This window comes from Paenibacillus sp. FSL R7-0189 (assembly GCF_037969925.1).
Classification (GTDB): Bacteria; Bacillota; Bacilli; order Paenibacillales; family Paenibacillaceae; genus Paenibacillus_AQ; species Paenibacillus_AQ odorifer.
In genome coordinates this window covers 5,017,420-5,075,090 of the sequence record NZ_CP150223.1, presented here as the reverse complement: position 1 = coordinate 5,075,090, position 57,671 = coordinate 5,017,420, and the positions used below count along the sequence as shown (strand labels likewise).

Below are 57,671 nucleotides of genomic sequence, written 5' to 3'. Positions count from 1 at the left end.
CTAGGGGTTATATCATCTATCCTTGATATTTTTTCTAATGATGCTATACAAATCTTTATTATGTTTTTAGCTGGTTTTTTAACCGCAAAGTCAGGTTGGCTGACACACATACAAGAATTGTCTAAACCAATTAGAGGAATTCAAATGGTATCATTTCTGTTGTTCATTGGTTTTTCACTATGGATTTGGAACGCTTCTCAAAGTGGGAGCAGCAATGTAGATTCAGTTACGGGCTTAGGATCTCTCCCAACCACTTTGTTCTACTTAACAACATTATTTCTACTATTAGAAAATAAACAAATGGTGAAATTCCTGAAACCCATATCACGGGTGGGTCAAATGGCGTTTACAAATTATGTAGCACAAAGCATTATAGGGACAGCAATCATTTCAATGATAGGTCTCGAAGTCGTTTCACCGAAAGATATTCTCTACATCGCCGTTCTGATTTATTTTATTCAAATCATTTTTAGTACCATCTGGTTCAAGTTCTTTTCCATGGGACCCTTAGAAAAGCTTTGGCGCTTGATGACCTATGGAAAAAAGCCTGCAACAAAACGATAAAAACTTCACTTTCCTCCTCTTAATGCAAGTCGGAATTTATTTTTCCAACCCAAAAACCCCTTATAAAAAGGGGTTCTCAAGTTTAAGCGCTTTAACTTTTATCCGACAGATCACAACATGAACATTAAGAATCAGAGAATCAAGTCCAAAGCATCCTGCGAAATCCACACTTTATCTTTAATCATTACCGTCAGCACATTTAGTTTCGTTGTTTTGCCATCCTGTATGGCGATATTTTTATCTATAGGCAGCTTGAGAACTTGGCCTGCTTTTTTCACTACAACCACCGGATTATTCTTATCAGTCTTATCTAGGGTAATCGTAGCTCCTTTGGCCTTGAATTTATCACTGGATACGTACAGTGTATCCTGAAGCTGCGCCAGATTGAGTCCGGTCACTTCTTGAATATACTTATTCACATCCGTATTCTGGATTACACCGCTGTTCACGAAATCAGTCGGTTTAAAATTAGCCGGATGGTACGCGAATAAGCCAACTTCTTCCGATGTGTGATCATCCGTAGAGAAGGTTACACCTATTTTATCCCCCAAAATTTTACCGATGACCGGCGAAAGGTTATCCTGCATTCCCAATCTGACTTGATCTGCTTCTTCTTTGGTTAGATCACTAAGTCCATAATGATCTGCAAGGACCTTTTTGAAATTGCTCTCATTAATACTGCCTTCAATGTAATAACTGGTATGCTTCGCTTTCTTCAGCACGGAGATTAGGTCTTTGGTAGAATCATAGTTCGTCATATTGAGCCCGCCGGTAGCATGATCCGAAACCGATAAGACTGCTGTATTGCCATCTTTTTCTGCAAAGTCAACAGCGGCTTTAAAGGCTTTATCAAACGCTAAGGTCTCACTCATAATACCCACTGGATCGTTATCATGACCATACCAGTCAATCTGGCTTGCTTCGACCATCAGAATAAAACCGTTCTCGTTCTGCGACAACTTCTCTATCGCTACTTTGGTCATTTCAGCAAGGCTCGGTTGCTTTTGCGGGTTCAGGTCAAAATCAGCATCCAGTGCTTCGGGGTTGAAGAGACCCCAGATTTTATTCGTTTTAGAATTCATTAACCCTGCTTTATCCGTTACGTATTCATACCCATTTGATTTCAGAACTTTGGTTAAATCTTCTCCGTCCTTGCGGTTAATGTCTTCTTTGCCGGGTACCAAATACCCGGAACCACCCCCAAGTAGAACATCTACACCACTATAGACCATCTGTTCTGCAATAGACTGCGCATTGTCACGCGTGTATGCATGACTTAAAAATGTAGCCGGCGTCGCATCCGTTAATTCACAAGTGAATACCGTTCCTGTACTTTTCCCTGCCATTCTCGCTGCATCCATAAGGGTAGGCAGAGGTTTGTTCACGTCCTCTGGCTTAACTGCGCTTATGAAAGGCATCGTTATTCGGTCTGGAAGTATGGATACCGTCTCACTCTTAACCTTATGGCCTGTAGCATAAGCCGTAGCTCCCGCAGCGGAATCTGTGGTCAGTGAATCCGTAGAATATGTTCTCACCAGCCCGCTGAAATACTTATCCATCGCAAGCGCCTGCCCTCCCTGATACCATCTGGCCAAGTTCACATCGGATAAGCTCATCCCATCCGTAATAAACAGGATTACGTTTTTGACCGATTTGTTGGTAGGAGCATCAGAGTTATTGGCGCCATCGGCGTAGGTCGTTCCGTTGCCTGCTGCAAGCAGACTGCAAATCATAACTGTACTGCAAATTCTCCCGATAACCTTTTTGCGCATTTGAATCCTCCTCTAGCAGATTTTGTTAAGTACGTTACTAGTTTAAAGGAGGATTGTTTGCGGGAGCAGCACCTATTCTCTTATTTTATATTAAATTCTATGCATATTTTGTCTTGACCTGTGCTACTGATATTTGTAAAAAAGGGGCGCCCTAGGGCGCCCCCTTTGCATTATTATTGTCTTATTACGAGGACATCTCGAGGCGCTCTACCAGTTCTTTGAATTTGCGAAATTTCGGAGCTTGTAAGGATACGTCCTACCAATATCAACGAAGATGTGACATTGTTAAAGTTAAAATTATTCAAGTTCGCTACGTTTTGGCTGCCACGGAACACACGGAACGATCCCTGAAAGTTAATTCGCGAAAAAAGCACAAGCGTTACTTGAGAGCTTTCCACAACATTTCTGAGACGGAAACTCGAGAGAACGTTGTTAAACCGAAACGCTCCAAGATCACGAACCGCAACTCCTCCACGTCTGAATCGAATCCGACGATTGGTAAAATTAGTACCCGACCAAAGAGTAAGACGTATATCACTGTTAGCCAACTAAATCAACTCCTTTTCTGAGATTGATATAGTTTATTACTAACTTCAAAGAACGGTACAAGACAAATACAGTTGTACAAATGTTTGTTTTTCAGATTTCCCTACGGTGGTATTATCCAAATAACCGTATCGAGCCTCGGATATGTTAGCAATTGAAGTGATTTTTACAGTTATATTCTTCTAACTATTAGACACTTTCTTATACGTTAGGTGCGAATATGAAAAGAATAATTCAAGCATTCGGGTATTTAGGTAGTACAATTTTGGCTGCAGCTTTACTGTCATGGATCTGCGTATTTTTGATTCACGGCTTACCTGATGTCTATGAATGGATGGCACTTAAATTTTTCATCCCCATTCTAGGTTTCGTAGGACCCAACCCAAACCCTCTTGCCGATTCTGGCCGAAGGTCTGCCGTTATACTTTGACGGAACAAAAGTCACGCCAATGCGCAATGAATCATGATCTGGTAAAAAGTGAGGCTATCTTTCTGAGGAGTTACCGTAGGAGGAATGGACAGCTTCAACAACTAAAAAAAGGCGTTAACGGATGCCTAAGCTCCGTCAACGCCTCCTCTATCCTTTCATTGTATTCCTGCCTCTGCTGGAAGCGAGTTATTTCTTGTCCCCACTGCTTTAATAACGAAATTGTAGGCTTTAGCAGAATCTATGCCGTTTAATGTATAGCTGTAACTCGTCTGACCGCTTACCGTCGGTACATACACGCTCCAGTTTGTGCTGACTTTATCATTTTTCTCGTAAATCCGGTAACCTCGCACCGGCTCAGAACTATTTGCTGGCGCTTTCCAAGAAAGAACTGCACGGTTCCCTGACTGTCTTACTGCGCTTGGATTTTGGACAATGCCGGGTTTGACATCAGTCCGTTTAATACTGTAAGCATCATAGACGGCAAGGGGTTTATCTTTAACTGCTGTGTAGGATGTGAATTTCAGCACGTCGCTTGTAATGGAAACATCCACGAACATTTTCTTGTTGGGCTGATCGTTTTTTGCTGCAAAAAAAGTGTCTGCATCTGGATTAATAGCATAGAATTTCGAAGCTGCCGAGTTGCCCATTAGATATACGGTCCCTTTGGGATTCAGCACATTTCCTTGCTCATCGGTAATGACATTCTTAATCGGAACGTTGTTCAGCATTTGAAAAGACCTCATATACATATGGTCATGACCTTCAAAAACCATGTCCACACCCAGCTCATCCAATACAGGAATCAGATATTTCCGGTAAAATTCTACCCGGTCGCTTTCTGCCGAAGCATTATCCCCTGAAGAATACGCTCCCTTATGCATCGAGACGAATTTCCACTTTTTATCGGTCTTTGCCACCTGATTCCGCATCCATTCCAATTGTTTGGTGAACTGAATATCCGCTTTGTATGGCTTGACCTCCCCTTCGTACTGGGAATTGATCTGCATAAACAGGGCATCGCCGTATTCGAAAGCATATACCGAACCGTCATGAGCACCCGTCCCGACATCTTTTGGAAGATTAAAATGGTTATAGAAGTTGTTATTCGGATAATCTTCTATCTCATGGTTGCCGATAATCGGTGCAAATGGCACATTGGCAAATTCCTTTTTCGGCACACCCAAGAACCACTGCCACAGCTGCTCCAGATCACCGTCATCCGTTAGATCCCCTGTAAGAAGAACAAACTTGGGATCTACCGTTTTCTCAATAGCTCTCTTAAAAGTATCCTGCCACAGATCAAAATTCGATTTACTTGAGCCTTGGGTGTCGGTTACATAGAGGAAATGGAAATCCTGATTATCCGCCTTGTCCGTGGTAAAAGAACCCGCCTCGCTCCAGCCGTCCGCATCACCGTTACCGGCCCGGTAGATATATTGGGTTCCAGGCTTAAGACCGCTTGCAATAACCTTGTGGCTGGCGAACTTTTTATACTTTTGAGAACTTCTGTCTCCTGATGTCATTAAGGTTTCAATAACTGTTGAGCTGCCCTCATAAGAAGCTGCCAGTTGTTCCGGAAACTCGCTTCCTCCCGCATTGGAGGCCTCCACTACTTGCACTACTGTACCTCTGACGGTTTCGGCTGTATACCAGTCAAAGGCGATACTTGTCTTTGGGTCCCCGTTAAAAGTCATGTTCAGCAGCGTTGGTGTTTTGATGCCGGTATCCGGAGACTTTGTCTTAAAGCTCCAGGTAATATCGTTCTCAGGTGTCCGGCCATCCGCAGTCCCCTTAACAAGCTCTTTAGGGACGGTCACGTTGTAAGTTTTGCCGGCAGTAAAATTAGGGTGGCTGACTCTGACTGTGTCTTGACCGAGGAGCGAAGCAGAAATGTTATTAAGAGGGAGATTGTTTTCCGTGATTACAACTTGATAACCACTGTCGAGACTGATCGCTTTGTTAAACTTCACTGTGATCTCTGCGTTAAGGGAAACATCTGCAGCCCCTGAAGCGGGAGTTTTGCTTACCTCAAGTGTGGGAGTGTCCCCAGGTTCGCCGCTGCTGCGTGTTCCTTTAATTATCACATCTTTGATTCTGCTTGAGCCTGAGCTGGACACCGTTCCCCCGCTTACACTTTTCGCAGAGTTTACCACCCAGCGGATATAGAGTACATCTTGATTGTTTGTTCCCGCAGGCAAAGCGAGGTTAGTTAATTTGCAGGAATTATTGGAACAATTAAAATTGTTCTGGGCTAAAACAAGGTTGCCGCCCGTAACATCTGTCCATTCCTGTTGATCTATACTGTATTGCACCTTAAAATCCCTGGGTCCTGTACTTGAAGAAGTTTGCTGTGAAGAGAGGAAGATACCTTCGAAACCTTTGGTAGAAAGCGTGGCAAGCCAGTATTTCAGGCCCGTTCCTTCATGCCACCCCTGGTTGCGTACGCTGTTCTCACCTGACTCATAGGTGTACGCATTCGTATTAGTTCCTACATCACGAATGGATGAAGCCGTCTGATATACCCCGCCTGTAGCCGGAAATACACCGTTCTCGCCTTTGTCTTTAAAAATCCACTGGGCAATCGTTTCCTGAACTGCAGTTGCTTCGCTTGCAAGATCTTCCTCATTTCCCTCTCTTCCTGCTGAGACAAACCCGGTCAACTCCATGGCAAGCAGCAAACCTATAACCATTAGACTGATTACCTTGTAAAATCTATTTTTGAGATAAGATTGGTTGTTATCCATTCAGCCCATCTCCCTCTTCCTTAATCTCACTTATCATCGAACCGCAGTCACCGAGAAGAACGGTGGTTCTACTGCCCTTACATTCCTGTTATTGGAGTTCCCAGTCGGTGACTTGAAGAATTGCCGAATCTGCACCTTTCAGGTCTGTCTCTCCCATGTTCAGCAAATTGCTCCACTGCTTCACACGGTTCTTGCCGTTAGGCGGAGAGTTGTACTCATTAGTATCCACAATCTTGGTCCGTTCTTTATAAAATTTGGTCATGAAAGTCTTCTCATCCGTGCTGCTTCCGGATTTACCCAAAAGCCCTTGAAGGGTCTCGGAGCCGCCGGTAGCTCCATGGTTCAGCGCTGCATCCACGAAGGAACCAATAGTTAATGCCGAGTTAAAGCCGCGTTTGCGGGCCTGCTCCACACTGTATTTAATATAGATATTGTAGAACGTTTTCCACATAGCCTCTCTCCACTCGGGATCATCTTGCAAATTGCCGATTTTTCTACAGAAGCTCTCTTCGCTTTCATTGATCTCGAGGATCTTCCCTTTCATCGAACCCTTAACACCGATCCGGGCCAATGCACCTTTAACCGAAGGATTACTCGCGCCTTTAGCAGCGTCATATGCCTTGAACAGATCCGGACCGTCAGGACCGGTATCATTTGAGCCGCCTGTAGTTGCACCAAATATTCCAATCGTATACCCGCGGTCATCATCAATATCTTCACAATATCCGTAAAAATCGATCCAGTTCAGATCGTCCTGCTCCGGTTTGTTGACAAGCATCATAATATTGTTCCACTGCTCACCATCCAGTCCTGTGTTGTCACGCAAGAATTGAAGTGTTGCCGGTGAGAAGTTAGAATCAGGGTTCCCTGCCGCATAACTTTTCTGTTGAGATGTTTTGGACAGACAGCCATAAGAAAAAATCATTGAAAAACTGAGCAGAATCATCAATGAAAATTTCATCTTCTTGGAAACCTTACTCTTCGTTGAATTTAGCACCGCAATCTCTCCTTTAATTGAATAGTTTAAGCGCTTTAACTTTTAGCGGCAGTGAACCTTATCCCCAACCCATCTGAGCATGACAGCCCTCCTTTTACCAACACTTGGTAATTCAGTTCAAGCTTATCTCAAAAAGTTTGTCCAAACAGCACGTATTTTCTTGTATTTATTAATTTTTATACATATGTTGCTACAAACCATAGATTAAGTCTACAATCCTCTTAGGAGGTGCTGAATGAAGCCGGTATTTTATGAGTCTACTCTTTTTGACATCAGCCGCAAGAAACAGGTATACACCAGCATGCCTGCAAGACACTATCATGATGCATATGAGATTCTGTATTTAATATCCGGGGATTTTTATTATTTTATAGGGGACAGAACCTATCAGGTTGCGGGCGGAACACTGCTATTTATGGATATTCACGAAATGCACAAACTGGTCAATTCAGGCTGCAATATGTATGAGCGGGTAACACTCCTGTTTAAAAAAGAATTCCTGCAGCATTTCTGCACCGGCAGTCAATGTGAGGAACTGCTCGAATTGTTCAAAAGTGATTACCGCGCTTTGAAGATGACCGGGATGGATCAATATTTCATCGAACAGCTTTTTCAGAAGATGATCCAGGAGGGAAAGAAGCAAGCCCGCGGATACGAACAGTACCAACAAATATTATTGGTGGAGCTGCTCCTCTATCTTAATCGTAAACTATTTGACAGCCGCACAGCTTCATTTGTGGAATCCAATCGTACACATAAGAAAGTCCTGGACATCGTTAATTATGTAAATCAACATTATATGGAACCACTTAAGCTCTGTGAGATTTCACGGCAATTCGACATAAGCTCCTCCTACCTTTGCCGAACTTTTAAAGAATCCACCGGGTTCAGCTTCATTGAATATATCAATAATATCCGCATCAAAAAAGCGCGTGATTTGCTGGTTGGCTCTTCGTTTAATGTTACTGAAATTGCGGGAATGGTTGGGTTTGATAACACCTCCCATTTTGGACGAACCTTCAAATTAATAATGGGCATCTCGCCGCTCTGCTTCCGCAAACAATTTAAGTCTAAATAGCAACGTCAAGACATTTCGTCAAGCCGAACAAATTGCAGGTTTCTTGCCTGCAGTTGGTTTAGCACTTCTTCTAGAGCTTGCAGCATAAAATAAGGAGCATGCCGGTCCGCGCCCGCAGTCTCACCGCTGTCGTGAAGTAAAACAACGGAGCCATCGGTGATTCCACCTAATAGAATGGCCTGCATCCGGGTTTGACAGGCCCGGATGTTCCAGTCGCCCGCCTTCAGGGACCATAAAACAATTCGATACTGCTTGTGCCGAAAGAAATCAAATAGATTGATTAATCCCCAGGGTGGACGGTAATGATTGGGTCTGATTCCGACAATAGACTCTATAATATCAGCGGAGCGGTCCAGATGTTCTCGCCTAACAGTACTGGGCAGCATCAGCCAGTTAGATGTATGGCAATAATTATGGATGCCAATCTGATGGCCTTCCCGATCCATTCTTCTGATCAGATCTGGATACTGCTCCGCTCGCGATCCAAGCACGAAAAAAGTAGCCTTCACTTGATGTAACTTCAATAAATCCAGCAATTCCGGCGTATATTTCGGATGTGGCCCATCATCAAAAGTGAATGCCACCTGTTTTTTTACCGTTCCTTTGCGAAAGACACCAAAGCCGCTCACTCGCGTAATCAAACTTGGAATAAACATGTAAAGAGTAGCGGCACATAGTATTCCTCCTATCAGATATGTAAGTATGATTACACCTCCTTATAACAAGCCTAAGTCCTATCCAGAGTAGTTCTGTCCGGGTGAGAATCGATTTTTCAGTGAGGCGCGTGAATGGATCAGTAACATCGGGACCAGTTGCTCTGTTCGCCGATTGATTCTTTGTCTCCCTTCCGGATGCATGGCAGACAGCAGCAATCGAAGATAGATGGTGGTGATGCGTTCGAAAACGCCGGACTTTATATTTTGTTGTTCAAAACCAAGACCGTGTGTTAATCCCCGATGGAGCAGTGTAATCCCCAATAAAGCCTTGACCTGCCTGAACTCGGACTGCGATTCGAAGGCTTCATTGATTTGGTGCATTGATTTGCGCAGCATGCGAGCCGTTTGCAGTGCGGCACGATCCGATCCTTCGGACCGGATCAACTTCAGGATTCTTTCATTGTCGAGGTGGAGTTCTCCCACCCACTCTCCCTGATTGATGACCGTGGCGTCTTGGCATACAATAGGCTGTCCCCGGTGCTTTTTTAGCATCACGGTACATATTCCAAAGCGTGACTTATGCGATCCGCGAAAATGTGAAAGCAACGCAAAAGCTTTTTCCCACATCATCCAGACGGACTGCACCGTGTTTTTACGTATTTTGAAACCCAACTCATTCACCATCCTTAAAACGGTTATTGTCTCTCATTTCATACATTGTACCTAACGGAGTTTTCGATTTTCTTAACGTCTACTTATATTTGACGCTGTACACCGGAATTTCTCTGCGTGTATATCAAATTTCCATACAATTATTTTCATAAGTCTAAATTTTTGGCATCCAACTACATAAAGAAAAACCCATGTCTCTTGGACATGAGTTTCGGATGTTATCTTTTTGACTAAATCAATCTGGTTTCACTATCAATCCAAACTACCCAACTCCACCACATCTCCGCTAGTAGCCTTCACTGCAAAATCACAATCCAGCTTCCCGCACAGCACATACTTCTTCTGCCCAGGATTATACACATAGACGGGTGTTAATTCGAACCATCCCCTGAGCTTGTCATAAGCTTCGTCATGGCTCACAGCAATTTCCCCTTCGCTCTGGAACTCATCAAACGTATCGAGCATTAACTTGTTATCCATATAATTTATAACCTTATAATTTTTCGTATCGATAAACAGGAGGATCTTACGCTGAAAAATACGATTACTTGGCGCATTCCTCCTCAATGTCGCTTGAATATGTCCTCTTTCCCGATGTAAAGTCTTCAGTATCCATTGTCCGGATTCATCCGGATAGAGCTGGCTTAAACCAGCTTCGACTGCGGCTATACATTGGGCTTGTTCTACGTCTGTGATTGAAAATGAATCTGGATGCGGCTCACGTGCTACTGCCTGTTCGATTGTAACTACTTCTTGCAGACGGATCTCCGTCCTTGTGAACTGTTCCGTGTCCACTTGCTCCCAATGTATTACTTGATCAATATTCAGTCGTGCTCTCGTACCTGATATCATCTCAAATGGAATTGTGGTTGTTCCATCATTTGTAATGTAGATTTCTTCTATCCCATAGATCGGCAGGAGATGCTTCATCTCGTACACTGGATATTCGATAAGCTGTAGTTGTTTTTTCGCCAGTGGCTCTACCGCTTGAAGCGTGAGAGAATAATGCTCTTTGTGCACAAGGGAGCTAGAAGGAAACTGGCCATATACACTATAAAAAATAATCCTACCTTCCGCATCGAAGCGTAACTCCATTCGCCCGCCGGGGGAGATGGGGATACCGTCTATACATTCGGCAAAATGATATTCTCCTCTTTCTTCCTTCAATAGGTAGAATTGTTTACCATATTCAAGCCCTACTTCAGCTTCCATCCACTGAATAACGCCGTTTATTTCAATGTTTTGGAATGGTGTTCGATTTGCATAAGATTTCCCTCCAACAAAAATAACACTTTTATAGTTTCGGGATAGTAAGTCAATCGTAATGACTGCAGTTCCTTCCGGATTATAATCCTCCTTCCATTCCTTAATGTGAGAAGGAAACCATTCCATACTAAGCAAATAGTCGGTTTCTCCCAGCATCGTAACTTCGCGATAAATTTCATTTGTATGTAAGTAGTAGTTGTCCAATCCATAGGTTTGCTGTGTAGCATTAACTAGTTCTTTGATTCGGAAATCCATATCAGTGCACCCCACAAAATTGATGCCTATATCATATCATTACTTAGCAATGATTATGAAGCGCAACGAATCATATCTGCTACATATTCTAAGAGCTTATGTAATGGGTTTTGCTGGTGTTCAGAAAATGATCAGTAGCTTGGGGTTTAATAATGCAGAGTGTATCAATCTATTGTACCAAGTCAGGGAAATTCACCCTACTGACTTACAACCTTGCCAGAATACTAAACATGTATAGTGAACACATATTTTAATGGAGGTATATCATCATGATTGACATCATCGACGGAAATGCGGCATTAATACATTTTTTTCCACTTCCGGCGCATCTTTATTCTAAGAATATTGCTTGTATTGTTGCTGTGGCTCATGAAGAAGAACGGGGTCCAAATTTAACAGCCCTCATAAATGCTCTATACTCGAAGGGATATACAGATCTTGAACATCTATTAGATTCCACATGGAAAAAACTATACCAAGTTCCGAGGTTGGGCCAGCAAAGACTGGTGCTTCTACTTAGTTTACTAGAACGAATTTCTGCAGATCCCAAGACAATAGAAAACTATACAACTGTCCCTCCTGTTACCATCCACAGTAAAAAGGAAATGAAAGAATTAACTTTAAAGAGGATCATTAAGAAGTATAACGAAACATCTGTAGAGGTATTAACTGAAGACAGCGAAAAAGAAGCTCGTTTAAAGAAAATTAAAGATAGACTCCGAGAAATGGGGATGATCGTATAACAAAACCCCGCCAGTATAGTAAAGTGCACCCCTTAGAATAGACATTGGATAAACCCCTGGGTCAATCCGATTTCTATTCTAGGGGTGTGACATTCAATTCATTTAGTAATCGCGCGCTGCATCGAACCAGTGTTGAGCCATCTCCTCTGTGATAGGCTGGCCAATCAAGTGGTCAGACTGGCTAAGTTGCCATACCGCTTCACCAAGATCTTCTCGTTCGGTGGTTTCGATGCCCTTAAGATTGTTGAAGCGCACGGTGAAAGCGGTAATGGCGGCCTCTGCTTCAGCAAAGCTATGGGCCTCGGACAAGGTTACCTGTGCAACGTTGTAAGCTTCATTAGCCAGCTTGGCTAGACGTTTAGTCCAGGAGGAGAATGGGCGGCCAAACTCGGTCGTCCACCACTCTGGCTTTCGTAATTGGCTCACTGAAGCATGGTCGGTCCAAGGACGGATTTCAGCGCGAGTTTTCATTTGCTTTTTTAGATGCTTGCCAGCGCTCTCTTCCACATTGTAGGCGATAAATCTGTCAAGCAACGGCCACGCGTTCAAGGTCGGCAAATCCTCCAGATCAGGCATGAAGCGCAGCTCCAGATTCGTTAACTCGGTATGATGAGCCAATAGATTCAAATCGCAGAAGTTTCCCCACAAACTCAGTGATTTAAGGTTTGGGTACCGGTTTAGACACTCTAGCGAGATGGGCTGTCCCAGCGGTGCGTTATGTAGCGTCAAGCTCGTTACCTGGTGCAGCTCCCCCATATCGGGCAGCAAAAAAGGGGAATCATTCTTACGTCGGCCGGTGCGCGGTGCTAGTGTAAGAGAAGATGGCATATCACCTGTGGCCGAGAAGCGTGATAGATCACCAGACACACTCAGGCGGAAAGGCTGCTTCGGAAGTATTAGGCTAAGGGACCTCCCGGATGGTTCCAACTTGACATGCAAGCCATGCAAATTGGACTGACTGGCGTCCGCCACCGTGTCTGCAGACAGGATCGGAGTCCATATCATCTCTTCAATGGGACGTTTCTGTGCCCAGTCAAAGAAGCCTAAATCACTGCCTGTATAATGCAGAAATCTCGGCCAGGGAGAGCCGGCCGGTGTGGCAAAGACATCGAATACGGTCCAATCGATAGGCGCATCAGACGCGACATGAAGGTCAACCTTTTTCCCCAATTGCGACGGACCCATGGATAGACTGCCCACACCGGGCTTAAGGACAAGAGTATGACTACGTGGACCTGTCAGGTTGATAGGATAACTACCAACTTCTCTAACAGAACCAGCTGAAGGACCAGCTTGGCTATCATTTGGCATTTCTATCATCCTTTCCTCTAAAGCATATCAAGATCTAACTATTCACACCTGACTCTATCTTTTCAGTAATAAATTGTTTAAATCTTGTAAAATACCGCTCTGATGCTTCCCAGCGCCTAAGATCCAAATAGGGCATGTCCTGCTTACCATATTGATCGGGCGGCTGATAATGCCGGGAAACATAAGTTCCATTGTCCAGTGTATAAAAATAATACGCTTCATCTGGAGTCCTGATTTCAATCCGACCATGTAGGAGGTCTCCGTCCTCGTCCGTATGCGTTTGACGGAAGCTGTAACATTTGGAGCCGTCCCAGAACCCGCCATTCTCCTCCACTTCCGAATATAATTCCTGAATTAAAGTGTGTTGCAAAATGTCTTGCACATACTGTACCTCAATGTTTGGTAAATAAAGCTCAGCCATATTAACGCAGGTCAGCAACATCGTCCAGCAATCGCTAATCTCTGCTAGTTGTTCCTGAGACTCTTCTGTAATGTCCTCCCACTCAGACCCTTCTTCTATGGTTCTCTTCAACAAACCGACAGAATGATCTTGCTCCAGCCAAATATAATAGTGATGCCGGTTATCATTCATATAAACGCTAAGATCCCGCTCATCCCCGTCAGCATCAATATGCTCCAGTTGAACTTTGAAAAAAACGTCTTGCTCGCGAAAATTAAAAGAAGGCTTGTCACTTGGCATTAAAATACACTGCGTCAACTTCAATATATTTTCTTCATTGATCGTGTTATGGATGAAATATAAATGAACTGCGTTCTTGCTAGTGGGGGATTCATTTATTTTTTTTAGAGCAGAACGGCCTTCTTTAATTACGTTCACCAGTGTGGCAAAGGAAAAGTCCTCCTCATCCTCATCCATATCCAAAAAAACTTCATCAATCAACACCTCATGAATGTCCACCGGAAGCCTCTGAAATACGCCGTCCCCCTCCCACACATTTACTAAGCAAGCGATCGATTTATGGCCGTCCACTTTGAAACTGTACTCGTCATCCTGAACTGAAACCGCAGCGCTGAGATCACCTTTAACAATCGTTTCTCCATGATTGTAGGAGCCGCATAATATTTCCTCAATCATCAGGTTGCCCGAAACATAAATTTCCTGACCTCCTACAGCTATATTTTTTGCACTCAAATTACCGGTCACCAAAAGCCCTATGGCGCCATCAGTTTCTTTATTATAAAGATTGTCTACAGTAAAGTTTCCTTCTATAAAAATGATGATTACCTCTTTTTGTTGCGGGAAAGGTTGCTCCCAATCTAGATTAAGAGAAGGCAGCGTCAAATCCCCTTCATAGTAAGCGGCAAGTTGCTCGTCACTAAAATCTTGGTAAAACTTCGCCCACCAAGATCCTTCGGGAAATTTATCTGCTAGCTGGCTAATAGGAATGAATCGGAAAAGATTGCTCATACATTATTTTCCCTTCATTTTGAAATTTCCATTATTTCCTCACATGCCCCAAGGCTTACGCCCTGCTTAATCTCGACCATTTTATTAAATCCGAATATAGTAGACGGTTCCCGAAAGCGGAGGCTTCTACTCCGCCGCTTCCGCCAACCATACTTGCATAGCCGAAGATTCTGCCCGATTCAAACGGAGGGCGATTTCAGTATTGATCTCATCCGGCGGCATGACTTCGACAAGGACGCATACTGACTCTCGCAGTTGATTCAAGGCAAACACACCTTCATCATCGAGCATTTTCATCGCCAGCTCCATGGCCTTCAGCCTCAAATCAAACTCACGATTCCCTTCGTCATTCTCAAGATCCGCAATGAAAGGACGCTCGGTAAATCGTTGTTTAACGTTATCGAAGTTCTCATCGCCGAAACAACAATAGGGCGAATCCGCATAAGACCATTTGATAAGTTCCGCAATCGTCGATGCCGGTGTGTCACTTTCCACTCCTTGCCTGGCTGCTTCCATCTCCAAAGCTTCCCACGACCAGGCGGAGATACTTGGCGCATGTCCCTCGCCAGTAGTGTATAGAGTACAGTAATAGTAACGTTCGCCATTTTCAAAAAGAGTGCGAAAAGACGTTCTAGCAGCATCGGCGATCTCTATCGCCAGCGTCTCTATTTCTTGCATCGGCTTCCTCCTTTCCGTTAGTGGATCCGCTCAGGCAGGATGTCTTCTATTAGCTCCAGCCTTCTACAAATGATATGGCGGCGCTTTTTCTACTACAAGGTTATCAGGATGAATATCAGTTGGCTCATAGTCATTCATACGGAGAAGGATATACTCAATCTCTTCTAATGGCATCTGCAATTTCTGGCTGACTTCATAAAGACCCATGTCTTGCGAAAGTAGTTTCCGTGCTTGATTTAACTTTCCATTTAGCCAATTATTTTCGAGCATCCATTTTTTCACTAGGTCCAGTAGTTGATTTTGGGTTTTCTTATCTGCATGCTTATTATATTTAGCAACTGACTCTGACAAATAGTTAAAAAGGTGAATACCTAATCCCTCACGTTGCTCATGCTTGGACATCCGTTGGTATTGCTCATAACTTATGCTGATATCTAATTCGAGGGTATGATCCCTGCTATCAAACCGTCTGGATGTTTTTCGACCATAACCTTCAGGTAAAACACGCAAAACAAAAAAGATATCATAGGGAAACTCCCATGTATTTGCTAATTCCTCTAAGGGCAGCAGTTCATCTCTCAATTGACCCACACACGTTCCATGTGTATCCAAAGTAAAAACTAGTTTCATGCCTACCTCCCTCTCCCATACGTAAGGAGCACCCAGATCAGCTGTTATTTTCTGAAATCGCTTCGCAGCCTTTCGACAAGAGCCACTGCTCCATATCGGCAAACGCCTGCCCCGTATCCTGTTCATAGAAGACGGCCACCTCTTGCTGGTAGGCATAATTCAATCGTACATAGCCTCCCAGCTGCCGGTAGAACAGGAAACAAGCATAGGCATTCTCATTAAACAAATCCGGCGGAAATTCATGTTGGCACAATCCAGCCAGTTCGGGTAGCGTAAGCTGGTCCTGCCCTTGTGGCAAACGCAAAAAGCGATGGCTGCGAGTGCCCGTCCACGGTTCATAATAGACGCTCTCCCCTTGAATGATTCCATACACCTGACGATATATTTCGTCCAGCACCAAAGCGTACATCCCCTCGTCTTCCTGCTCCGGTGCCTGCAGGAAAATCGCCTTCACGTGCTCCGCATGCCGAGGTAGCCAGAGCAGCCCAGCTGTCTGTGGATACACTGCCAGAAAATCACCGTCAACCGTTGTACCTATAACGATACACTCCCCGATCTGTTGCTCAGTAATGGGGCTGTTTTCGTCATGCTCCCATAATCCGTACTCTGCAAAAGGTTTGAGCACCTCCGCATCCGGAAGCTGAACATTCAACCACCCTCTGTAAGTTCCTTCGCCGAATCGCCGCAAAAACCGGAGGTAGCCCGGTGGATAAACAGCGGCATCTTCCTTCGCAAGTGCTTGGTTTTGGTCATCAGACAGCGGTTTTGGCCGAGATACGATGTACATAAATACTCCTCCTGCTGCCCCCAACATGCAACTCTTCCAAATAAGAGAATTCTTTAAAATATTGCAGGTTGAGGAGCTTTTTTATCCAAGATAATACTGAAATTTTAGAGAGTGCAACATATCAATCCCCAATTTTTGAATTCTCCAGCTTGGCCAGTGCTTCGGTGTCATTTGCCCTGAACTATTTTCCACCCATCACAAGCCCATATTTATTGAAAATCCATGATTTGCTCAAATCTTGCATCGCACCATGGCTTATACGCACAGAAGGCTTTTGCTCCTTCATAGCATCTGCATCATGCGCCGAGAAGCGAAGCGGCCTTGTCATTTTTTTAATAGTACCCGTTATTTCATCGAAAAACGTATATGTTAATGGCTTATGGTCCCGAATATCCTCATAGATATAATACTTCCCTTTTTCATCTTCCAAATCTATTTGAAAGCCTTTAGGAAATGATAGCAAGATACACGGCAGTTCATCCTCTGCCCATTGTCCGTAATATGGAAAATAGACACCTTCATTTCTCGCGAAAAATCCAGAGCTTTCATTATCAGACGCAACAGAAATAGAATAAACAAAGAAAGGGAAACCCTCATTCCTTTTTTCTTCTGCCCTAAAATAATCATAAAAGGTCTTATACGCCTCATACACCTGATTCAGATCATGCTCTGTCTGGGCATAATTGGTTAGATGAAATTGCGCTTGCTTATGTTCAAAAAGCTTCAAAACGCTTTCAAACTCTTCCGGCCTTATGAAGAATCTAAGCTTATAAAATCCGCTGTTCTTTAATCTATCCATTTCTTTTCGCTCACCGCCATGTACTAAAATGTCATCTCAGCTGTCCTTAGCCATTTGCTCGTGTATTTTCAAAATTCATATTTCACAAATCGTTTTCTGAGAGTTTCTTCGTACGGGATCCACTCCCAATCACTCCATAAAGACATACTTACGAGTTCTGACAGCTTATCTACGGCTTGTCCCGGACTCGTTATGTCAATGAAGCCGTCAAAATCCTCATTACGGATATCCAACGCTTTTCGCAGGTAGTCATCATTGAGACGCTCTTCCCGGAGTTGTTCATATTCATCCCTCGTCCACTGTTCACAAAAGATCTTTTCGGCTTGAATGTCTCCATTCTCGAACAACGACAACTCGAATATTTCCTCATTCATATATCCTGCGGTCATCACTGGCTCCCCGATAAGCTGGGACAACGTTTTGCCGGCCTCCTTCACCGTACCCCATACAAAATAATCGTGGAGCACGCTGATCCAGTTCTCGTTGCTTTTGCTTACGTACATGACAACTTTGCTCTCTGGAGCCTCATGATTGGACTTGCCTAATACTTTGGCATGCCCTTCGCTTAGCTCTCTTAATGCTTCGACAGTCTTCTCAAGGTTGTTCGACTTGATATGCAAATTTGCGAATGATCTTCCCACGAGATGGCCTCCTCTAATCGCTTTTTTTTACTCAGCCGGATTCTATTTATATCCTATTGATCGGTTCTATGAATGTCTCATATTTCCATTATAGTGATCGCTTGTCCTGAGTCTACCTACTTTTCACCTGAATTTTGGAAATAACCTTTGCATAGAAAGAGATATAACCTTGACCGTTCAGCACAATCTCTAGCTCCTTCCCTCCTTCTCGCTTCGCTCACTCATTAAAAAAGGAGGGTATCCCTACGTCAATTTATGACGTTTGGGACACCCTCTGTCGAACTATTTCACACCCTTATTACAGCACTCTCCAACTTTCTGCTCAAAAATTTCCTGTCGTCACTAATGGTACGGATCAGCGCGCTGGCTGTAACGGCAAGTTCTGATTTTAACTTACCGTTGTTCGATCAATCCATACTTTGGGCAGTTACCGACTCGCTGCCTCCATGATCCAGTCGGTCAATTCGTTGATTTGTCTTTTCACGGCGATTGGGTCGCGGTACCAGGATTGGTTCTCCGTCCATAAAAATACCCGATTGTTGCGAATCGGCTCGAGCGTCCCCCAGATCGGATCAGCCTGCAGCGATTCCAAGCTGGCTTCTGTCGTCAGAATCAAATAATCACCCATGTACTCCGAAAGTTTCTCCAGCGAAAATTCATAGTAGGATTCTTTCAGCATAAATTCTGGAACCGTCGTCGGCGGTTTCAGCCCCATTATTTCATACATTAGCCGGCCGCCTCGTCCCGACTTCGGACCAAAAAGGCTCACGTTTCCATCGTACTCTTGCATAATTGAAAGCGTCTCTCCTTCGGGAACGGCTTGTTGGACTTTCTCCCGAATGTCTGCAATGTCCTTCTCGAATTGTTCGTTCCATTTCTCCGCTTCCTCGCGTTTATCCAGCAAGTCGCCGAAATACATCATTTCCTCCTGAATGGATGCAAACTGATTGTAAGGAACAGATACCGTAGGTGCGATCATCTGATATTTATCGACTACCTCAGGCTGTGGATTATGCGTTATGATTAAATCCGGATTGAGCTCCAGCAGCTTCTCTAATGAGTCACCTACATCCGTCACGACGTCCAGCATTCCCTCAAGATAAGGACTCGACATCAAGAACGATTCGGCTGCGATCGGCTGGACTTCCAGCGCAAGTACGGTGCCGAGATAAGAAATTGCCGCTACGCGCTGAGGATGTGCAGGAACCTCGACATCGCCGAAAGCAGTCTTAACTACCTTGATCTCCGAAGATGTCAAAACCTCTGACTCTTGGGTGACCATGGTTGGAGAAGCGCTAACGGCAACCTGGCTGTTCGTTGCGCCTCCGTTGTTCACCGCCCCACCACAAGCTGTTAACATCACGGTCAAACATAACAGCATCACTGCATAAAAACTTCTGGTTGCTCTAGTCATTTTATTCGCCCCATCCTGTTGAAATTGATAATCAATATCACTCACATAAAAAGGATAGCTTAATGACCGGCTTAGAACAACGGACGATTGTGACATATTCCTTGCATAATCTGAAACGAACTGGCCGTATCGTTTACGATATTGACCTGGCGTCATGCCGGCATGCTTTTTGAACATGCGGCTGAAATAAATGAGGTCCGGATAACCGACATGTGATGCTATTTCCTGTTGTGTTGCTATCGTACCGGCCAGCAGAGCCTTCGCATCTTCCATTCGGAAACGAATGACGTAGTCCAGCGGACTGAGCCCTGTCTGTTCTTTAAATTTTCGCGATATATATTGTTGGCTGTAATTCAATTGCCGAGCAAGCTCCTCAAACGAGATCGGCTGGCGATAATTCCTGGACAAATGTCGAATAACTTGCTCCGATAAAGATGGCTCGCCGGCTCCGAACAGACGCTCCCTCAGGACAGCGTGAACGAAGCGGATAAAGTCTCCCTTGGCCGACAGCCTGGTTAATCCGTCGTCAGATTTAAGCCAACCGTCGCGTATCGTTTGAAGCAGCTCAAGCATGGCCAGCGGTTCGCCAGGCGGGAACCCCCAGCTTTCCAGAAACGGGTCGGATTCCTCCATCATCATATGAAATTCGCGCGAGGCCGAAGCGGGGAGAAACGCTTTGTAGAGTACGATATATACATTCAGCGCTTCTCGGCTCCGAACCGTCACCAGAGAGCCTTTGCCGGCGTGCAGTACATGGAAACGATCGCACAGCCATACCTCATCGTCAACCCACAACTCGCCTTGTCCTTGAAAAGCGAATAAAAATGCGCTTGCCGGCAAACGGTATTGATTCAAATCGTTGTCGATTCCGGCCTGCTTTAGCCGTACGTCCAGCACACTCATAATCACCTGGTTCCATATTTGTATAAGTTTCAGAACATCCATAACTGATTCGCAAACTCCCTTTAAATTCTCAAGAGATAATCATTCTCAATTGAATCATGTTTCTAAACACAATAACGAATACGTCTAGCGCTGTCAATAAGGTGTTGCCGAATGAGACGAGGATGCGAATAGCGAGGCATACGGCTATTTTGCCGGAGTCTAGCCCAAAAGCAAAAGACGCTGATCCGCAAACATACGTGCGGAACTAGCGTCTATCAATGAATCGTGAGGGCCCTTTTTTTGATCTCACAATTATCTTAATCATTGGCATACTTTTATGTCGCCTGCTTAGTAAATGCCTGTCTCTTTCGCAAGGGAATTTTTGTAGGCTGCAATTTTGTCTTTCAACATCTTCTCTGTGGCTGTTAAGTTTCTGATTTGGCTCTGTATAGAGTTACTATGATTCTCAAGAAGATTCAAGCGGGCTTGGGCCGTATGCTCTCCTTCTAAATATAACTGCGCATATTCTCTAATTTGTGAGATCGGCATTTGGGTTTGTTTCAACCTCATCACAAATCGCAGCCAAGCAAGATTGGAGTCATCATATATTCTTTCTCCATTCGCATTCCGTATCGGAGCAATAATCTTTTCCTTTTCATAATATCTCAGTGTATATGCGGTAATCCCTAGTAATTTGGCTACATCGCTGATCGTATACATACAAGCCCCCGAATCTATGTTGATTTTAAGAGTCCCCATAATTATAAAAAATATTTGACTTAGAGTAAACTCTAAGCTTTATGATTACATCGTTGTTGAAACACTAAATATTCTTGTAAAAACGGAGGAATTCACATGAAATATACTGTAATTACAGGCGCCAGTTCAGGTATAGGTTATGAAACCGCTCTAGCCTTTGCGGCTCGCGGTAAAAACTTAATTGTTACAGCCCGCAGAAGGGAGCAACTGGAGGAGCTAAAATCTGAAATCAATCATAACTACCCCGATGTAGATGTCGTTATTCGAGTAACTGACTTATCCGTTTCTAGTAATGCTTATAAGCTTTATGAGGATCTACAAGGGTTCGAAATCGAAACTTGGATCAACAATGCGGGGTTTGGAAATTTCGCTTCAGTGGCCAAGCAAGATTTAGATAAAATTTCTGCAATGCTGCATCTGAACATTGAATCGTTGACGATCCTTTCCTCTCTATTCGTTCGTGATTATTCCAATGTTGAAGGAACACAATTAATCAACGTTTCATCCGGTGGCGGCTATACGATTGTGGGAAATGCCATTACGTACTGTGCGACTAAGTTCTATGTGAGTGCCTTTACTGAAGGACTCTCTCATGAGTTGAAGAGTCAAGGTGCACTTATGCAGGCTAAAGTGCTAGCACCTGCCGCAACAGAAACAGAATTCGCGAAGCTTTCTTTCGATGTCCCCGAATTCGAATATCATGGGACTGTGCCGAAATATCATACCGCGAAGGAAATGGCTGGATTCATGCTTGACCTGTATGATAACGATCATGTTGTGGGGATTGTTAATGGTTTGACGTACGAGTTCGAGTTGAGAGATACCCTCTATAATTATGTGGCGAGCACGCGATAAGCTCATCTTGTAATGGCAAGTTAAGAAGCATGACCATCCATTACGGATCGCTATGCTTCAACAATGATGTATCACCTAAATCCCCTATCAAAAAAAGGCTGCCAATCCCTTATGGGCGGCAACCTTTGATTTTTACTCTACGACAACGCCAACATCGCGTTCATATCTTCTTCAGCAGTAGTAATTAGCTTCAATCCAAAAAGCTCTACCAGAACATCCAGTACACCTGGTGAAATGAACTCGGGTGGCTTTGGTCCGATGCGAATGTCCTGAATGCCGAGACTGAACAAGCCTAGCAGAATGGCTACTGCTTTTTGCTCAAACCAAGACAGCACGATGCTGACAGGCAGCTCGTTCACCGTACACTCAAATGCCTCAGCCAGAGCCATAGCAATCTTCACTGTAGAACCGGAATTATTACATTGCCCAAGGTCAATGTAACGTGGAATACCGGTGTCTCCAACGGTGCCATAATCTACGTCATTAAAGCGGAACTTTCCGCAAGAAGTCGTTAAAATGACAGTATCGTTCGGTAAGGAAGTCGCCAACTCACGGTAGTAATTCCCGCCAGTACCTGGCGCATCACAGCCAGCAATGACGAAAAACCGGCGGATATGCCCGTCTTTGACAGCTTGAATGATCTCTGGTGCTAACCCGATTACAGTTTCATGATGATATCCGGTCGTAAGTACCAGATCTGACTCTACATCAGCCGCAGGTAGTGACAACGCACGATTAATTAATGGGGAGAAATCGTCGCCCGTTATTTTCTCTACACCTTCCAGCCCCGCTACTTCATATGAGAAAAAGCGGTCTGCATACGTGCCTTTAATCGGCATTACACAGTTTGTGGTAGCAAGAATTGCACCGGGAAACTGCTCGAACAATCTACGCTGATCATACCATGCTTTGCCGATGTTGCCTTTCAGATGTTTATACTTTTTGAGTGCAGGATATCCATGCGCAGGCAGCATTTCTGAGTGGGTATAAATGTTGATGCCTTTCCCCTCTGTCTGCCGCAGTAATTCCTCCAGCGCATATAAATTATGTCCTGTTACAACAATACATTGACCTTCAATTTTGTTCTGACTGACTGTGATCGGTTGCGGAATGCCAAAGCGGTCCGTATGCGCACGATCCAGTACATCCATGATGCGAACCGCCGCATCCCCGACCTTCATCGCCATCTCCAAATGTTCCTGTGTATTAAAGTTGGAATTGGTCAACGTCATATACAAAGCTTCGTGGGTGATACGATCCACCTCGGGATCGCTATATCCTAGCTGCCGGGCATGTGTCGCATACGCTGCAATTCCTTTTAATGCAAAAATCATCGTATCCTGCAAACTCGCAATGGTTTCATTTTTGCCACATACCCCTACAACGGTGCATCCGCCATTCGGTGTCTGTTCACATTGGTAACAAAACATATCGTTATCCTCCATATCTAGATAATCATTCGTTACTTCCAACGTAACAGAACACCAAAGCTTGAGTTGTGATTACACACACATTTTTTAGATCAAGCAGATTTAAATGTCCTTCTATTTATAACAACCATTAATACAATAACGCTTAAACAAATGAAAATATTAATCTCAAAAACCAATTTGAACGCCTGCAACTGACTCCCTTGTCCTGTCTCTCCACTCATCACACCAAGTCCAAGTGCTGAGCCAAAGACCATACCCGCATTTCTTGTTAAAGCAATTAATCCGCCAATCGAACCCACGTGTTCCCGTGGTGTCTGCTGCATAATGAAGCTATTATTAGGAGAGGCAATGAGCCCCATACCAAGGCCAATAAGAGATAGAATCGTCGCGATTCCATAAATCGGTATATGATCTAAATACACCAGTAACAAGATAAACCCGCTTCCCATGCAGCTCAGTCCCATAAGCATCAGACGATGAGAGCCATAACGGTCGGAGCAGTAGCCTGCGAGAGGACCTGCAAACGCCAAGGCAATGGGATAAGCCGCCATAATATATCCTGTCGTAGATGACGAGAACGGAGCCGACGCCCCCATCAAATAAAATGGAATGAGGACAAGCAATGTATTAGATAAAATAAAAGAGGCACAGCTAACGATCAAGCCTCCCGCTACAGTTGGAATTTTCAATGCTTGTAAGGGTAGAAAAGGATTCTTTTGCTTCCGCTCCCAGAATAGAAAAGTAATCAACAACAAGGAAACCCCCACCAAACTTGTCATTGTCCGCACGGACACCCAGCCCCATTTGCTCCCATTTGTTATTACGAGAAGAACCAAGGTGATGAATGCCATAAACAAGCTGGCCCCCACGAAGCTGACAGCACCCGGCTTGCGCTCTTGCACACGGTTCGGTATGTACCGATATGCCATAATTGTAGCCACAATCGCCACAGGAACATGGATTAAAAACAACCATTTCCAGCTCAGCCACTCTGCAATCAAACCTCCCGCTATAGGTCCCGTCATCCCGCCCAGCGCGACAGCTGTACTTAAAATTCCGAGTGCACGACCTCTTTGCTCTTTCGGCATATGAATGGTAATGAGTGCAATATTAGTTGCTTGAAACATTGCAGCTCCTACTCCTTGTACAACTCTGAGCGTTAGCAATATTGGCAGATTAGGTGAAAAAGCGACTAGGACAGAACCAACAGTAAAAATAATAAATCCAAGATTGTGAATCCGGCGAAAACCATAACGGTCGCCTAGTTTCCCCATAACAGGAAGAAGAGCCGTAATCACTAGCAGATAACCTGTTGTGATCCATAATCCCTTCCCAAGCTCTGTCTGAAAATAATTCACAATAAAAGGAAGCGACACATTCACAATTCCAGCTGTAAAATGGGAAATAAACGCCCCCATACAAATAGCCGCCATCATTCCCAGCCGCTGCCCGTGTGTGCTTTTAAACTCTATATCTTTTGCTGCCATCATGTTGATCCCGTCCCTACTCATATTGTTTAAGAATTACTAACAATTATAAGTAGATCCCTTGCAAGAACAATCCCATAAAGATGGGATGGAAATGGTTTAGGCGAATATGTCTATCAGTATAGGTGAGGAAAATCAGAGGTCCTGCGAAACAGCAAAAAGCGGCACATTTAAGTGCCGCCACTGAATTATTATCTATAAGAGTCATGCGTTGGGCGAAACAAATCTTCTTCGGAACTTCTGACCATAGAAAAATGTTCGACATTGTAGTGCCCATGTAATGTTTTATTGTGATGCTTGATGATTTGTTCTGCACTTAAAACATCATTGTCCGTTGTAGAATGACCATCTCCGACCAATGTAACATCCATGCCGCTAACCGTAGCCGTCCGAACCGCAGTATCGATGCAGTGTTGAGTTTTACATCCCATAATCACCACATGCTCAATCTGCTGATCTTTCAGATATTGTAGCAGCTCAGTTCCGTGAAAAGAATTCGTTGCCAGCTTATCAAAGATTTTGGCATTTGCAGACCTGTTGATTTCATTGTGAACTTGAAAGCCTGTACCTGTTCCTTCAGCGACATCTAGATCCCTAACGAACACAACTTCGACATCGGCTTCTTTTGCTTGTTCAATCACTTTATTAATATTCCGGATAAGCTGCTCTTTATTGAATACTGCACTTTCCTTTTCGTTTCCATCCATTAATTCTTGTTGTGCATCGATGATTAATAATACCTGATTCAAATGATTTTCCCCTTTCGAATGGTGGGGAAACGTCAACGCTTGATCAGTTAAACGTTATCCCCATATCATTTTGCAAGCTGACATTGTTTTTCATAATATCTACCTCCCAATAAAAATGGTATATAAACTTTAATCTTATAATTTAAGACTTTTTTAGTTTACCATATTTTTAAAATGTACTCTCTAAAAACTTTGATTGCTACATCCATTGATACATCATAAAAATGGTGGAAATCAGATTAGTCAGCCCGTGCAGAACCCAACCTGGAATGATCGAACCGCCGGATAATTTCTCATCCAACATTCCGATGCTCCAACCCACAAAACCTGTAAGAATCATTACAACAGCAGAATTCAATAATCCGGAACTGCTGTATAACAGCACAGCATGTACGACACCAAATAATAAAGCTTGAGCACAGTTTCCAATTCCGAATCCGAATTTCGAACTTAACCGTTTACCAATGAAGCCGCGGAACAGAATCTCTTCGGACAAGCTAGTCTGTAACCAAGAATAAATCAATGCCGGAATCAAACCTTTAAGACCTGTACCATAAAACTGTGAGCTGGCCAAAGTATTCTTATCCAGCATATAGATTGCTGTAAGCATTCCCAGGCTGGTGAATATAGTCATGGTAAGTATAAACCATAGTATGAACTGCTTCCTAGAAAGCAAGTGGGGTTTCTTCCAGCCAATCCACATGGCAAAGGATGAAGTTGTTCTGCTTGTAAAAAACCAGTATGTATAGGGAATGATGCTGAATAAGATGAGCTGAAGGACTGCACTGATGAGCAATGACAATGTCAACGGAATACCCTCCCTTTAATAAGAACAGCCTCAATATATCATGGACCGCTGCTTACCAGCGGAAAGAGACCGTAACTTGCAGGTTAGGTGGAGTAGTTGGTTGCGGATTGCTACTCAGGCAGTGGTAATACCGCCAACATCATGAACTGCCCATTCTCATATCTGAAACTGACGCTTCCTTGAAGCTGTTGAACCGCATACTCAATGCTTTCGATTCCGAACCCTCTACGCCCAAAGTTCCGCTTGCTGGACAAAAAAGAGCCCTGCCCGTCCTCTGTAAGCAGAGATGCAGGATTCTTTAAAGAAATCACCAATAACCCGTCGCAATAAATCACTTCCAGCCCAATAACATTCTGCTCTGACTCTGGCAATCTCTGAACCCCTTCGATTGCATTATCTAATGCATTGCCTAAAATAATTGCAATTTCAACCTCTTTGCCTGCAAGTAACAGGTCCTGCGGGATGCAAAAATGAGATTGCATTGTAACTTGATGTAGCTCGGCTTTGGCGAACTTCTCATTATAGATGGCATCAATAGCTATATTTCCAGAAGAAATATACTTTTCTCCTGCCTCCTGTGTCGAAGCAAGCTCCGCAATATATCGCTTGGCTTCTTGTACAGCTCCTTCATCCAGCAGAGAATGAATAAGGATCAACACATGGTTCAGATCATGCCGCAAACGCTGTGCTTCCTGATTATCTTTCAGTTTACTCGTGTAATCCTTCACTTGCTGCTGAAGCACATGATTATGCAATTCTATTTGCATCCGTTTCATTAACTTTTGATATATAAACATTACAGCCACATTAATTACAAGAATCCCAAGCAGGATGAATACAAAATCAAACGGAATATCAAAAGGTTTATCACTGGAATGTCTCAGATTCACAATAATAATAAGCAAAGAACCCGCCGAAACAAGATTCAGCACAGCCCAATCCTGATTCGACAGTAACGTTGTGGTATCCACTTTGAACAATCGCAGCAATAGCAGACATAACATGATGCTTAGCAAAACAACAAATAGGAAAGCAAAAGATAACCACCAGAAATTAACTGTATCTATTCCCTCGGCATTGAGTGGGATATGCTGAATCCCAGACCATACCAGCATCTCAATAACCACCGTAAACACTGTATAGAAACTGCTAAAGAACAGCTTTTGTAGCACACTGCCGCGGAAATAAAAAATAGTAATCAGACTATACACAAGCAGGTGAAGGATGACCGAATCAACTAGAGGTAAGCTAGCAGCGGTAAGCGATTTAATTATATAAAAGATAATAAGACAACCTATAAATGACTGTTTGCTCCTGCTCAGGATCAGGAATTTCTTGAGAAAAATATAAAATGTGACCCCTTGCGGGACATATATAAGGACGAGCATAAATACACCAAAAAAGTAAGGACTAATCTCCCGGATGAAAGACATTTATCTTAAGAGCCTCTTTTCTATAAAGGCATGGTATGACCGTAAAGAATCAGAGCTTCTACTGCGGCTGACGGGAAGCTCCACCCCGTTCTTCAGCTGAATAAGTTCTTTGCTTAAAGAACGAACATACAGCCAATTTACCAGGAATCCCGTATGTACGCGACAAAAATCATGTGATCCCAGCTGTCCTTCCAACTCTCTCAGTTTGCCATAATACGAGTAAGTCCCTTGTTCAGTACAAAGGACCAATTTTTTGCCTCGTTCTACCGTGATATACATAATATCATCTACCCTTAAATTATAGCTCATATGATGGATTGAGAATGACAGCACGTTGTTTCTTTGCATGCATTGCTGAATGGCTTTGACTGTGGCGGTCTGCAGTTCATGTTCATCAATGGGTTTCAGTAAATAGCGAAAGGGATGAACCGCAAAGCTTCTTCTCATATAACTTGTATGGCTGGTGACATAGATAATTAATACCCTGGCATCTTTGAGCCGGATCTTCTCTGCGACTTCTATACCGTTATACTCGGGCATCTCCATATCCAGATAAACTATATCGTATGCGGTAGTCGTCATTGCCTGAAGCAGGGTTTGGCCTGATTCAAAAATCTCAATAGAGGCAGTCATCCCTTGCAGGCTAGTTATCTGCTTCATGAGTAATTCTTCCAATCGCGAGGCATCTTGCCTCTGATCGTCACAGATTGCAATGTGAAGATTCATATTATGTATCCCTCCAAGTGAACGTAATTCTATCATATTATAATTTGAAAAAATATGAAGAACCGCCAAAAAGCCGATCCTCTCGGACCGGCCTATAAACTCTTTTTTACAGGGAAGTTTCTACCCTAGTCAATTCATCGGAAGAGCGGACGCCAGCCGCCGAAACTGGATGAAAATAAACAGAGCGGTCAGCATCACCACAATTCCTGAACCGAGGAACCATAGCTGCACACCGTATCGATCCACCACAGGTCCTGCCAACAGCAGCCCAATTGGCGAAGACAACATCATAATGCTGGTCACGAGTGAAATGACACGCCCAAGCATCTCGGGTTCAAAAGAACGTTGGATCATCGCCATGAAGGGACCGTTGAAGAAGGGTGCCGCACTGCCCATCAAGAACGAGAGAATGGCAAAGATCACAAATGCATTCGGACCAATCAAACCACTGATCACACAGGTAAGACCGATGACTAGCAGACCTACGCTCATATAGCTAATGTCGCTCCATTTAGATGAGAACATCGACAATAGCAGACCACCTAAAATCATCCCGATGCTGAACACCGCTTCCACCAGGCTGGCACTGTATCCTCCACGGCCAAAATGAGACAATGTCATATAAGGAAACAGTGTCGCTAACGGCATAAATGCGATACTAAACACCGCAGTAGCCCCCGTAATCAACACAATGGGTTTCGCTTGAATGAGTGCGTTCCAACCCAAACGGAATTCTTGAACGAAAGACGGCGCAACTGTAGCCTGCACTTTAGGCTGATGGATCTTCACCATGAACAGCATCAGATTCGCAATCAAAGCCCCGGCCACATCGAGTAGTAATACTGCCCCGAGCGAAGTTGCCGAGTAAACCGCTATCCCAAGTGCAGGACCCATTACATTCGAGAAAGAGAACACCATCTGCTGCCAGCCCGCGACTCTTGTCAATTCTTCTTCAGGTGCAATCAACGGTACAGCCGCCTGAAAAGCCGGAGCATGAAAGGCTGATGCCGCCGAACGCAAGCTCAGAATGACATACACAAAGCCAAGTCCCGGTTCCCCCCACATGAAATAAATACCTAATATCAGACTGAAGAGCGCAATTGCGCTATCAGCAATAATCATCGTTATTTTACGATTCCAACGGTCCAGCCAGACCCCTACAAAAGGACCCAAGACCGCTTGCGGCAAAAACGCTGCCAACCCAGCAATCATCAAAACTGCCGCTGACCCTGTCGATTCCGTCAAGTGCCAGATCACCGCGAATTGAACCATCGAACTCGTGAGAATCGAGAAAATCTGTCCGCTAAAAATAAGGGCGAAGGCTTTTTTCCATTGTATTTGCATAAGGTCATCTCCTTTGATTAAAAACTTAAATAAACTCATTCCATGAGCATAGGCACACTGAAACAGGCACATCACAAATAAACTCATTTCCATATCTCAAAAAAATGAATGAGTCCACTTGTCTTGCACCACTGATTACCATAAACGAATGGAATGGGTCACAAGGAGCACCTCCTGGAAAAAATTATGTTCATTATAACATCGCATCTCTTCCCTGAGCCAGTTCCAATTGTTCTTTTTACGAAAAATTTGATCTATCTCTATCTTCCGAATAAATTCCTAAATAAGGGAGAAGATAAAAATCACTTAACATCTCATTTATTTAAGGAGAATTGCATGCGGAAATTTTTTAACGCCAAGACACCTCCGTCTAATCCTAAGGTGCACCCTCAATTGGAAGCCGAAAATGAGCTTTCAATGAAGGATCTTTTTTCCCATGCTATCTCTGCGTCTCTCGAAGACAACTTACAGATTATTAATAAATGTTTTGCCAATTGTTCGGACCTAAAGGTTATTCCATGGCATTATGGCCCGGATCTTAAGTATGAAGCCTCATCCGTCTATTTCAATACACTTACTAAGTCTGACCCTACAAATTATTTTAAAGATGTCTTGCAGAATTTAGTTCCGCATGAGTTGGGTCCCACCTTGGACGTAACCGTTGAAGATGTCATCTCCTATTTTGAAAAAAATGGTGTTTCATCACCGCTGCTTGAATTAATGGACAATATCGGTCAAGCCATTAAGGGGATTCTTGATGGGAAAGTTGTCCTTTTCTTTACAGGTTGGCAAAAAGCCGTTGCCTATTATGCCTTCGATGTAGAACAGCGCCAAACCTCTGAGCCCATTTCAGAGCCTACTGTTCAAGGTCCCCACGTCAGCTTTATAGAAAGCTTGGAGCGTAATGTAGGTGTTATTCGTAGTTTGCTGAAATCTACTAATCTTAAGTTCGAGTTCTTTACCTCTGGTAAGCAGGTTCAAAGAACGTTGTCCTATGGTTATCTGGATGGAGTAGTCAAAGCAGAAACATTAAATCAATTCAAACAACGGATAGCAAGTATTGATCAGGAAGAAATTCTTGACGTCTCCTATCTCGAAGAGTGGATCGGTGATTCGCTCTACTCACCATTTCCACAAGTCCGCTATACAGAACGACCGGATACAGCTATAACAGCTCTGCTAGACGGGAAGATTATTGCTATGGTTAACGGAAGTCCTTCCATTCTGATCTGTCCCGGGAATTTCATGGAGTTTTTTACGAATAGCGAAGATTATTACTACCGGACTATTTTTTCATCATTGATAAGACTGATTAGGGTCGCTGCCTTCATCATCGCCCTGCTGTTACCCAGTACCTATATTGCCTTATCCAACTTCCATTCCGAACTAATTCCCACGGTTCTGCTGCTTGCTATTCTAAACACACGCGAAGGAATCCCCTTTCCGGCTATGGTTGAAGCTTTGATCATGGAGTTTTTCTTTGAACTATTGAGAGAGGCGGGCATACGCTTACCCAGACCGATTGGATCGGCCGTCAGTATCGTTGGGGCTTTGGTCATTGGACAAGCTGCTATTCAATCGCAGATTGCCTCTCCGGTCATGGTCATTGTCGTCGCTTTGACGGGCATTGCCTCATTTGCGCTACCACAATACAATATGGCAATTGCGCTGCGGATTTTACGGTTTCCCTTAATGATTCTCGCGGCAACATTCGGAGGACTTGGCATCATGGTCGGTTTTATTCTAATTTATCTCCATCTGGCTACCTTGCGCTCTTTAGGAGAACCGTATTTAGACTCGTTAGCTCCGTTAGATCTTAAAAGAGTACGTGATTCTATTTTTCTACTTCCGAGAAGACTGCTGCTTCATTCACCACGGAATCGACACCTATATAAAAAGACTTCGGGAAGGAAGTAGATATAGTGAAGCGGCTTACTACCATACTAATTTCCCTTCTTGTACTCACTCTAACTAGCGGATGCTGGGATAATAAAGAATTGGACGAGTATGGGTATGTGCAGGCGGTCGCCATTGACCAAAGCGAAGACAATCGGATTGTAATCACGACACATTTCTATAATCCTTCCACCAAAATAGAAATGGGACAAGCAGGGGATCCAGCGTCCAAGGGAATTAATATCGTTACGAGTGGAGAAACCTTTTTTGAAGCAATAAGGGAGATCCCGGCAAAATTTGGTCGAAAAGCCAAATGGGATCATATGCGTGTCATATTAATCGGGGAGCAACTAGCCAGAACCACGAACATCCGGGAGGTACTTGATTTTTTCTCCAGGGATCAAGAACCGCGTGGTACCGTTCTTCCTCTCATCGCTGAGCAATCTGCGGCACCATTTTTAGATATCAACCCGTTTATCGAGCAGACCATTGGTCAACAGTATAAGAGAATGGAGACGAGCGGTGCTCTATATGCCGCAAAAACTTCCAAGATTCCTCTCTATGAGCTGGCTATACAAATGTGTAGCCCCTCCAATACTTCCATCATCCCTTACCTGCATAAGACCAGTTTGGATCATAAACCATTGATATCTGGGCTGGCTGTAATTCATGACGGTAAAATGATTGACATTCTAAAGGAGAAGGATACCGAAGCATTCATGATGCTGACGGATAGATATATCTATGGAGTACTAGAATTTCCTTGCCCGGATGAGACCGAAGTACCGCTTCGGAAAAAAGAAACGCTTGAAGTGCTTACCTTCAACAGTACGCTTACTCCAATCGTAAAAAATGGTTCTGTGTCCGTCGGTGTAAAAATTGCTATTGAAGGAATGATCGGAGAATTACGTTGCTCACATTTAAAAAACAATAAGGACATGAAGCTTTTTGAGCAGCGTATCATAACTCAGGTTGAACAACAGGTTGAGCACGCAACCAAGTTTTTGAAAACAAAAAAGATCGACGCACTCGGAATTGGCAATCAGATTTACCGGAAAAATCCGCAGCTGTGGAAACAACTAGAGCCTCAATGGAAGGATACATTCGCCCAGACTCAGTTCGATATCAACGTTGATGTCAAAGTGTTAAGCACTGGAATGAACTCAGGCACAATATTTGGAACAAAGGAGAAGTAGCTATGGTGGGAAAAATAATCTGCGTTCTCTTATTAGCTTCCGCTATGCTAGCCCATGACATCCCAAGGTTTAGACAAGCCTCCATCCGCGATCGAGTAGTTTATGGAGTATTATTACTACCCGTACTTTATCTCGGATTTATCTTTATTGCAGCTAAGCCATGGCCCAATTTAGATTCCATCTTCAATTTATTCACGGCTCCAGCTGAGCACATCGTCCATTGGATCAACCCTGCCATTTCATAAGCTTAAAGAATGAGGAGGAACGTATGAATAAGCAAGAACGTGTTAGTTCGATCCAAATGTCCATGCTGTTTCTCTTCTTTATGACCGGTTCCTCAATCGTTATCGTCCCTGCGTCACTAACTAACTTTGCTGGCAACGGACCCTGGATATCCCTCTTAATCGCCTCTGCCATAGGAATGGCTCTGCTTTCCGGTATTCTATATTTGAACCGACGAGCGCCAGATCTTTCGCTTGTGGAACAAAGCCGCTCCGTACTTGGAAACGGACTGACCCTCGTCCTCCTGATTCCTTTCACTTGTGTGCTGTTTTGGAATGTCGCAGGAATTGTAATTGAGATCGGAACCTTTTTCAAAAGTACGATGTTAAAAGAAACGCCCACTTACGCGGTAAATACCATGTTTTTTATAACGATTGCGATGACAGCTCTAGCTGGAATCGAAGTAATTGCACGCATGGCAGCCGTCCTAATGTCACTAATGTTCGGATTTATCATCTTAGTCTGGATACTCGTAGCAGGGTTGTATCATCCCGAGTACCTACTGCCCATCATGCCTGATGGATTTAGGCCTATCCTAAGCGCTGCATATGTAGTCTATGGCTTCCCCTATTCCGAGCTTATCGTTTTTTCGATGATTTTACCGTTCGTGCGTAAAGAAGACAATTCTAAACTGGGAAAACAGATGTATCTTGCACTCATCATCAATGCCCTGACGTTAATTGCTTCTGTCATTAGCAGTATTATGGTATTGGGACCACTGTCCGGCAGCTTGAAATATTCATTATATCAGTTGGCGAGACTCATTTATTTTCAGGAAACCATTGAAAGAATCGAATCCGTGATTGGTTTTTCACTCATTATCGGCTTCTATTTCAAGGCTTCTATCCTGCTGCTTATTCTTATTAAAGTACTAAAGGAGCTTCTGAGATTGAAGGATGAACGTTTAATTGTTTTCCCACTTGCTTTTGTCTGCCTGCTGTTATCTGTAACGACTTACACACAGGAGTCTGAGCTTGAGAAAATCGTGAATACTACATGGCCCTTGATCACTAACCTAGCTTACATCCTGCCGTTTCTTCTAATTCTATTGGTCACTTTTATTCGTTATCATATAAATCAACACAAAAAATAACCCGTTCTAAACGGATTCAATATCCCCTATCTCATTTCGCAGACTTCAGAAAAGTAGGGATGCCCTACAGCCACTTTTAGCTTATTAGGACACCCCTGTTAAGTTTATTACTTTAATCGCACTAACCAATAAATTCTTGAACCCACTCGCTGTTATAGTAACCTATTCCAATTTCTGTGAAGCTGCTATTCAGGATGTTGGCACGATGGCCAGGACTGTTCATCCATTGGTTCATTACTTCTTCTGCACTCGACTGACCTTTGGCGATGTTTTCCCCTGCTGAATTGTATGAGATCCCGAAGGCTTTCATCATATCAAACGGAGATCCATACGTAGGAGACTGATGGTCAAAATAATTGTTGTCATACATATCCTGCGCTTTAGCCAAAGCCATTTTCGAAAGTTCGCTATTTAAACTAAGGGGCTTCAAGCCTGCATTCGTTCTTTCTTTATTCACCAGATCCAATACTTGCTGTACTAATTGGGATGTATTGGCGGATGGTTGTGGATTTGCAGACTTCTGCGGGACAGCAGAATGTTGCGGATTTGCAGAATATTGTGGTTTGGCCGACTGCTGCGGATACGTTGTTTGGTCTGTTGTGCCTCCTGTAGGTGGATTGGTGCGGATGAACCCATCCAGCCATTTCGTTACATCGCCAGGAACTTGTTTAGTCTTAATTGTTGAATTCCCTGCATTCTCCGTGGAAATGGAAGATGCTTGCGTTAAAGTTGACGTTGAAGTAGTTTTACGAGCATGATTGTCAACCTTCGTTTGTTGAGTAGTCATTTGGTTGTTGGCCGAGTTATTACCCGAACAAGCAGTAACGAGTAATAGCGCTACTATAACGATAAATGGTTTAATAAGAACCCCTCCTGATTTGGCAAAGTAGTGACTTAATCGAATAAAGTTTTTGTAAAGTACCACTGATTTATTCATCCCTAATTCAAAAATATAAAAAGCAAAAAAGTCCACCCGCAACATGGTTGCTGTGGACTTAATTTTAGTGGATATATTAGATTCGTTGATTTTGTTACACTTTTAGGAATTTATAGAATTTTTTACTAATTAGTGTTATGCTTTATTAAGATAATAAACTATAACATCACAAATTTTTTTGGACAAACAAGCTTATAGAAATGAGCAGGCGTTGTTAGGTAAACAGATACTTTTAGATTACTTAATGTAATGTGATTGCAAAATTATTACAAGGGGTGATCATGCTATGTTAGAAGGTATCTCGATAAAACAAGTCTCCATTTATTGTCCTGAAAGAGTGATTAACAACCAATATTTTATTGACCATTTTCAAAAGCAAGGCATAGATATTAAGCGGATTCTTAAAAAGACAGGCAGAAAAAACCGCCATGTTATTGAAGGAACGAAGGAGAACTCGTTGACGATGGCGATTAATGCCGCTCAACAAGCAATTGATGGTGCTACATTGAAATCTGCAGATATAGACCTGATTCTTTTTTCCAGCTCAACTCCGGAATATCTATCACCAACGAATTCATTGCTTATTCACAAAGCTATCAAAGGTAAAGATGATACGCTTTGCTATGACTTGAATGGGAATTGTATAGGAATGTTTATTGCGGTTGAACAGGCTGCTCGTACTTTATACGATGATCCTGATAGAGATAGAGCGTTGGTTATCGGTTCGGATTTTTTAAATTTATGGGCTGATCCATCACATCCAATAACATATTCAATTTTTGGCGATGCCGCCGTAGCCCTCATTTTAGAAAAAGACCATTCAGAGAGTGGATTAATTGACGTAAGGTATCTTTCGGACAGCCGTTTTACAGAAGAAATTGTGTACCCCGCTCAAGGATTGGCTAAGTCTTTGCGTGATGGGGCTGAACACCGCTACTTACACTGGGGGAGATTCAGCGGAATAGACAGTGTACGATTTGCGGAAACATCTATTGTTGAATTATTGAACAAACATCACCTAACATTCGAGGATATACAAGTTTTTTGTTTTTCACAATTTACATTGGCTAATATTAAATTACTTCAGGCTAAGCTGAACCTGGATCAGCATAAAATAATTTATGTAGCCGACGAATATGGCTATACTGGCACAAGCAGTCCCTTTCTGGCCTTATATTGTGCAATTGAACATGGTTTGATCAAACGTGGCGATAACTTGTTATTTTGGACATTGGGATCAGGTTATCAAGCCGGTTCAATGTTATGGCGTTATTGACATGAGGCTTCATTTATTCATCCTATCACTATCGAAACTCCACAATACACTAACAACAATCCCATCAGTATATTAAATTGACTTCTATATTTAGATATCATTTTTTTGAAAAGAGAACCACATAAACACCAACTAAAAGTGCCCATAAAACCTATGAGAGCTAAGACTATAGAGTAACTCAATAAACTAAAATAGGAAGAATGAGAGGTAAGAATAAATGTAGATGTAACTGTGATTCCATATAATATCCCTTTTGGATTAATAAATTGTAAAAGCATACCCGGAATAAAGCTGTTGTGTTTATCGCCACTTCCATCATTTTCTTGATGTTTACTTGTAATAATTTTAAATGCTAAATAAAACATGTAGACTCCGCCTATCACAGCCATAATAGATTCAATCTTTGGGATAAGATTAATCAGAAGTATATTAAAATAGCAACATAACAATATGATCACGAAAAAACCTGTGCCCACTCCTAAACAGAATTTCATTGTTTTTCGTAAACCAAACTGGTTTGCAAAAGTCATTGCCATAATGTTATTGGGTCCCGGAGTAAAGCTAGCAACAAATGCATATAAAAACAAAGAAACAATCACTAACTCATTTCTCCCCTTCCCTTTTTGTATGTTATAATGTATTTATCGAACGTTATAACGTCCTCATGTGCGTTTTATTGTATATCTTGGTCGTTATAAAGTAAATAGGGAGTGGAGAATTACCGTGGAAGAGATAAATCAAATCATTGCGGAGAATATAAAAAAGATTAGAAGAAGTAAAGATTTAAGCCTGGAAAAGGTGGCAGAATTAACAGGAGTAAGCAAAACAATGATTGGTCAAATCGAAAGAGGCGAATCAACACCTACCATTACAACCATTTGGAAGATCGCTAATGGATTAAAAACTTCATTTTCTACGCTAATAGATTACCCAAAGCCTGACACAAGAGTGATATTAAGAAATGAAATTCAACCACTGCTTGAAGACAACGGAAAATATCGAGTGTATCCATCTTTCCCATTTGATGAAAGCAAACGATTTGAGGGTTATACAGTCGAGATAGACGAAGGTGGATACCTTGATGCCAATCCACATATGGAAGGAACTGAAGAATTAATCACTGTATTTGATGGTGAATTGTCTTTGCGTGTCAATGATAATGAATATCTATTAAAATCTGGTGATTCTATCACGTTTAACGCAGACAAACCCCATGTATATTATAATCCAGGAGAATCATTGACCCGTTTAAGCATGATCTTATACTATTCTAGTTAGCAAAAAAACCAAGGTTCTTAAACCTTGGGATCAAATCTTACTATGATAACCTGCGGAGACGCCACTCAGCCTCCCCATTATGAATCGTCCAGCATAAACTTATAAACCTTACCGTCTTGTACATATTCATTATTAAAAAGCAGGGCATCCCCTTCTCTTTTCAGGAACTTCAGATTATCTCCAAAAAAAGGAAGGTCGTTTGTTTCGGCATATTTTTGCTGCTCTACGTCAAGAAGTGCCTTGTACAACAATGTTTTGGCACTTGTTTTGCGATCTATCATCATGAGGAAACCTTGTTGATTGGACCGAATCAGCAGAAAATCCTCGTCCATTCCTGGCGAATGACCATTCCATCCTTAATAATCATCGTATACCATTTATTATTGATATGTGGTTCTCCGTAAACATCTGTTACGGTTAGATAGATTAGACCTTTCGGCGTCTTCTGAAAATCGAATTGAACAGCATCGAATAACTGCGAACCAAGGTTCGTTAGCAAGCGAGTTTGTCCTGCGGAATCTGTTAGATATAAACTCCCTGTTTACTTCCAATACGAACGGCTATCTTTTTTCCCCATCCAGTAAACTTCGCTCTTTGATGCGATTTATCCCATACAACCTTCAACCCTGCCGCTTCCCAGTGACTAGCTGATACATAAGTAATCCCATCCTTTACTAGTGCAGCGCTCCTACCTTTCCCGCCTCCATCCATAATGAAAGTAAAATAAGCGATCAAAGTCTCTCCTTCTATTAATCCTCTCAATCTGCCTCTTTTTCTCTCATTTCGTGGTTCCCCCAAGAATCTGTGAAAGTTTTCTCATATATTGATAGGGAGGTTGGCGCCAAACCTTAAACAAAATAATTGAAAGAAGGCAATTACAATGGCTTTAGGTTGTGATACAGCTACAAATGTAACAGCAGCAAGATTAACTACACTTAAAAATAATAAATTCACATTCGTTTGCCGCTATTTAAATCGCGTGGAAGGATATCAGGATGGTCTCACCTCAGCTGAGATTACACGGATTTCAGATGGGGGATTATATATCATATCCCTTTATCAAATCAGCAAATCGCTCGATCATTTTACGAAAGCCAATGGTGTTAAAGATGCTGAAACGGCTGTAGGCTTAGCAAGTGATTTGGGACAAACCAGCAGCACTCCGATTTATTTTGCCATAGACCGCGATATGACCTCTACCGAAATCACAAACAATATAGTACCTTATTTTCAAGGCATAAAATCAGTGCTAGACAGCAGTACTAAAAATTCCAAAGGCTATAAAATGGGTATCTACGGATCACGAGCAGTCTGCTCTCATATTCGAGGCACTAATTCCGCCACAACACGTTACACCTTCATCGTAGATAATGACTGGCAGGGAACCTTCGATGATTGGAACCTGCGACAATATAATTTCAACACTGAGGTAGGAACGAGCACTGGCAAAATCAACGTAGACTATGTAGAGTCCTCCTCACATAGCGGTGGAGGCTGGAAAAAGTAATTTATTCCTCTTTTATCGGTGACGAGGCGTTATACTAAAGCAGATGATGATAGATTCAAATAAAGTCTCGTTATTAAAAAAATAGTAAAAAGACAACCAGGCATTGACTATCCGATTATTGGAGAAGCTCTGCCTGGTGTTTTTGGTTTGTAGCGGAAGTTTAAGCAGATAATGATAAATCGTAGCTATCCGACTTTAAGGTCTCCTTTGGGCAACCCTCGGAGAAAAATCGCTGTAACTTTATGCAACCTATGAGATAACTGCACTCTATACACTTATTTCGTCTGTAAAAGGCTAACTTCTCACTTTAACTGTATTCTATACAATTAAAAATCACAGTTATCAGCTTTAGCGGCAAAAAACTAAAAAATAGGTGTACAAAATACAACTATCTTCAGGAGCGAGTTTTTCGAGCGAAAATAGCTGTACGAAATACAATTAAAAGCCACTACATATTAAAATCGTCAGCCCTCCATATAAAAAAGGGGCGGGATCTTTGTAGACCACCCCCTGCTCCACTTGCTCCTATTTAGAATCGCCCATTTGATCATATGCTGAATCATACGTCCACTTCAGGCCGTTGTCCTTACTCGACAGATAGATGGTACCTACAGTGTTGCCCTCTTTGCTGAGCAGAATAGGATACAATCCCTCTTTTCCATTAAAAATAGGTGAAAGCGGCGTTTTTTGATATTCATCAAAGGTTTCCGGCAGGGATACCACGAGCTTTTCCCATGACTTACCCTTACCTTTAGTCCAATAAATAACAGGCCCATTATCTTCATAATATCTGAACCCCAAGAATCCGATATCCTTGTTAGAAAACCCTGCCCCGGCTAAACTTTCCGCGTATAAATCGTTAGGATTTCCAAGCTCCGTCCATGTCTTCCCGCCGTCAGAGGTCTGATATACATAATTTAGCGAACGTCCCACACCTACAGAACCTCCGGAGACGATCCAACCATTTTGCTTGTCAGTAAACCCGATGAACTTGGCATCATAACCCTTAGCACCTTCAATGTTGTAGTTATTCCACGATTTCCCCATGTCATCGCTGATTAATACATGTAGAGGGGATTCTTTACCATCCGCAAATCCATATACAATTGCGGTTTTGTCCTCGGAGATATAAAATCCGGTATCCGCTCTCCCCATCCCCATTTCAGTTCCAGTCGTATCAAGTTTTAAAGGCGTTTGCGCTTGGATCTCCCCTTTCCGATAGGAGACAGAGACATTACCATCCTCGTCCATGGAATACGTATTCCCAGCGTCACGCACAACAACTTGTTCACCACTAGAGCTGTAGGAATAAATAGTACCTGGTTTGAGCGCCGTATCTGTAGATTGTCCGGTTAGGTTCGTACAGGCTGCTAGCACTGCAGTTATACCAACCACCATTAAGACCGCAAGAAATGCACCTACTCCATTTCGTTTTTCTTTCATATTTAAAATACTGCCGAATCGCTGCTTCATCGAGTGTTTTCCTCCTGCAAAATTCGTTGATAAAGCTACATGCCGAGTAGCATTACTTTGCATAACCGATAAAATAGCTTCGCAGTATTTCTTTCGATATGCTGCATTTTGCTTACGTACAACGGTGTCATCACAATAAATTTCAATTTCGCGGACAGCTTCGCGTGCCATGAACCAGACCAATGGATTAAACCAATGCACTGCCTGCACAATCAGTAGCAACAGCTTATATATGATGTCATGCCTTTTGTAATGGACCAGCTCATGTTTTAAGATAAACTCCAGCTCTTCCTCACTATATTGATCATGCGGCAAGAATAGTGTTGGCTTGTAAAAACCCATTAGCATCGGATTCGGAACTTTACTGCTTATCAGAACCGGAATGGCGGGTGTTACATGCATTTCTTTAGCGACTTGTTTGAGCTTGGAGAACATATCCTCTCTCTGAAGAGGGCTGCTCCAACGTAATACCTGTTTTCTGAAAAAGAAATAACTAAGCAAATGATACCCTAAAAAAAGCACAGCTCCAGTAACCCAGATGTACGCTAAGATATTAGTTATAGAAGGGATATGGCTTACATCCCCTGTCTGGACCGGCTGAGAGATTACTGACGTATCCGCCTGCAAATTCTGGGACACTGAGCTTTGAAAGACAGTTGCTATGGCCTGACCTTCGGGTAGCTGAATCGCCACAGGAGGATTGGTAAAGGAAAAGTTGAATGGCAACAATAATCGCAGGGTTAGGATCAACCATATCCAATAGCTCAACTTAGCCGAATAATGTTTTCTTAACAAGGGAGTTAATGTGATTAAGCCGATAATAACTAAACTTATGGTCACAGAGATAACCAGAAAATCTGTAAAAAGACCTGTTATCATCAGGATTCCTCCTTATCTACTCTATCGAGCATTTCCCGCAACTCAGCAAGATCGCTTTTATCAATCGCCTTCCCATTGTATAAGGACATCACCATATCCTGCACAGAGTTGCCAAAAAGCTTTTCAAGGGTAGACTTCCCTTCGCTCTCTTTATAATCTGTCTCAGAAATTGCAGCGAGATAACGGTTGCTCCGCCCTTCTTTTTCGCAAGATAGAAAGCCCTTTTCAACCAGCCGTGACAGCACTGTCATCAAAGTTGCAAGCGCCCACTTACGTTTATCCCCCAGTTGATTCAAAATGTAAGAGGAGCTAACCCAACTCTCGGCTCGCCAAATCACCAGCATAATTTCCAGTTCAGCATCTGGCAAGCGTTTGATTTTGATATTCATCCCTATTTCTCCTTGTTATACATTTGTGTAATACATTCATTATACAAACGTATAATTAAAAAGCAAGCACATTATTTCTAAAATATGTATACATTCTTAGACGTTTATTATTTTAATAAAGGTTTCACCAGTCCAGTAGCAAATAATAAATAGAACCCTAGGAACTTTTATAAGATTCCAACAATGAGATAACCAACGCACACTCAGCTGAAATTTATAACTATTTTGGAAACTAAGTGATTGGTCTGCATTATTCTTAAGTAAGGAGGGCAGGTTATGAAAAAATTTAGTATTCTATCATTTTCACTGATAATTTTACTGATTTTATTATTTGTATTAGTCAGACCCACGCAAAAGATCTTAAGTGTCAATCTTGTATCCGAAACAACAGAAATCACTTATACTGACCGTGAAAGCCTTCAAATCTTCGAAGATGCTATAAGAACTGTAAAAAAAGTACGCGGGTCTGTTGATGTCGGTCAACCAACTTATCGAATGACTGTTACTTACGCTAATTCAAAGGTGGTCGGATTCAGCCTTTATATGGATTTTAAAACGAAAGATGGTTTCCTGATTAAAGCTAGCAATAGCGAAAAGATGCTGGATTTAAGAAATAAGAATTCGGTTGAGCTAGCTGATCTGTTAAGTAAAGAAAAGGAAGATTAAAATTTGGAAACTCAATCTAAAAATAGGCATGGTTTCATACAAATGCAAAAATAAGCCACCCTTTAGTACTAACTAAGGATGGCTTGTTCGTAATTATATTATTTTCCTGCGCTTAAAATATACTGTCCCGCTCCGCTCAGAGCGCTGCAATTCTCTGCTGGATGCGTGGGAATAATGCAAAGGCATTCTCATAAAATACTTTCTCGTGGTGCTGCTCAGGCACAAGTCGGCGGACGAACTCCGCATACAGGTCAATAGGCGCGAGTGGCCAATCGGTACCGAACAACATTTTTTCATAGTGATCAGAGTATACCAGCGCCCGGCGAAAATGATCCATAAACAGGGGTTCATTCATGAACCGCTGAAAATGAGGCCGATCACCAACAACGAGACCGGACAAATCGGCATAGACGTTCGGATTCTTGGCGACCACTTCGGCAGCATCCATCACCCATGGATCGCCTAAATGGCAGATCATAAAGTTCACGTCGCGCCGTTGGAACGCTAGTTCGTCCACGGTAAGCGGATGCGCATACTTAAGCAATCCATTCATCGAATACGTATCACCGGTATGAATAACCACAGGCGTGCCATACTTGGCCGCCAGCTCATAGATCGGCGAGTAGATTTTGTCATAAACGTAATGATGATAGTACCCGGCATAAAGCTTAATACCAGCTACCTCAGGAGCTTGCAGCCGTGCCTCAATTCGGTCCAGCTCATCCAAAGCATCCTTTCCTCCGAGCATATTCGGATTAATGCCCACGCATTCCATTAAGAATGGCGGCACACTATCTTCCAAGTCAAGCCCCATCGGATTGGGAGAGGCAGAGTCAGGAAAGGCACCCTTCGTCTGCTCCGTGACCCCCATTCCAATGCCGAGAACAACGTCGTTCTTGTCAAACTCCGCTTTGAGCCCAGCAGCTGTGTAATCAACTTTGGAGAGGTCCTGTGCTGTCTGATGAAAGCTATCGATGTCCGACAGATGTATGTGAATATCAATGATTGGCATTTATAGTCTCCTTTTTGTCAGAAGCACTAGCAAAGGTCACCTTCATAAGATTACGAATTACCTCTGGATCCAGAGCGAGCTCTCCCATGATCATGAAGGTCGGCTGTGTCCAAGCGGTTTCTCCGTTCAGAAGTAGTAGATGGTGATTCACACCATATGTGAATACCTTATTGTTCACGTAAGACATAGCTCTCTGATTAGGATAACTATGCACCACATGCAGCATGTCTTTACGCGAAGTTGCACCGATTCGGATAAGCCCCTTGGATTCCAGATGGGCTTCGACCTTCCCGATAGGGAAGTTGCCTTCCTCTGGGAGCTCCATCCAGCCTTCCGAATAGATTGGTGAAGGCTTAAAGTAACTATCCTCGGATAGCGAATAATGCGGCAGCGTCATTCCACTTTCATTGGTTACTGAAATCAACACACAGAGCACAGGAACTCCGGGCAGCATGAGGTAATGCTGATTGATCGTGATCCCCCGGTTTGCTTCCTGCTTCTCCATCGAAGTGGTCAGTCTCAAACCCTTCCAGACGTTGCCGTGATCATCCATCTGCTCCGTCCAAGCTGCGCTTCTTGGCTCCTGCAACCGGCTAAATCCGCCTATTCCAGAAATACCCACACCGAGTCCACCATGCCAAGGATTCCACCAGGAGCGTGGTTCTGCTTTCGGAAAGGTGCTGTCCAACCACTCTTCTCCTCGGTGCTTCAAGGAATGCACAACACTGCCGAAATCAGGAGCAGCTGCAATAGATAGAACTCCGTTGGTCACTGTGTAAATGGGACCCGCAGGTCCTTCTTCTATCCCACAAACAACGCTTGTTTCCGTTTGTGGAAACCAGAGGCCTGTTCGCTCTTGAATGCGGTCCTCACCGCGATAGACGACCCGGACCTTACGGCCAGATTCGTTGTGTTCTGGTGATTCTGTATCCTCAGTAGAGAGCTCAAAACCTGCGGAGTGCAAATTTTGTCCTCTTTGCAACTCCATCTCAGCGACACTTCGCTCCTCTTCTCCATCAGCCTGTACATACAATTCAAGGCTTCCATCAAGCGGTGTCACCTTTCGTTCGATTAGCTCGGCATGAAGTGCCCCTGCCGCAAACGGATTTCCACCGCCGAGCGTTAGCTCAAGATGGTCATCCAACACCGGTATGACCGAATTCTGCTGTTTTAGGGCAAAGGCGCGAAATTCCGACCACTTAAGGAAGGTGTTAAGAGCAAACATCATAGTTTTTGTCCGTACGACATCTCCAGCGGAGATTCGGCCAAGATTATGCTCCAGCCCAAGCGGGTATTCCGGGCGAAGTAATTTTAGCGAAGGATCCCAGCAGATTCCGCATGTGACGTTCTCTTCCTTGCAGAACAACCAGTTCTCCGTAATTTGTGCACTGTCCCAAAGACTTGGATCGCCTGAGTAAGCATCGCCCATGTCCACGTATTGGCCCTGATATGGCAAGATAAGCTGTTTACCGAAAAAGCCGAAATTCGTCAACAGATACATGTCTTCTTCCAGGATGTCACTATTGGTATTGCAGACCTCGCTATAAAACTCAGCGATTCCGTTAGCAAATAGCTTAGCCACTCTTTTTATCTCAAGACCCGGAAATTCTTCCGACTCGTAAAGGGCTTCGAGCACCTGACTCTCCCCTTCAGAATAGATCTTTACTTCTTTGGCCTGTTTCTTAGAGAATTCTTCTGCGAATGGCTTGCCTAACTTCGGATGGGTCAACCAGAAATTATGGCTCGAGCCGGGATATTCAATCCACATTCCATTGTCGGTATTATTAAGATGAATGGAGTAGGCGCCATTTACAGCCACCCACTGATCCCCGTTTTCCCCACCAAAGCGGCCATGCGTTCCCTTCATTAGAACGGATAGCTTGCTGATAAAGGTGACTGCCTTCTCTCCAACCGGAACGGCCGTTACCTCAATAGCCTGTGAATAAAGACCGTATGACTTTAGGGTAAAGGGTACTTGAATAGAAGCCTTACTCTTAGCTGGAACAGTAAAGCTTACTGTACGGTCCGCCCACATCAGGAATTCGTCTTCGGGCAAATCAAAAGAAAATTCTGCTTCTGAAGCAAAATTATTCTCCACATTAAGGTACAGTTCCGAAGGAAGACCCAGATATAGTTCCCGGTGTGGCAGCGCTATCTTCATTTTGAGTGGGAATTTAGGAGCAACGCCAATGCGGAATTCAGCACGCTTGCCACCGATGATCCACTTGCTCAAAACAACGGGGTGTGTCTTCTTATCGTTCTGCTCTTCCCGAACCGAATCAAGCTCAAAATCACCTTCCACGATAACCGTTTCACCTGGTGCTAGTGTTCGCGCAGCAGATAGAGTAAAACGGATATTTTTATCGTTCTGGCCTTCGATCTCAATGGCCAGCTCAGACGCCGAACGATTCTTGATGCGATAGCGAATCTTGTAGGTCGAACCGAACACAAGATCATGATCATCAATCTCCGTGGAGATTTCATAGTCTGGTGTATCAAGAGCGGTCAGACCGCGGCCAGTCTTCTCGAATTCCGCCCGCAAGGAGAGTTCTCCCTTTTGCCAAGTATAATCAAAGAAATCAAAGCCACGCTCCTGGCGGCCATCTGGCTGGATGGGAAGTTCACGGGTACTGTCTGCATACCAATCCAGTTCTTCAAAATAAGGAGCAAGTGCTTCCGTTTGCAATACAGTTGGAATGAAGTTCATCAGATGGACGTAATCTTCATTTTTCTCCCAAAAAAATCCGCATTTCTTATACATCGGTACGGCTTTCGTATTACCTGCCCAAGTGAACAGATCAAGACGTGGCCAGCCCGCTTCTATTGTTTGGCGAACAGCGTTCAGAATCAGATTGCGGCCAACCTTGTATCCGTGATAATCGGGGCGCACATTTAATAGCGGGACATACAAAGCCCCTTCATCTTGACGGTAGTGGGCGAAGCTGCAGAAGCCGACTACCTCTTTGCCATCAACGGCAAGAAAGGCATTAAGATTGGACGAGATCTCCATCTCACGGCGCACACTGTCCTCAGTTCTCTGATTAGTGCCTCCGCCCCAGCTTTCGTTGCTGCGGTTCCACATTTCTGCGACCGCCCCAGCATAAGAAGAATCGTATTCGATAATGCGGATTTGTTCCGCTGTAGTTTTTACAGTCATGCTCTCATCTCCTTATTCCTCAAAAAAATATGAGTATGTATTCGCATAAAGTTATTGTGGATAAGCTCTCTACAACATATTGAAATAACTCCTACGAGTTCTTATTATACTATTAATTGGAAGCTCAATACGAGGTAAAAAACTCTTTCACCTTATTTTCTACATAAACTCACAGCCGGCAGAAAGCTACAAAAAAACTGCTCCTAAGAGCAGTTTTTTGATGTTAATCCACCGTCCCAACATTCTCCAAGTGTAATGAGCTTTCGGAGCTGACGCCTGCTTCCGTACTCAGAGTAGTAAGTGCTTGTTTTAGATCCTCTTTATTCACATAGACATACGGACTCTTCCAAAGAGATTCCACATGTAAGGAATTAATATGCTCTGGTTTAAGTTTAGGGAAGTTGAATAACCACTGCTGCAGATCTGCTTGAGGAATATCCGTCTTCACATTTTCACCAATGATATCCAATACATTTCCCCATTGGGACACGCCTTGGAAATTTCCTAGCTTATCCAGAATCTGCTTGATTACTTGCTGCTGCCGATCATTGCGCTGGAAATCGGAGGATTCAGCCGTTCCTTGATTCGATTTACGGTACCGTACAAAATCAAGAACTTGTTTGCCATCCAGCTTCTGCAAGCCTTTCTTTAAATCGATGTGTGTACCATCTGCCGTATCGGTATATTTCATATCCATATCGACATCTATAGTCAGTCCGCCAAGCAAATCCACGGTCTTCTGCAACACATCAAAATTCACCACAACCATGTGCTCTATCGGCAGACCGAGCAAATTGCTGAAGAACTCTTTTGTATTTGGAATAGCCTCTGTTTTGTCTTTTATGTAATGATAAGCATAATAATAATTGGCTTTGCGGGAAGGCAACGATTTAGGTTTTAGCAACAAATCCCGTGGTAATGATAAGAAACTCGTCGACTTCGTGTCCGGATTGAAGCTGACAAGCATCAGAACATCGGTATTCATTACTCCACCACCGCCATCCCGACTATCTACCCCGGCTAGCAGAAAAATCATAGGTTCAACCGATACCGTCTCCTTTTTTTCCTCTGGAGCAGCTGTGGGCTGGATGGTGACTGGAGCTGCCATACGCTGTATCGCATCATCCGTCTTTTTATATAAATACCCTGCATATACTCCAATCCCTATAATAGCTGCGCCTAAGACAAGACCAATGCTCGTCAGAATTTTACGGGTTGTTGTCCACTTGCGTTTGTTAGACATAATTTCCTCCACTCAGTTCCAATAGCTAATTCAATCAGTGCTTTCATCCTTATGAACTTTAACACTTAACACCATGCCAATCGCAATCATATTAGTTAGCAATGAGCTGCCTCCATAACTAATAAAAGGCAATGAAATCCCCGTCAGGGGCAGCAACCCAATATGCATCCCAAGATTAACGGAAACTTGAAAGATGAACATGGCGATAAACCCGGTGACAATATAGGTACCCGCACGGTCCCTACTATCCAGCGCAATAAAGATCATTCGGTACACGAGCAGTAAATAAAGCATCAGCAGCACGGATGAACCTATAAAACCGTATTTCCCCCCGATGACTACATAGATCGAATCGGAATACGCATATGGAATATATCCTTTTCGCAAAAAAATACCTTCATTGCCCGATAATCCTCCGGAGCCAATGGCTATCATTGCGTTTTTCACATGCCAAGATTTATCAGGATCGCTCTGCGGGTCCAAAAAGGATTGGATTCGTGACAGTTGATGGGGCTCGACAATCTTGGATAACAAGTCGAAGTTGGCATAATACAGCCATAGTATCGTGCCGATCGAAATAATCACAACACTAAGGATCAGAATCATATATAGAGCACGGATGTTGCCAATCCACAGCATACTAAGTAATATGCCAACAAATACGAGTGCTGTACCCAAATCGGGCTGCTCCATTATTAAAATGAAAGGAATTAAAAAAACGAAACAAACCGGTACTAAATCTTGAAAAAACCGCAGCTGCTGGCCCTCTCGTGTACCTAATAGATGAGCAATGAGCAGCACCGTACATATTTTAGCCAGCTCGGAGGGCTGAAGCTGAAAGCTCCCAATGCTTAACCAACGCACGGCACCATTGAGATTTTCTCCAACCAGCTTGACTAGTACGAGTAAACCTATGCCCACGCCATAAAAGAGATACGCTAACCTGCCTAATAGAATCTTATAATCTACCAAAGCAATGAATAACATGGGTAGGCAAAATAAAGCAAATAAATACAAATAACTTATGTAAAGACCGTCTAACCGCGTATCCGTAGTCGCTTCATAAATAGCAACAGTACCCACGCCAACTAAGCAGGTGGTGAGAAAAAGTACGGATCTGTCCAGCTTTGCAATTTTGGTAGAGATGAGCATAAAACAACCTCTATTTAATTTCTGTAGTTTTCTTGTTGTGCTGAGCACTTTTACTTCTTTTTTTCACATTGAAGCGCTACGGATGATTAAATTGAATGATTACCTCAGATCAAATTTGCCCTGATACGCTTTCTTCGATAACAGCTTCAGTTTATCTTCACTTAGCGTATAGATATCCAGACCATTCCCAGCCTCACCCAATGACCAGCCCAGCGCGAGCTCCTTATGGCCATCTTCATCAACATCAAAGAATCCGGCATAATCTAGACCATACCCAAACCCCTCAACCTCGGAAATCTTCTGCCAAGCTTCATTTTCCTGCCTCAACAACATTGCTTTTATAGTATATCCTTTGTTTTTACTGTACTCATACACAACTACGGCTTCGTCAATTCCGTCTCCATCCATATCGCCAAAAGAGATGGCATTATCCTCTTGTCCCTTCATCGGAGTTATCAATTGAGCTTTGTCTGGAAGCCACTTAATAAATTCCTGGCTCGTTTTGTCTCGCTCTAGGCTTGCTTCTGATGATGGAGGTTTAATCAGCTCTCCGGGTGTTGCCGGGACTCCGCATCCTCCGAGCAAAAATAAAGTTGTAAACAGGGTACCAATTTTTATGAATTTGCCCGGCATTTGGATCATCGACTCCTCGCTTGTCCGCATATATAGTATTTTATCTTTGAAAGAGGTGAAAGTGGTTATGAAATAGTTAAATTTGAATTCTTATTCTATCGGTAAGTCAAATTGGACAATCGTTCCTTTGCCTAAAGTGCTGCTTATTCGCAGCTCTCCATGATGCAATTTAATGATCTGTTCCGAGATGGATAAACCCAAGCCACTGCCCGAAGCCTGTTGATCCCCTTTGTAGAATTTTTGCCGCACATTCTCTAAATCCGTCTCTGCGATACCTGAGCCTGTATCCTCTACAGAAATCACGACTTTCCCTGGAACCGTATGGGCGCTGATTAAAATCCGATCTGATGAACCAGTAAATTTGAGTGAATTATCAATGAGATTAATCATGACTTGCTTCACACGATTCTCGTCAGCTTGAATCACTGGCAGATGTTCTTCTATTTTCACTTCTAGTGAGATGCCTTGTCGGGTCGCTCTAGGGGTAAGTTGTCTGCCGATATGCTGCAGCAGTTCTGTTAGATCCACTGATGTGAAGTGAACGGCGATTCTTCCGTTATCCAACTTAGAGAAATCCAACAATTCATCCACCATATGAGTTAACCTGTCACTTTCGGATTCAATAATATCAAGCCCATCATAAAATAGAGGTTGATTACTCACCTCACTCGCCTTTAAGGTAATTGCCCAACCTTTGATCGAGGTCAAGGGTGTTCGCAGTTCATGGGATACGGAAGCGATAAAATCATTCTTAAGCTGTTCACTCTTGGAGATTCGGCTTGCCATCATATTTAACGTATCCGCCAATGAACCAAGCTCATCTTGATAGCGCTTATGCACTCTGATGCTGAAATCTCCTTCGGTCATCTGGTCTGCTGCCTGCTTCAGATCTTTAATTGATCTGGTTATGGTCCAAGACAGCAATAATCCAAGTAAGGTGACAATGCCAATAACGATTATCCCCACCCCGATCAGTAAAACCGTAATATGTTTAACTGTATGTATAGTTTCCGTTAAGGACGTGATAAATCTGACTCCCCCCACTATGTTTCCATTAGCCTGCAAGGGATAAGATACCGCGTAAATTGCTTCCTCTGTGTTAGGGTCCGCACCTTTCCAACTGCCGGGCTGCCCTTTTATTGCTGCTTGTACATCTATGTACTCAGTCATAGTTAGATCGCCTTGAAGTCCATTTGAGTCCTGCAACAGCCAGCCTTCAACATTAATAATCTGCACCTGTGCATCAGAATGACTCGCAAAACCCTTCAGTAACCTATCCGATTGTTCCACCAGATCCTGGTCCCCAAAGTATTGCTGAAAAAAAGAAGCCGATAGCTCTGCTTGATTCATCAAGGTTTCCTCTATGTTATGAAAATAATAATATCGCAAAGATACATTAAGAATGATTTCAAGAATGAGCACAGTAAGACAAATGAGTATAAAATAGCTTCCTACTAATCTTTTCTGAATCCCCATTCTTCAACCATCCTTTCTAAAGCGGTAACCGAGCCCCCATACCGTCTCAAGCCAATGCGGATTAGAAGCATCAACCTCAATTTTCTCTCTTAACTTACGCACATGAACATCCACCGTTTTGGGATCTCCAATATAATCCTCTCCCCAGACAAGATTCATTAATTCATTTCTAGAGAGTGCTGTATCCGGATGCTCCAGAAAGGTTTTCATCAACTGAAATTCCTTCGGAGTTAATTCAATGCTGTCATCCTGCTTAAACATCTTGTTCGCGTTCAAATCCAGCCGGATCGGTCCAGCTTGAAGTATAGTTCTTTGCGGCTTTAGAGCGGATTCTGTACGGCGCAAAATAGCTTTAATACGTGCTACCAATTCTAATGGATTAAAAGGTTTAACAATGTAATCGTCAGCACCCATTTCAAGGCCATTGATTTTGTCCAAATCCTGTCCACGTGCGGTTAAGAAAATGATGATGACCCCAGCGTCTTTCTCTCTTAGCTTTCGGCATATTTCGAACCCATTAGAATCAGGCAACATGATATCCAGAACCATAACATCTGGACGGCTCACCTCAAAGCTCTGCAATGCTTCTTCTCCACAAGCAGCTTCACTAACCACAAACCCATTATTCGTTAAATTTATAGATATAAAACGTCTAATATTATCGTCATCTTCCACAATAAGCACATGATTGCGATCAACAGTATCCACGATTTCCACCCCTATTACCCAGAGTCTAAACAAGTAAAAAAACAAAAAAACTCTCCCGGTAAAGAGAGAGTCTTGTCTCGGATCCCTATAATTAAATCACAAGTGGATATTACTCTAAATCGCTATAGTTGTCAAAAATCTAATCCAGATACACAGCCTTGCCGGTCTGCGCCGATTCATAAATAGCTTCCAATATTTGCGAAACGACAAAAGCCTGTTCAGGAGTTACAACCGGGTCTTTATCCTGTTCAATCGCTTCAATCCACTTTCTTAATTCTATATCCGGAGCACTTTCAGCTTTTCCTTCATAATAGGCAACACCGCCTGCCCCAAGCTCAATTTTATTGGTGTACAGCTTGCTGAATTTCTCTCCGTTAATTCTAAGTCCGTCCTTCATATCTGCGCCTGCTTCCGTCCCACTTAAGCTGCATTTCGCTTCATGTATGTCTAGTGAATTCAGAGCCCAGCTCGCTTCCAGCATGATTGTTGCACCATTCTCCATTACGACCATTCCAAAGGCTGAATCCTCTACGGTGAACTTTTTAGGGTCCCACGGTCCCCATGCGTTGGCGGCTTCTTCTTTTTGTGAAAGTTCATGATATTTAGTGCCCAGCACAACTTTTGGTTTATAGTTATCCATCATCCAAAGGGTTAGATCCAGCGCATGGGTTCCGATATCGATAAGCGGACCGCCGCCTTGTTTCTCTTCATCAAGAAATACTCCCCAGGTCGGTACGGCTCTCCGTCTGATGGCATGTGCTTTTGCAAAATAAATATGACCAAGCTCTCCGGACTCACAAGCTTTTTTCAAATATAAGCTGTCTTCTCTGTACCGGTTGTCATATCCAATGGTCAGCTTCTTGCCTGTACGTTTCGCTGCTTCAACCATTCGTTTGGCATCTGCCGCCGTCTTAGCCATTGGTTTTTCGCACATCACATGTTTTCCGGCTTCTAGAGCAGCGATTGATATTTCCGCATGGACATCATTAGGCGTAAGCACATGAATAATATCAATGGATTGATCTTTTAATAGTTCAGTGTAATCCGTATAGACAGTAGCTTTATTATTTCCGTATTTCTCCGCTGCTTCTTCAGCACGTTCTTTAATAATGTCACAAAAAGCCACGATTTCAACCTTACTTTGTCTGCTCAAGCTTGGAAGATGTTTGCCATTCGCAATACCACCACATCCAATAATCCCTACACGAAAAACCTTACTCATATCCTTCACCCTCACCTCTAATGGATTTGTTTGCTGTTTCGATAAGTTGCCGGTGTCATACCTAACCGCTTGCGGAAGACAATATGCAAATAGGTAGCATTGGTAAACCCTTCCGACTGTGCGATTTGTTCTATCGGATAATTGCTTTCTTCAAGCTTGCGGCAGACCGCTTGCAATCGAATATCCTCAAGCGCCCTACTGAATGATTGTTCTGCATTTACTTGCTTAAACACCCGCTGCAGCTGCCTTGAACTAATATTTAGCTTTTCCGCAACATTTTCTAAGGTAACCGTTCCTGAATAATTCGCTTCCATATATTGCATTGCGTATTGATACCGGTAAGTCAGCATATCTCTAACCGGCGCCTCCGTGCGGATCCCGCCTGAATCATACGCTCTAACGGCCTTTAGTAAAATACTGATCACAAGATGCTTAATTGAAGTATAATATCCGGTCAACTTCCCATCGCATGCTTCGTACGCTTCTCGAAAACACTTCATAGCCCCGTGATAGTCTTGTGCTGGAACCAAGGGTAAACACTTCAGCTTCTCCACACAGGTTTCAGCTTCCGCAACCTCCCAAAGATCAGCATCATCCCTGATCCTCTTTTTGATGTCAACATGCAGACATAGCTCTTCCATAGATTCATCAGCATCCGCCTCTTGACGATGCATAACACCTGGTCCGGTTAGATAGAACATTCCTTCTGAAAGAGGATATTTTTGATCCCCAAGAATGACTTCTCCCTTCCCGCGCGGAATGAAATGAAATTCAAATTCAGAATGATTATGGAACTCGACTACTCTGCCCGGTGGAAAAGATGTCAAATGAAATCTAAACACTGTAATCTCGTAATGTCCCCATAGAATCGTGATATCCAATCTTTCAAGCATATCCTGCTTCTCAAACATCATCTCATAGGGAAAGCTGCTCAACGTTAAGTCCTCCCAATCGGAATTACACAGCCTTCTTTAGCCGAGCGGTTCGCCGCCTCCATTAATCTGGTAAGCTCAACTGCCATTTCAACATTTTGAGTGCCAAGTGTATTATTTTGAATATGATCAACCCATTGATGGAAGGCGCTTTCACGATTGCTTTGCAGGGCTACTTCTTTCCAGCCTTCTTCTTTATCCGTGGATTTGTTCGTTCTAAGAAGAAGCTTATTCTCTGGTGTTCCGTAAAGCAGCGTTCCTTCAGTTCCATGCACCTCGATAGTAAACGGCGAATGACTATTCACGAAACCAGCCTCCACCACACCAATTGCTCCTGAATCCGTAAATAGTGTCACTACGGCATTATCTTCCACTTCTTTACCGGTTACATAACCAAAATTAGCACTTACCCCAGTCACATCTTGATCTAAGAAAAGCTTCGCCAAATACATGGGATGACAGCCCAGATCAATCAAAGCTCCGCCTCCACATTGCTCCAAGCTAAAGAAATGATCAGGAAGCCAGCTTTCCGTTGCTCCGTTATGGGATAAGCGAACTCTAACGTAAGTAATCTTGCCGAGCAGTTCCTGACTTAGAATCTCTTGAATAGTTAATGTATAGCCGTCATTTAAACGAGGCAAGGAGACCGTTAGCTTCACTTTGTTCTCGTTAACTTCTGCGATGATTGCGTTAACTTCTTTTAACGTTGGGGCAATAACTTTTTCTGTGAAAATATGTTTACCCGCTTTGGCCGCAGCCATGATTACGTCTCTATGCATATTCGTTGGTGCATCCACGATAACGGCATCTATATCCTCTTGCGCAAGCAGATCATCCAGTGATTCAAAATAAGGAATATTCAAGCTTTCCGCAGCTTTGTTCCCACGCTCTACGTTTTCGTCCCAAACTGCAGCTAATACGGTATCTTCATGCTCCTGAGCTTGCTTGGTATAATCCCATGCATGCACATGCCAATAGCTGAGCTTACCAATTCTAATGGTCATTTACTTGTGCCTCCCGTATATATGTTATTCTGACATCTGCTATAAAAATAACACATAATAAACAGCTTTTTTAGTAGGAAAATGCGACAAAACATATATAATATTACGACACATAAAATCCGGAGTGAAATACGATCCAAAAAAAAGAAACCCTTGCTATGAAAGCTAAAGGTTTCTTTATACTTGGCTTAATGGGTAAGTGGCTTATTATATCCTTTGTCATCAAAGGGTTGCAATTTCTCGAACCACTTCTTTTTCAATAGTTTAAGCTCCCAGCGCACGTCGGTTAAGTCTTCTGACTCCTTCTGCTCTAATACCTCATAGCTGAAAGCTTCTGCTCCAAGTTCCTTCCAGTCCTTTTGCAGCTCTGCATTCGCAAATCTGCCCATATCTAATTGCATCTGTATAGTCATCCATTTATTCTTCAGGTTGGGATAGCTGTCAACGAATATTTTTCCGCTTATTTTGTTTGTAATTTGAATAGCACCCATGTAAGTCTTGAGCTGCTTATATTGCTCCTGAAGTTCTTTACGTTTGCTTTTGTCCATTATGATTCATGATTCTCCTTCCACAAACAATTCTGCTAAATTTCAGTACCCCATTTCTTTTAATAAACGGGACAATACCGAAAGTCGTTCTCCAATCATTTCACCATCATCACTAAGCGCCTGGGCGAACAGCTTAATATCATTATCAATCATGGGATTGTCTGCACAGACAGATACACTCATTGCATCTCCTTGCAGCCCAACACGATCAATCATAGGGCTCTCGGGATCATACATTTTCGGAAAACGATAGGCCTCTTGAAAATACAAACTACTTCTGCAAATCAAAATTGCCAGGTCAAGCACTCTGTGCATTGGCAGCTCTTCGGACTGTCTCGACCATTTGTCCCCTGTATGTCTCCATACCTTTGCTGAGATGTCGACTTTTCCTCTATCGTTCCATTGTGCTAATCCTAGGGACAGACCTTTTGCATCTGTGTCCCCGGCGTAGCGGCCATCAACCTGCTCGTAATTTTCTGACACGATTACAGGTTTATGTTTTAGAGTTGTTGGAATTTTCATGATTAGTCACTCTCCATTTTATGATTTACTAATTTACTCATTTACTAAATTACTAATTTACTAAATCTAAGATTCATATTACCCGGCAAAAGATCATCTGTCAAACGACATTACACCCGTTTTATCCAACAAAACAAAAAATCCCTCTGCGCGCAGCAAAGGGACTGTTATTTTTATGAAAAATATATCTCTAGCTTAAATGATCACTCACATTACACAACCAAACCATATGGACGGAATCAGGTCCCCAATAGTCTTCCACTACTTTATAAGGTTTCCCAAATTTACGTTGCCACCTGATTTGTGCACGTTTATACCCGCTGTCCAGACAAAACCGCTCTACCCCTTGCTTTTTTAGAAATATCATCATTTCCTTAATTAAGGCTGAACCCACACCTTGACCCTGATAACTTGGCATAATGTATAGACTGCCCAATTCCCCTATTTCATCTAACTGATGATCCGTGCAGGTTTGAATATCTTCGCCACAAGCTCCAAAGGAAATCGTACCGACCACCTGCTCTTCTATTTTTGCAAGAAGGAAGTAAGGCTCCGCAGTTGTAGTATCCAGTGAAGTCATCACCATTTGCTTTTTATGATCTATTTCACTTTGGATATCGTCTTGTAAATGATCAAGCCCTTCTTTTTCAAAAGCATCTGGGATTGAAATTTCAAAAACAGAGCATGTGGATTCAAAATCAGCTGGAGAAAGTGTGCTTATGGCCATTTGATTACTCTTATTCATTGATTCGTACACCTCTTCTATTCCCGGCCGGAATTCTTAAAAATCCTGCAATAATATACTATCAGCATTCAGACTGAAAGGTTTATATTCATAGAACTACTTTACTGGAGGTCATCATGAATATATTGTCCTTTCTGATCTATTGCGTTGTCGCTACATTTACACCCGGTCCTACCAATATTGTTATTCTTTCTTCCGTGCAACATTCCGGGGCTAAAAAATCAATGGGGTATGTATACGGATCCACGCTGGCTTTTGGCTTATTACTTATCATTTCTACTCTGCTGAACCGTGTTCTAGTAGAAATCATCCCAAATATCCTGATCATTATGCAAGTCATTGGGAGTTTATATATGCTCTACCTTGCTTATAAAATCTTTAAAATGGGTTCAATGGAAGACCAGCCTGACCCCAATGCCAATTTCCGCTCAGGCGTGCTTATGCAGCTTGTGAATCCTAAAGTGCTAGTATTTACACTAACGGTCATTCCCAACTACGTAATGCCATTCTATACCTCTTCGCTTGCCTTGTTTATGTTTGTTATAATTATAACT

The 57,671-nt window shown here is 43.0% G+C and carries 55 protein-coding genes (2 of these 55 only partly in view); 12 read left to right on the top strand and 43 right to left on the bottom strand.

Annotated features, from left to right (window positions below; translation table 11 throughout):
- Positions 1-564, top strand: the 3' portion of a protein-coding gene (locus tag MKY63_RS22160) for a DUF418 domain-containing protein (RefSeq protein ID WP_036688745.1). It extends 483 nt beyond the left edge of the window; the window shows 564 of its 1,047 coding nt (coding positions 484-1,047); its start codon lies beyond the left edge, outside the window; the stop codon is at positions 562-564.
- Positions 565-695: 131 nt separating this feature from the next.
- On the opposite strand, the gene MKY63_RS22155 is transcribed toward MKY63_RS22160, so the two are convergent.
- The 4 genes from MKY63_RS22155 to MKY63_RS22140 all read right to left on the bottom strand — a co-directional run bounded on the left by MKY63_RS22155 (position 696) and on the right by MKY63_RS22140 (position 7,053).
- Positions 696-2,336 (bottom strand): alkaline phosphatase, encoded by a 1,641-nt coding sequence (locus MKY63_RS22155; protein ID WP_036688747.1) that lies wholly within the window; start codon positions 2,334-2,336, stop codon positions 696-698.
- Positions 2,337-2,509: 173 nt separating this feature from the next.
- Complete coding sequence (locus tag MKY63_RS22150; protein ID WP_076100295.1) at positions 2,510-2,884, bottom strand: hypothetical protein; 375 nt, start codon at positions 2,882-2,884, stop codon at positions 2,510-2,512.
- 583 nt (positions 2,885-3,467) lie between these two features.
- Positions 3,468-6,056 carry a metallophosphoesterase gene (locus MKY63_RS22145; RefSeq protein ID WP_076104946.1) on the bottom strand — a complete coding sequence of 863 codons (2,589 nt, stop codon included), beginning with the start codon at positions 6,054-6,056 and terminating at the stop codon, positions 3,468-3,470.
- An 88-nt stretch (positions 6,057-6,144) separates the two neighbouring features.
- A complete protein-coding gene (locus MKY63_RS22140) occupies positions 6,145-7,053 on the bottom strand; it encodes a chitosanase (protein ID WP_244886353.1) in 909 nt (302 codons plus the stop codon).
- A gap of 235 nt (positions 7,054-7,288) precedes the next feature.
- Here MKY63_RS22140 and MKY63_RS22135 point away from each other — a divergent pair, with 235 nt between their 5' ends.
- Positions 7,289-8,131, top strand: a complete 843-nt coding sequence (locus MKY63_RS22135) for an AraC family transcriptional regulator (RefSeq protein ID WP_036688751.1) — start codon at positions 7,289-7,291, stop codon at positions 8,129-8,131.
- Between the two features lie 5 nt (positions 8,132-8,136).
- Here MKY63_RS22135 and MKY63_RS22130 read toward each other — a convergent pair whose 3' ends face one another.
- From MKY63_RS22130 to MKY63_RS22120, 3 genes are all read right to left on the bottom strand, one after another.
- Positions 8,137-8,787, bottom strand: a complete 651-nt coding sequence (locus MKY63_RS22130; protein WP_235219567.1) for a polysaccharide deacetylase family protein — start codon at positions 8,785-8,787, stop codon at positions 8,137-8,139.
- Between the two features lie 78 nt (positions 8,788-8,865).
- Complete coding sequence (locus MKY63_RS22125; protein ID WP_051491598.1) at positions 8,866-9,417, bottom strand: hypothetical protein; 552 nt, start codon at positions 9,415-9,417, stop codon at positions 8,866-8,868.
- A gap of 294 nt (positions 9,418-9,711) precedes the next feature.
- Positions 9,712-10,980: a hypothetical protein gene (locus MKY63_RS22120; RefSeq protein WP_076275207.1), complete on the bottom strand. Its 1,269-nt coding sequence runs from the start codon at positions 10,978-10,980 to the stop codon at positions 9,712-9,714.
- Positions 10,981-11,249: 269 nt separating this feature from the next.
- Between MKY63_RS22120 and MKY63_RS22115 the strand changes: the two genes are divergently transcribed.
- The gene (locus MKY63_RS22115; RefSeq protein WP_076275206.1) at positions 11,250-11,723 is read left to right on the top strand and encodes a hypothetical protein; all 474 of its coding nucleotides are present in this window, start codon (positions 11,250-11,252) and stop codon (positions 11,721-11,723) included.
- A gap of 102 nt (positions 11,724-11,825) precedes the next feature.
- Here the strand turns inward: MKY63_RS22115 and MKY63_RS22110 are convergent, their stop codons facing one another.
- The 9 genes from MKY63_RS22110 to MKY63_RS22070 form a co-directional block, all read right to left on the bottom strand.
- On the bottom strand, positions 11,826-13,034 hold the full coding sequence (locus tag MKY63_RS22110; RefSeq protein ID WP_076275205.1) for a hypothetical protein: 1,209 nt from the start codon (positions 13,032-13,034) through the stop codon (positions 11,826-11,828).
- 34 nt (positions 13,035-13,068) lie between these two features.
- A complete protein-coding gene (locus tag MKY63_RS22105; RefSeq protein WP_076275204.1) occupies positions 13,069-14,463 on the bottom strand; it encodes a hypothetical protein in 1,395 nt (464 codons plus the stop codon).
- Between the two features lie 126 nt (positions 14,464-14,589).
- Positions 14,590-15,141, bottom strand: coding sequence for a DUF4303 domain-containing protein (locus MKY63_RS22100; protein ID WP_038572095.1), 552 nt, complete (start codon positions 15,139-15,141; stop codon positions 14,590-14,592).
- A 63-nt stretch (positions 15,142-15,204) separates the two neighbouring features.
- Entirely contained in the window at positions 15,205-15,771 is a 567-nt protein-coding gene (locus MKY63_RS22095) for a hypothetical protein (RefSeq protein ID WP_076100287.1), read from the bottom strand.
- A 37-nt stretch (positions 15,772-15,808) separates the two neighbouring features.
- Positions 15,809-16,558 (bottom strand): hypothetical protein, encoded by a 750-nt coding sequence (locus MKY63_RS22090; RefSeq protein WP_036688766.1) that lies wholly within the window; start codon positions 16,556-16,558, stop codon positions 15,809-15,811.
- A gap of 181 nt (positions 16,559-16,739) precedes the next feature.
- Positions 16,740-17,357 carry a hypothetical protein gene (locus MKY63_RS22085; RefSeq protein WP_076141039.1) on the bottom strand — a complete coding sequence of 206 codons (618 nt, stop codon included), beginning with the start codon at positions 17,355-17,357 and terminating at the stop codon, positions 16,740-16,742.
- A gap of 68 nt (positions 17,358-17,425) precedes the next feature.
- Complete coding sequence (locus MKY63_RS22080) at positions 17,426-17,998, bottom strand: hypothetical protein (protein WP_036688772.1); 573 nt, start codon at positions 17,996-17,998, stop codon at positions 17,426-17,428.
- A gap of 427 nt (positions 17,999-18,425) precedes the next feature.
- A complete protein-coding gene (locus MKY63_RS22075) occupies positions 18,426-20,357 on the bottom strand; it encodes an AraC family transcriptional regulator (protein WP_339809825.1) in 1,932 nt (643 codons plus the stop codon).
- 288 nt (positions 20,358-20,645) lie between these two features.
- On the bottom strand, positions 20,646-21,017 hold the full coding sequence (locus MKY63_RS22070; protein ID WP_076127234.1) for a MerR family transcriptional regulator: 372 nt from the start codon (positions 21,015-21,017) through the stop codon (positions 20,646-20,648).
- Between the two features lie 135 nt (positions 21,018-21,152).
- Here MKY63_RS22070 and MKY63_RS22065 point away from each other — a divergent pair, with 135 nt between their 5' ends.
- Entirely contained in the window at positions 21,153-21,911 is a 759-nt protein-coding gene (locus MKY63_RS22065) for an SDR family NAD(P)-dependent oxidoreductase (RefSeq protein ID WP_339809823.1), read from the top strand.
- 137 nt (positions 21,912-22,048) lie between these two features.
- Here MKY63_RS22065 and hcp read toward each other — a convergent pair whose 3' ends face one another.
- The 7 genes from hcp to MKY63_RS22030 form a co-directional block, all read right to left on the bottom strand.
- The gene (gene hcp / locus MKY63_RS22060; protein ID WP_036688774.1) at positions 22,049-23,341 is read right to left on the bottom strand and encodes a hydroxylamine reductase; all 1,293 of its coding nucleotides are present in this window, start codon (positions 23,339-23,341) and stop codon (positions 22,049-22,051) included.
- 92 nt (positions 23,342-23,433) lie between these two features.
- Complete coding sequence (locus MKY63_RS22055; protein ID WP_339809821.1) at positions 23,434-24,834, bottom strand: MFS transporter; 1,401 nt, start codon at positions 24,832-24,834, stop codon at positions 23,434-23,436.
- A gap of 188 nt (positions 24,835-25,022) precedes the next feature.
- Positions 25,023-25,580, bottom strand: a complete 558-nt coding sequence (locus MKY63_RS22050) for a cysteine hydrolase family protein (RefSeq protein WP_076127240.1) — start codon at positions 25,578-25,580, stop codon at positions 25,023-25,025.
- 199 nt (positions 25,581-25,779) lie between these two features.
- Positions 25,780-26,388 (bottom strand): CPBP family intramembrane glutamic endopeptidase, encoded by a 609-nt coding sequence (locus MKY63_RS22045; protein WP_076306918.1) that lies wholly within the window; start codon positions 26,386-26,388, stop codon positions 25,780-25,782.
- A gap of 110 nt (positions 26,389-26,498) precedes the next feature.
- Positions 26,499-27,821, bottom strand: coding sequence for a GHKL domain-containing protein (locus tag MKY63_RS22040; protein ID WP_339809820.1), 1,323 nt, complete (start codon positions 27,819-27,821; stop codon positions 26,499-26,501).
- Positions 27,822-28,547 (bottom strand): LytTR family DNA-binding domain-containing protein, encoded by a 726-nt coding sequence (locus tag MKY63_RS22035; RefSeq protein WP_076190714.1) that lies wholly within the window; start codon positions 28,545-28,547, stop codon positions 27,822-27,824.
- 129 nt (positions 28,548-28,676) lie between these two features.
- On the bottom strand, positions 28,677-29,891 hold the full coding sequence (locus MKY63_RS22030) for an MFS transporter (RefSeq protein WP_076127246.1): 1,215 nt from the start codon (positions 29,889-29,891) through the stop codon (positions 28,677-28,679).
- A 336-nt stretch (positions 29,892-30,227) separates the two neighbouring features.
- On the opposite strand from MKY63_RS22030, the gene MKY63_RS22025 reads away from it, so the two are divergent.
- The 3 genes from MKY63_RS22025 (at position 30,228) to MKY63_RS22015 (ending at position 34,358) form a co-directional block, all read left to right on the top strand.
- On the top strand, positions 30,228-31,808 hold the full coding sequence (locus tag MKY63_RS22025) for a spore germination protein (protein ID WP_256715792.1): 1,581 nt from the start codon (positions 30,228-30,230) through the stop codon (positions 31,806-31,808).
- A gap of 5 nt (positions 31,809-31,813) precedes the next feature.
- Positions 31,814-32,983: a Ger(x)C family spore germination protein gene (locus MKY63_RS22020; protein ID WP_179088771.1), complete on the top strand. Its 1,170-nt coding sequence runs from the start codon at positions 31,814-31,816 to the stop codon at positions 32,981-32,983.
- 268 nt (positions 32,984-33,251) lie between these two features.
- Complete coding sequence (locus tag MKY63_RS22015) at positions 33,252-34,358, top strand: endospore germination permease (RefSeq protein WP_339809819.1); 1,107 nt, start codon at positions 33,252-33,254, stop codon at positions 34,356-34,358.
- Positions 34,359-34,479: 121 nt separating this feature from the next.
- Here the strand turns inward: MKY63_RS22015 and MKY63_RS22010 are convergent, their stop codons facing one another.
- Positions 34,480-35,283 carry a CAP domain-containing protein gene (locus MKY63_RS22010; protein WP_339809818.1) on the bottom strand — a complete coding sequence of 268 codons (804 nt, stop codon included), beginning with the start codon at positions 35,281-35,283 and terminating at the stop codon, positions 34,480-34,482.
- Between the two features lie 298 nt (positions 35,284-35,581).
- Here MKY63_RS22010 and MKY63_RS22005 point away from each other — a divergent pair, with 298 nt between their 5' ends.
- On the top strand, positions 35,582-36,571 hold the full coding sequence (locus MKY63_RS22005; protein WP_036688791.1) for a ketoacyl-ACP synthase III: 990 nt from the start codon (positions 35,582-35,584) through the stop codon (positions 36,569-36,571).
- A gap of 17 nt (positions 36,572-36,588) precedes the next feature.
- Here the strand turns inward: MKY63_RS22005 and MKY63_RS22000 are convergent, their stop codons facing one another.
- The gene (locus tag MKY63_RS22000; RefSeq protein WP_076213374.1) at positions 36,589-37,170 is read right to left on the bottom strand and encodes a LysE family transporter; all 582 of its coding nucleotides are present in this window, start codon (positions 37,168-37,170) and stop codon (positions 36,589-36,591) included.
- 124 nt (positions 37,171-37,294) lie between these two features.
- Between MKY63_RS22000 and MKY63_RS21995 the strand changes: the two genes are divergently transcribed.
- Positions 37,295-37,849, top strand: a complete 555-nt coding sequence (locus MKY63_RS21995) for an XRE family transcriptional regulator (protein ID WP_038572120.1) — start codon at positions 37,295-37,297, stop codon at positions 37,847-37,849.
- 77 nt (positions 37,850-37,926) lie between these two features.
- On the opposite strand, the gene MKY63_RS21990 is transcribed toward MKY63_RS21995, so the two are convergent.
- Genes MKY63_RS21990 through MKY63_RS21980 form a run of 3 tightly spaced genes read right to left on the bottom strand, consistent with a single transcriptional unit; the run spans position 37,927 to position 38,611 of the window.
- Positions 37,927-38,133 (bottom strand): hypothetical protein, encoded by a 207-nt coding sequence (locus tag MKY63_RS21990; RefSeq protein WP_143763128.1) that lies wholly within the window; start codon positions 38,131-38,133, stop codon positions 37,927-37,929.
- A 26-nt stretch (positions 38,134-38,159) separates the two neighbouring features.
- Complete coding sequence (locus MKY63_RS21985; RefSeq protein WP_036688806.1) at positions 38,160-38,348, bottom strand: hypothetical protein; 189 nt, start codon at positions 38,346-38,348, stop codon at positions 38,160-38,162.
- A gap of 23 nt (positions 38,349-38,371) precedes the next feature.
- Positions 38,372-38,611: a hypothetical protein gene (locus tag MKY63_RS21980; protein WP_076100267.1), complete on the bottom strand. Its 240-nt coding sequence runs from the start codon at positions 38,609-38,611 to the stop codon at positions 38,372-38,374.
- Between the two features lie 118 nt (positions 38,612-38,729).
- On the opposite strand from MKY63_RS21980, the gene MKY63_RS21975 reads away from it, so the two are divergent.
- Complete coding sequence (locus MKY63_RS21975; RefSeq protein WP_036688810.1) at positions 38,730-39,356, top strand: glycoside hydrolase domain-containing protein; 627 nt, start codon at positions 38,730-38,732, stop codon at positions 39,354-39,356.
- A gap of 525 nt (positions 39,357-39,881) precedes the next feature.
- Here MKY63_RS21975 and MKY63_RS21970 read toward each other — a convergent pair.
- Both MKY63_RS21970 and MKY63_RS21965 read right to left on the bottom strand, forming a co-directional pair.
- On the bottom strand, positions 39,882-41,708 hold the full coding sequence (locus MKY63_RS21970) for a M56 family metallopeptidase (protein WP_076100265.1): 1,827 nt from the start codon (positions 41,706-41,708) through the stop codon (positions 39,882-39,884).
- On the bottom strand, positions 41,708-42,097 hold the full coding sequence (locus tag MKY63_RS21965; protein ID WP_076100263.1) for a BlaI/MecI/CopY family transcriptional regulator: 390 nt from the start codon (positions 42,095-42,097) through the stop codon (positions 41,708-41,710). Before MKY63_RS21965 ends, MKY63_RS21970 begins: the two co-directional genes overlap by 1 nt.
- A 276-nt stretch (positions 42,098-42,373) precedes the next feature.
- On the opposite strand from MKY63_RS21965, the gene MKY63_RS21960 reads away from it, so the two are divergent.
- The gene (locus tag MKY63_RS21960) at positions 42,374-42,763 is read left to right on the top strand and encodes a hypothetical protein (protein ID WP_076100261.1); all 390 of its coding nucleotides are present in this window, start codon (positions 42,374-42,376) and stop codon (positions 42,761-42,763) included.
- 136 nt (positions 42,764-42,899) lie between these two features.
- On the opposite strand, the gene MKY63_RS21955 is transcribed toward MKY63_RS21960, so the two are convergent.
- The 13 genes from MKY63_RS21955 to MKY63_RS21895 all read right to left on the bottom strand — a co-directional run bounded on the left by MKY63_RS21955 (position 42,900) and on the right by MKY63_RS21895 (position 57,117).
- Positions 42,900-43,775, bottom strand: a complete 876-nt coding sequence (locus MKY63_RS21955; protein ID WP_076100259.1) for a TatD family hydrolase — start codon at positions 43,773-43,775, stop codon at positions 42,900-42,902.
- The gene (locus tag MKY63_RS21950) at positions 43,762-46,932 is read right to left on the bottom strand and encodes a GNAT family N-acetyltransferase (RefSeq protein ID WP_076100257.1); all 3,171 of its coding nucleotides are present in this window, start codon (positions 46,930-46,932) and stop codon (positions 43,762-43,764) included. The genes MKY63_RS21955 and MKY63_RS21950 overlap by 14 nt, the downstream gene beginning before the upstream one ends.
- A gap of 223 nt (positions 46,933-47,155) precedes the next feature.
- Positions 47,156-48,175 (bottom strand): LCP family protein, encoded by a 1,020-nt coding sequence (locus tag MKY63_RS21945; protein ID WP_036688825.1) that lies wholly within the window; start codon positions 48,173-48,175, stop codon positions 47,156-47,158.
- A gap of 30 nt (positions 48,176-48,205) precedes the next feature.
- Positions 48,206-49,327, bottom strand: coding sequence for an FtsW/RodA/SpoVE family cell cycle protein (locus tag MKY63_RS21940; RefSeq protein WP_076100255.1), 1,122 nt, complete (start codon positions 49,325-49,327; stop codon positions 48,206-48,208).
- A 99-nt stretch (positions 49,328-49,426) separates the two neighbouring features.
- Positions 49,427-49,960, bottom strand: coding sequence for a hypothetical protein (locus MKY63_RS21935; protein WP_038572145.1), 534 nt, complete (start codon positions 49,958-49,960; stop codon positions 49,427-49,429).
- Between the two features lie 90 nt (positions 49,961-50,050).
- The gene (locus MKY63_RS21930; protein WP_076100253.1) at positions 50,051-51,436 is read right to left on the bottom strand and encodes a HAMP domain-containing sensor histidine kinase; all 1,386 of its coding nucleotides are present in this window, start codon (positions 51,434-51,436) and stop codon (positions 50,051-50,053) included.
- 3 nt (positions 51,437-51,439) lie between these two features.
- The gene (locus MKY63_RS21925; RefSeq protein WP_036689130.1) at positions 51,440-52,144 is read right to left on the bottom strand and encodes a response regulator transcription factor; all 705 of its coding nucleotides are present in this window, start codon (positions 52,142-52,144) and stop codon (positions 51,440-51,442) included.
- Positions 52,145-52,283: 139 nt separating this feature from the next.
- Positions 52,284-53,366, bottom strand: coding sequence for a Gfo/Idh/MocA family oxidoreductase (locus tag MKY63_RS21920; protein ID WP_076100251.1), 1,083 nt, complete (start codon positions 53,364-53,366; stop codon positions 52,284-52,286).
- 17 nt (positions 53,367-53,383) lie between these two features.
- Positions 53,384-54,301, bottom strand: coding sequence for an AraC family transcriptional regulator (locus MKY63_RS21915; protein WP_235219571.1), 918 nt, complete (start codon positions 54,299-54,301; stop codon positions 53,384-53,386).
- A gap of 2 nt (positions 54,302-54,303) precedes the next feature.
- The gene (locus MKY63_RS21910) at positions 54,304-55,302 is read right to left on the bottom strand and encodes a Gfo/Idh/MocA family oxidoreductase (protein WP_076100250.1); all 999 of its coding nucleotides are present in this window, start codon (positions 55,300-55,302) and stop codon (positions 54,304-54,306) included.
- 188 nt (positions 55,303-55,490) lie between these two features.
- Complete coding sequence (locus tag MKY63_RS21905) at positions 55,491-55,850, bottom strand: GIY-YIG nuclease family protein (RefSeq protein WP_036688839.1); 360 nt, start codon at positions 55,848-55,850, stop codon at positions 55,491-55,493.
- A gap of 42 nt (positions 55,851-55,892) precedes the next feature.
- Entirely contained in the window at positions 55,893-56,372 is a 480-nt protein-coding gene (locus MKY63_RS21900) for a DUF6530 family protein (protein ID WP_036688841.1), read from the bottom strand.
- 190 nt (positions 56,373-56,562) lie between these two features.
- Complete coding sequence (locus tag MKY63_RS21895; protein ID WP_081382550.1) at positions 56,563-57,117, bottom strand: GNAT family N-acetyltransferase; 555 nt, start codon at positions 57,115-57,117, stop codon at positions 56,563-56,565.
- A gap of 116 nt (positions 57,118-57,233) precedes the next feature.
- Between MKY63_RS21895 and MKY63_RS21890 the strand changes: the two genes are divergently transcribed.
- A protein-coding gene (locus tag MKY63_RS21890) for a LysE family transporter (RefSeq protein WP_036688845.1) crosses the window boundary here: on the top strand, positions 57,234-57,671 show its 5' portion. It continues 144 nt past the right edge of the window; only the first 438 of its 582 coding nucleotides appear in the window; it begins with the start codon at positions 57,234-57,236; its stop codon lies beyond the right edge, outside the window.

What these genes read in the sequence shown, in the direction of transcription:
- MKY63_RS22075 (WP_339809825.1), bottom strand. Translation starts at nt 20,357, where the DNA reads ATGGATGTTCTGAAACTTATACAAATATGGAACCAGGTGATTATGAGT.
- MKY63_RS22145 (WP_076104946.1), bottom strand. Translation starts at nt 6,056, where the DNA reads ATGGATAACAACCAATCTTATCTCAAAAATAGATTTTACAAGGTAATC.
- MKY63_RS22155 (WP_036688747.1), bottom strand. Translation starts at nt 2,336, where the DNA reads ATGCGCAAAAAGGTTATCGGGAGAATTTGCAGTACAGTTATGATTTGC.
- MKY63_RS21945 (WP_036688825.1), bottom strand. Translation starts at nt 48,175, where the DNA reads ATGTCTAACAAACGCAAGTGGACAACAACCCGTAAAATTCTGACGAGC.
- MKY63_RS21955 (WP_076100259.1), bottom strand. Translation starts at nt 43,775, where the DNA reads ATGCCAATCATTGATATTCACATACATCTGTCGGACATCGATAGCTTT.
- MKY63_RS21920 (WP_076100251.1), bottom strand. Translation starts at nt 53,366, where the DNA reads ATGAGTAAGGTTTTTCGTGTAGGGATTATTGGATGTGGTGGTATTGCG.
- MKY63_RS22015 (WP_339809819.1), top strand. Translation starts at nt 33,252, where the DNA reads ATGAATAAGCAAGAACGTGTTAGTTCGATCCAAATGTCCATGCTGTTT.
- MKY63_RS22065 (WP_339809823.1), top strand. Translation starts at nt 21,153, where the DNA reads ATGAAATATACTGTAATTACAGGCGCCAGTTCAGGTATAGGTTATGAA.
- MKY63_RS22100 (WP_038572095.1), bottom strand. Translation starts at nt 15,141, where the DNA reads ATGCAAGAAATAGAGACGCTGGCGATAGAGATCGCCGATGCTGCTAGA.
- MKY63_RS22090 (WP_036688766.1), bottom strand. Translation starts at nt 16,558, where the DNA reads ATGTACATCGTATCTCGGCCAAAACCGCTGTCTGATGACCAAAACCAA.
- MKY63_RS22030 (WP_076127246.1), bottom strand. Translation starts at nt 29,891, where the DNA reads ATGCAAATACAATGGAAAAAAGCCTTCGCCCTTATTTTTAGCGGACAG.
- MKY63_RS21935 (WP_038572145.1), bottom strand. Translation starts at nt 49,960, where the DNA reads ATGCCGGGCAAATTCATAAAAATTGGTACCCTGTTTACAACTTTATTT.
- MKY63_RS22070 (WP_076127234.1), bottom strand. Translation starts at nt 21,017, where the DNA reads ATGTATACGATCAGCGATGTAGCCAAATTACTAGGGATTACCGCATAT.
- MKY63_RS22085 (WP_076141039.1), bottom strand. Translation starts at nt 17,357, where the DNA reads ATGGATAGATTAAAGAACAGCGGATTTTATAAGCTTAGATTCTTCATA.
- MKY63_RS22095 (WP_076100287.1), bottom strand. Translation starts at nt 15,771, where the DNA reads ATGAAACTAGTTTTTACTTTGGATACACATGGAACGTGTGTGGGTCAA.
- MKY63_RS22055 (WP_339809821.1), bottom strand. Translation starts at nt 24,834, where the DNA reads ATGATGGCAGCAAAAGATATAGAGTTTAAAAGCACACACGGGCAGCGG.
- MKY63_RS22105 (WP_076275204.1), bottom strand. Translation starts at nt 14,463, where the DNA reads ATGAGCAATCTTTTCCGATTCATTCCTATTAGCCAGCTAGCAGATAAA.
- MKY63_RS21965 (WP_076100263.1), bottom strand. Translation starts at nt 42,097, where the DNA reads ATGAATATCAAAATCAAACGCTTGCCAGATGCTGAACTGGAAATTATG.
- MKY63_RS21910 (WP_076100250.1), bottom strand. Translation starts at nt 55,302, where the DNA reads ATGACCATTAGAATTGGTAAGCTCAGCTATTGGCATGTGCATGCATGG.
- MKY63_RS22005 (WP_036688791.1), top strand. Translation starts at nt 35,582, where the DNA reads ATGTTAGAAGGTATCTCGATAAAACAAGTCTCCATTTATTGTCCTGAA.
- MKY63_RS22110 (WP_076275205.1), bottom strand. Translation starts at nt 13,034, where the DNA reads ATGCCAAATGATAGCCAAGCTGGTCCTTCAGCTGGTTCTGTTAGAGAA.
- MKY63_RS21950 (WP_076100257.1), bottom strand. Translation starts at nt 46,932, where the DNA reads ATGACTGTAAAAACTACAGCGGAACAAATCCGCATTATCGAATACGAT.
- MKY63_RS22120 (WP_076275207.1), bottom strand. Translation starts at nt 10,980, where the DNA reads ATGGATTTCCGAATCAAAGAACTAGTTAATGCTACACAGCAAACCTAT.
- MKY63_RS22135 (WP_036688751.1), top strand. Translation starts at nt 7,289, where the DNA reads ATGAAGCCGGTATTTTATGAGTCTACTCTTTTTGACATCAGCCGCAAG.
- MKY63_RS21930 (WP_076100253.1), bottom strand. Translation starts at nt 51,436, where the DNA reads ATGGGGATTCAGAAAAGATTAGTAGGAAGCTATTTTATACTCATTTGT.
- MKY63_RS22125 (WP_051491598.1), bottom strand. Translation starts at nt 9,417, where the DNA reads ATGATGTGGGAAAAAGCTTTTGCGTTGCTTTCACATTTTCGCGGATCG.
- MKY63_RS22040 (WP_339809820.1), bottom strand. Translation starts at nt 27,821, where the DNA reads ATGTCTTTCATCCGGGAGATTAGTCCTTACTTTTTTGGTGTATTTATG.
- MKY63_RS21895 (WP_081382550.1), bottom strand. Translation starts at nt 57,117, where the DNA reads ATGAATAAGAGTAATCAAATGGCCATAAGCACACTTTCTCCAGCTGAT.
- MKY63_RS22035 (WP_076190714.1), bottom strand. Translation starts at nt 28,547, where the DNA reads ATGAATCTTCACATTGCAATCTGTGACGATCAGAGGCAAGATGCCTCG.
- MKY63_RS22130 (WP_235219567.1), bottom strand. Translation starts at nt 8,787, where the DNA reads ATGTTTATTCCAAGTTTGATTACGCGAGTGAGCGGCTTTGGTGTCTTT.
- MKY63_RS21940 (WP_076100255.1), bottom strand. Translation starts at nt 49,327, where the DNA reads ATGCTCATCTCTACCAAAATTGCAAAGCTGGACAGATCCGTACTTTTT.
- MKY63_RS21970 (WP_076100265.1), bottom strand. Translation starts at nt 41,708, where the DNA reads ATGATAACAGGTCTTTTTACAGATTTTCTGGTTATCTCTGTGACCATA.
- MKY63_RS22025 (WP_256715792.1), top strand. Translation starts at nt 30,228, where the DNA reads ATGCGGAAATTTTTTAACGCCAAGACACCTCCGTCTAATCCTAAGGTG.
- MKY63_RS21975 (WP_036688810.1), top strand. Translation starts at nt 38,730, where the DNA reads ATGGCTTTAGGTTGTGATACAGCTACAAATGTAACAGCAGCAAGATTA.
- MKY63_RS21960 (WP_076100261.1), top strand. Translation starts at nt 42,374, where the DNA reads ATGAAAAAATTTAGTATTCTATCATTTTCACTGATAATTTTACTGATT.
- MKY63_RS21990 (WP_143763128.1), bottom strand. Translation starts at nt 38,133, where the DNA reads ATGATGATAGATCGCAAAACAAGTGCCAAAACATTGTTGTACAAGGCA.
- MKY63_RS22115 (WP_076275206.1), top strand. Translation starts at nt 11,250, where the DNA reads ATGATTGACATCATCGACGGAAATGCGGCATTAATACATTTTTTTCCA.
- MKY63_RS21905 (WP_036688839.1), bottom strand. Translation starts at nt 55,850, where the DNA reads ATGGACAAAAGCAAACGTAAAGAACTTCAGGAGCAATATAAGCAGCTC.
- MKY63_RS21900 (WP_036688841.1), bottom strand. Translation starts at nt 56,372, where the DNA reads ATGAAAATTCCAACAACTCTAAAACATAAACCTGTAATCGTGTCAGAA.
- hcp (WP_036688774.1), bottom strand. Translation starts at nt 23,341, where the DNA reads ATGTTTTGTTACCAATGTGAACAGACACCGAATGGCGGATGCACCGTT.